The sequence below is a fragment of the Burkholderia sp. SJZ089 genome, from assembly GCF_007828315.1.
Taxonomy (GTDB): Bacteria; Pseudomonadota; Gammaproteobacteria; order Burkholderiales; family Burkholderiaceae; genus Burkholderia; species Burkholderia gladioli.
Genome location: NZ_VIUM01000004.1, coordinates 115,344 through 172,670 on the forward strand (window position 1 = coordinate 115,344; position 57,327 = coordinate 172,670).

General features: G+C 68.0%; 46 protein-coding genes and 1 pseudogene (2 of these 47 running past the window's edge). 30 read left to right on the forward strand and 17 right to left on the reverse strand.

What is annotated here, in order from left to right; genetic code table 11:
* The 6 genes from FB600_RS08825 to FB600_RS08850 all read left to right on the forward strand — a co-directional run.
* Positions 1-830, forward strand: the 3' portion of a protein-coding gene (locus tag FB600_RS08825) for a thiamine pyrophosphate-binding protein (protein WP_036056697.1). 844 nt of this gene lie to the left of the window's left edge; the window shows 830 of its 1,674 coding nt (coding positions 845-1,674); its start codon lies off the left edge, out of view; the stop codon is at positions 828-830.
* A complete protein-coding gene (locus FB600_RS08830; RefSeq protein WP_096750803.1) occupies positions 823-1,656 on the forward strand; it encodes an aspartate dehydrogenase in 834 nt (277 codons plus the stop codon). Before FB600_RS08825 ends, FB600_RS08830 begins: the two co-directional genes overlap by 8 nt.
* A 76-nt stretch (positions 1,657-1,732) precedes the next feature.
* Positions 1,733-3,223 (forward strand): aldehyde dehydrogenase, encoded by a 1,491-nt coding sequence (locus tag FB600_RS08835; protein WP_046574265.1) that lies wholly within the window; start codon positions 1,733-1,735, stop codon positions 3,221-3,223.
* A 16-nt stretch (positions 3,224-3,239) separates the two neighbouring features.
* Positions 3,240-4,208, forward strand: a complete 969-nt coding sequence (locus FB600_RS08840; RefSeq protein WP_145756558.1) for a VOC family protein — start codon at positions 3,240-3,242, stop codon at positions 4,206-4,208.
* Positions 4,201-5,427, forward strand: coding sequence for an NAD(P)/FAD-dependent oxidoreductase (locus FB600_RS08845; protein ID WP_145756559.1), 1,227 nt, complete (start codon positions 4,201-4,203; stop codon positions 5,425-5,427). Before FB600_RS08840 ends, FB600_RS08845 begins: the two co-directional genes overlap by 8 nt.
* Positions 5,428-5,480: 53 nt before the next feature.
* Complete coding sequence (locus FB600_RS08850) at positions 5,481-6,884, forward strand: MFS transporter (RefSeq protein ID WP_145756560.1); 1,404 nt, start codon at positions 5,481-5,483, stop codon at positions 6,882-6,884.
* 102 nt (positions 6,885-6,986) lie between these two features.
* Here FB600_RS08850 and FB600_RS08855 read toward each other — a convergent pair whose 3' ends face one another.
* Positions 6,987-7,421, reverse strand: a complete 435-nt coding sequence (locus FB600_RS08855; RefSeq protein WP_025097976.1) for a universal stress protein — start codon at positions 7,419-7,421, stop codon at positions 6,987-6,989.
* Positions 7,422-7,778: 357 nt separating this feature from the next.
* Between FB600_RS08855 and FB600_RS08860 the strand changes: the two genes are divergently transcribed.
* The 6 genes from FB600_RS08860 (at position 7,779) to FB600_RS08885 (ending at position 22,759) form a co-directional block, all read left to right on the forward strand.
* Entirely contained in the window at positions 7,779-16,901 is a 9,123-nt protein-coding gene (locus FB600_RS08860; protein ID WP_145756561.1) for a hemagglutinin repeat-containing protein, read from the forward strand.
* Between the two features lies 1 nt (position 16,902).
* Positions 16,903-17,385, forward strand: a complete 483-nt coding sequence (locus FB600_RS08865; protein WP_096750806.1) for an immunity 42 family protein — start codon at positions 16,903-16,905, stop codon at positions 17,383-17,385.
* Positions 17,386-17,997: 612 nt separating this feature from the next.
* Entirely contained in the window at positions 17,998-19,467 is a 1,470-nt protein-coding gene (locus FB600_RS08870) for a UbiA family prenyltransferase (RefSeq protein ID WP_409995216.1), read from the forward strand.
* A 13-nt stretch (positions 19,468-19,480) separates the two neighbouring features.
* Complete coding sequence (locus FB600_RS08875) at positions 19,481-20,671, forward strand: hypothetical protein (protein WP_145756562.1); 1,191 nt, start codon at positions 19,481-19,483, stop codon at positions 20,669-20,671.
* Entirely contained in the window at positions 20,668-21,009 is a 342-nt protein-coding gene (locus FB600_RS08880) for a small multidrug resistance protein (protein WP_145756563.1), read from the forward strand. Before FB600_RS08875 ends, FB600_RS08880 begins: the two co-directional genes overlap by 4 nt.
* A gap of 16 nt (positions 21,010-21,025) precedes the next feature.
* A complete protein-coding gene (locus tag FB600_RS08885) occupies positions 21,026-22,759 on the forward strand; it encodes a ShlB/FhaC/HecB family hemolysin secretion/activation protein (RefSeq protein WP_145756564.1) in 1,734 nt (577 codons plus the stop codon).
* On the opposite strand, the gene FB600_RS08890 is transcribed toward FB600_RS08885, so the two are convergent.
* Positions 22,725-22,985 carry a hypothetical protein gene (locus tag FB600_RS08890; RefSeq protein ID WP_145756565.1) on the reverse strand — a complete coding sequence of 87 codons (261 nt, stop codon included), beginning with the start codon at positions 22,983-22,985 and terminating at the stop codon, positions 22,725-22,727. The genes FB600_RS08885 and FB600_RS08890 overlap by 35 nt on opposite strands.
* A 36-nt stretch (positions 22,986-23,021) precedes the next feature.
* Between FB600_RS08890 and FB600_RS08895 the strand changes: the two genes are divergently transcribed.
* From FB600_RS08895 to FB600_RS08905, 3 genes are all read left to right on the forward strand, one after another.
* A complete protein-coding gene (locus FB600_RS08895) occupies positions 23,022-24,497 on the forward strand; it encodes an amidase (protein WP_145756566.1) in 1,476 nt (491 codons plus the stop codon).
* A gap of 186 nt (positions 24,498-24,683) precedes the next feature.
* Positions 24,684-25,433, forward strand: coding sequence for a hypothetical protein (locus FB600_RS08900; RefSeq protein WP_145756567.1), 750 nt, complete (start codon positions 24,684-24,686; stop codon positions 25,431-25,433).
* Between the two features lie 129 nt (positions 25,434-25,562).
* Positions 25,563-26,432 (forward strand): arylamine N-acetyltransferase family protein, encoded by an 870-nt coding sequence (locus FB600_RS08905; protein WP_096750812.1) that lies wholly within the window; start codon positions 25,563-25,565, stop codon positions 26,430-26,432.
* A 90-nt stretch (positions 26,433-26,522) separates the two neighbouring features.
* Here FB600_RS08905 and gcvA read toward each other — a convergent pair whose 3' ends face one another.
* The gene (gene gcvA, locus FB600_RS08910) at positions 26,523-27,464 is read right to left on the reverse strand and encodes a transcriptional regulator GcvA (RefSeq protein WP_098182763.1); all 942 of its coding nucleotides are present in this window, start codon (positions 27,462-27,464) and stop codon (positions 26,523-26,525) included.
* Positions 27,465-27,751: 287 nt separating this feature from the next.
* Between gcvA and FB600_RS38145 the strand changes: the two are divergent.
* Positions 27,752-27,838, forward strand: a pseudogene (locus FB600_RS38145) (sugar dehydrogenase); the annotation flags it as partial.
* A 78-nt stretch (positions 27,839-27,916) separates the two neighbouring features.
* Here FB600_RS38145 and FB600_RS08920 read toward each other — a convergent pair.
* Positions 27,917-28,399: an Lrp/AsnC family transcriptional regulator gene (locus FB600_RS08920; RefSeq protein ID WP_013689926.1), complete on the reverse strand. Its 483-nt coding sequence runs from the start codon at positions 28,397-28,399 to the stop codon at positions 27,917-27,919.
* Positions 28,400-28,692: 293 nt separating this feature from the next.
* On the opposite strand from FB600_RS08920, the gene FB600_RS08925 reads away from it, so the two are divergent.
* Positions 28,693-29,343 carry a LysE family translocator gene (locus tag FB600_RS08925; RefSeq protein ID WP_096750814.1) on the forward strand — a complete coding sequence of 217 codons (651 nt, stop codon included), beginning with the start codon at positions 28,693-28,695 and terminating at the stop codon, positions 29,341-29,343.
* Positions 29,344-29,475: 132 nt separating this feature from the next.
* On the opposite strand, the gene FB600_RS08930 is transcribed toward FB600_RS08925, so the two are convergent.
* From FB600_RS08930 to FB600_RS08940, 3 genes are all read right to left on the reverse strand, one after another.
* Positions 29,476-29,670, reverse strand: coding sequence for a 4-oxalocrotonate tautomerase (locus FB600_RS08930; protein WP_025097994.1), 195 nt, complete (start codon positions 29,668-29,670; stop codon positions 29,476-29,478).
* A gap of 65 nt (positions 29,671-29,735) precedes the next feature.
* Entirely contained in the window at positions 29,736-30,530 is a 795-nt protein-coding gene (locus FB600_RS08935) for a class II aldolase/adducin family protein (protein ID WP_145756568.1), read from the reverse strand.
* Positions 30,508-31,716, reverse strand: coding sequence for an urea transporter (locus FB600_RS08940; protein WP_098151972.1), 1,209 nt, complete (start codon positions 31,714-31,716; stop codon positions 30,508-30,510). The genes FB600_RS08935 and FB600_RS08940 overlap by 23 nt, the downstream gene beginning before the upstream one ends.
* A gap of 164 nt (positions 31,717-31,880) precedes the next feature.
* On the opposite strand from FB600_RS08940, the gene FB600_RS08945 reads away from it, so the two are divergent.
* Entirely contained in the window at positions 31,881-32,435 is a 555-nt protein-coding gene (locus FB600_RS08945; protein WP_096752828.1) for a putative glycolipid-binding domain-containing protein, read from the forward strand.
* On the opposite strand, the gene FB600_RS08950 is transcribed toward FB600_RS08945, so the two are convergent.
* The 4 genes from FB600_RS08950 to FB600_RS08965 are packed head-to-tail and all read right to left on the reverse strand — an operon-like array spanning position 32,413 to position 36,832.
* Positions 32,413-33,387, reverse strand: coding sequence for an alpha/beta fold hydrolase (locus FB600_RS08950; RefSeq protein ID WP_105820945.1), 975 nt, complete (start codon positions 33,385-33,387; stop codon positions 32,413-32,415). The genes FB600_RS08945 and FB600_RS08950 overlap by 23 nt on opposite strands.
* Before the next feature lie 14 nt (positions 33,388-33,401).
* Positions 33,402-34,301 (reverse strand): metal-dependent hydrolase, encoded by a 900-nt coding sequence (locus FB600_RS08955; RefSeq protein ID WP_013689933.1) that lies wholly within the window; start codon positions 34,299-34,301, stop codon positions 33,402-33,404.
* On the reverse strand, positions 34,298-35,227 hold the full coding sequence (locus tag FB600_RS08960; RefSeq protein ID WP_046574290.1) for an SDR family NAD(P)-dependent oxidoreductase: 930 nt from the start codon (positions 35,225-35,227) through the stop codon (positions 34,298-34,300). The genes FB600_RS08955 and FB600_RS08960 overlap by 4 nt, the downstream gene beginning before the upstream one ends.
* A gap of 18 nt (positions 35,228-35,245) precedes the next feature.
* Entirely contained in the window at positions 35,246-36,832 is a 1,587-nt protein-coding gene (locus FB600_RS08965; protein ID WP_096750819.1) for a flavin-containing monooxygenase, read from the reverse strand.
* Positions 36,833-37,264: 432 nt separating this feature from the next.
* Between FB600_RS08965 and FB600_RS08970 the strand changes: the two genes are divergently transcribed.
* Positions 37,265-38,227 (forward strand): LysR family transcriptional regulator, encoded by a 963-nt coding sequence (locus tag FB600_RS08970; RefSeq protein WP_096750820.1) that lies wholly within the window; start codon positions 37,265-37,267, stop codon positions 38,225-38,227.
* 142 nt (positions 38,228-38,369) lie between these two features.
* Complete coding sequence (locus FB600_RS08975) at positions 38,370-38,564, forward strand: YqaE/Pmp3 family membrane protein (RefSeq protein WP_036031287.1); 195 nt, start codon at positions 38,370-38,372, stop codon at positions 38,562-38,564.
* Positions 38,565-38,663: 99 nt separating this feature from the next.
* On the opposite strand, the gene FB600_RS08980 is transcribed toward FB600_RS08975, so the two are convergent.
* Positions 38,664-39,917: an ROK family transcriptional regulator gene (locus FB600_RS08980; RefSeq protein ID WP_096750821.1), complete on the reverse strand. Its 1,254-nt coding sequence runs from the start codon at positions 39,915-39,917 to the stop codon at positions 38,664-38,666.
* Positions 39,918-40,128: 211 nt separating this feature from the next.
* Here FB600_RS08980 and FB600_RS08985 point away from each other — a divergent pair, with 211 nt between their 5' ends.
* The 3 genes from FB600_RS08985 to FB600_RS08995 all read left to right on the forward strand — a co-directional run bounded on the left by FB600_RS08985 (position 40,129) and on the right by FB600_RS08995 (position 44,432).
* The gene (locus tag FB600_RS08985; protein ID WP_096750822.1) at positions 40,129-41,604 is read left to right on the forward strand and encodes an APC family permease; all 1,476 of its coding nucleotides are present in this window, start codon (positions 40,129-40,131) and stop codon (positions 41,602-41,604) included.
* A complete protein-coding gene (locus FB600_RS08990) occupies positions 41,601-42,626 on the forward strand; it encodes an ROK family protein (RefSeq protein WP_222432917.1) in 1,026 nt (341 codons plus the stop codon). The genes FB600_RS08985 and FB600_RS08990 overlap by 4 nt, the downstream gene beginning before the upstream one ends.
* Before the next feature lie 240 nt (positions 42,627-42,866).
* Positions 42,867-44,432 (forward strand): methyl-accepting chemotaxis protein, encoded by a 1,566-nt coding sequence (locus tag FB600_RS08995; RefSeq protein WP_096750824.1) that lies wholly within the window; start codon positions 42,867-42,869, stop codon positions 44,430-44,432.
* Between the two features lie 114 nt (positions 44,433-44,546).
* Here the strand turns inward: FB600_RS08995 and FB600_RS09000 are convergent, their stop codons facing one another.
* The gene (locus tag FB600_RS09000) at positions 44,547-45,017 is read right to left on the reverse strand and encodes a nuclear transport factor 2 family protein (RefSeq protein ID WP_098151985.1); all 471 of its coding nucleotides are present in this window, start codon (positions 45,015-45,017) and stop codon (positions 44,547-44,549) included.
* 544 nt (positions 45,018-45,561) lie between these two features.
* Here FB600_RS09000 and FB600_RS09005 point away from each other — a divergent pair.
* From FB600_RS09005 to FB600_RS09015, 3 genes are all read left to right on the forward strand, one after another.
* Positions 45,562-46,905: an MFS transporter gene (locus tag FB600_RS09005; RefSeq protein WP_096750826.1), complete on the forward strand. Its 1,344-nt coding sequence runs from the start codon at positions 45,562-45,564 to the stop codon at positions 46,903-46,905.
* Between the two features lie 431 nt (positions 46,906-47,336).
* Positions 47,337-48,971: a DUF2875 family protein gene (locus FB600_RS09010; RefSeq protein ID WP_409995213.1), complete on the forward strand. Its 1,635-nt coding sequence runs from the start codon at positions 47,337-47,339 to the stop codon at positions 48,969-48,971.
* Between the two features lie 64 nt (positions 48,972-49,035).
* Entirely contained in the window at positions 49,036-49,299 is a 264-nt protein-coding gene (locus FB600_RS09015) for a PAAR domain-containing protein (RefSeq protein WP_096750828.1), read from the forward strand.
* Between the two features lie 68 nt (positions 49,300-49,367).
* Here FB600_RS09015 and FB600_RS09020 read toward each other — a convergent pair whose 3' ends face one another.
* Both FB600_RS09020 and FB600_RS09025 read right to left on the reverse strand, forming a co-directional pair.
* The gene (locus tag FB600_RS09020; protein WP_096750829.1) at positions 49,368-50,438 is read right to left on the reverse strand and encodes an Ldh family oxidoreductase; all 1,071 of its coding nucleotides are present in this window, start codon (positions 50,436-50,438) and stop codon (positions 49,368-49,370) included.
* Positions 50,439-50,491: 53 nt separating this feature from the next.
* On the reverse strand, positions 50,492-52,072 hold the full coding sequence (locus tag FB600_RS09025; RefSeq protein WP_096750830.1) for a UxaA family hydrolase: 1,581 nt from the start codon (positions 52,070-52,072) through the stop codon (positions 50,492-50,494).
* 151 nt (positions 52,073-52,223) lie between these two features.
* Between FB600_RS09025 and FB600_RS09030 the strand changes: the two genes are divergently transcribed.
* Both FB600_RS09030 and FB600_RS09035 read left to right on the forward strand, forming a co-directional pair.
* On the forward strand, positions 52,224-53,165 hold the full coding sequence (locus FB600_RS09030; protein WP_013689948.1) for a LysR family transcriptional regulator: 942 nt from the start codon (positions 52,224-52,226) through the stop codon (positions 53,163-53,165).
* Between the two features lie 155 nt (positions 53,166-53,320).
* Positions 53,321-53,980, forward strand: a complete 660-nt coding sequence (locus FB600_RS09035; protein WP_096750831.1) for an aspartyl/asparaginyl beta-hydroxylase domain-containing protein — start codon at positions 53,321-53,323, stop codon at positions 53,978-53,980.
* Positions 53,981-54,033: 53 nt separating this feature from the next.
* Here the strand turns inward: FB600_RS09035 and FB600_RS09040 are convergent, their stop codons facing one another.
* Positions 54,034-54,723, reverse strand: a complete 690-nt coding sequence (locus tag FB600_RS09040) for a hypothetical protein (RefSeq protein ID WP_013689950.1) — start codon at positions 54,721-54,723, stop codon at positions 54,034-54,036.
* Between the two features lie 547 nt (positions 54,724-55,270).
* Here FB600_RS09040 and FB600_RS09045 point away from each other — a divergent pair.
* Together FB600_RS09045 and FB600_RS09050 are read left to right on the forward strand one after the other, a co-directional pair.
* Positions 55,271-56,377 carry a lactonase family protein gene (locus FB600_RS09045; protein WP_145756570.1) on the forward strand — a complete coding sequence of 369 codons (1,107 nt, stop codon included), beginning with the start codon at positions 55,271-55,273 and terminating at the stop codon, positions 56,375-56,377.
* 163 nt (positions 56,378-56,540) lie between these two features.
* Entirely contained in the window at positions 56,541-57,122 is a 582-nt protein-coding gene (locus tag FB600_RS09050) for a GNAT family N-acetyltransferase (RefSeq protein ID WP_096750834.1), read from the forward strand.
* Between the two features lie 90 nt (positions 57,123-57,212).
* Here FB600_RS09050 and FB600_RS09055 read toward each other — a convergent pair whose 3' ends face one another.
* Positions 57,213-57,327 carry the final stretch of a porin gene (locus FB600_RS09055; protein ID WP_025099518.1) on the reverse strand. 1,052 nt of this gene lie beyond the right edge of the window, so 115 of the gene's 1,167 nt are visible here — the last part of the coding sequence; its start codon lies beyond the right edge, outside the window — the gene reads right to left on this strand; its stop codon occupies positions 57,213-57,215.

The following is a 57,327-nucleotide window of genomic DNA, read 5'->3' on the forward strand; positions in this document are numbered from 1 at the left end:
ACGAGACCCTGAAGTACAAGCTGGCGCTGCCCGAGCCGCTCTACCGCATCGACGCCGACGCGCTGGCCGACAACCGCGGCTATCGCAACGCGCTGTTCGTGCATGGCGACGCGAAGCGCGTGCTGGCCGAGCTGGCCGACCGCCTCGAAGGGCGCATGCAGGTCGATCCGGCCTTCGCCGCCGAGCTGGCCGCCGCGCGCGAGGCGGCGGTGGCCGACGTGGCCGAGGGGCTCGGCCCGTATCGGCGACTGGTCGAGACGCTGCAGGCCGAGCTCGGCCGCGACTACAACTGGGTGCGCGACGTGACCATCTCGAACAGCACCTGGGGCAACCGGCTGCTGAAGATCTTCGAGCCGCGCGCGGGCGTGCATGCGCTGGGCGGCGGCATTGGCCAGGGCATGCAGATGGCGATCGGCGCGGCGCTGGCCGGCAGCGCCGCCAAGACGGTCTGCCTGGTCGGCGACGGCGGCCTGATGGTCAATGTCGGCGAGCTGGCCACGGCCGTGCAGGAACGCGCTGACCTGATGATCGTGCTGATGAACGACCAGTGCTACGGCGTGATCCGCAACATCCAGGACGCGCAATACGGCGGCCGGCGCTGCTTCGTCGAGCTGCACCAGCCCGACTTCGCGCAGTTCTGCGCGAGCCTGGGCCTCAGGCATCACCGCATCGCCTCGCTCGACCAGGCCGAGGCGGCGATTCGCGACGGCCTGGCCCATGCGGGGCCGGTGCTGGTCGAGGTCGACATGCTGTCGGTCGGCGCCTTCACCACCGCCTTCGCCGGGCCGCCCGTCAAGCAGCCGCTCGACCAGGAGCAGCAATATGCATAAGCCGGCGGCGCAGGCGGGCGGCGGCGCGCCGCTCGAAGTGGCGATGATCGGCTTCGGCGCGATCGGCGCGGCCGTCTATCGCGCGGTCGAGCACGACACGGCGCTGCGCGTGGCCCACGTGATCGTGCCGGCGCACCAGCGCGACGCGGTGCGCGCCGAGCTGGGCGAGCGGGTGGACGTGGTGAGCTCGGTCGAGGCGCTGTCGAGCCATCCGCGCTTCGCGCTCGAATGCGCCGGGCACGGCGCGCTGGTCGATCACGTGGTGCCGCTGCTGCAGGCCGGCACCGATTGCGCGGTGGCCTCGATCGGCGCCTTGTCGGACCTGGCGCTGCTCGATGCGCTCTCTCAGGCGGCCGACCGGGGCCAGGCCACGCTCACGCTGCTGTCGGGCGCGATCGGCGGGATCGACGCGCTGGCCTCGGCCAGGCAGGGCGGCCTGGACGAGGTGAGCTACATCGGCCGCAAGCCGCCCACCGGCTGGCTCGACACGCCGGCCGAGGCGGTTTGCGAGCTGCGCACGCTGACGCTCGAGCAGGTCATCTTCGAGGGCAGCGCGCGCGACGCGGCGCGGCTCTACCCGAAGAACGCCAACGTGGCCGCCACCGTGGCGCTGGCCGGGCTCGGGCTCGATCGCACGCGCGTGACCCTGATCGCCGATCCGGCCGTGACGCGCAACGTGCATCGCATCGTGGCGCGCGGCGCGTTCGGCGAGATGTCGCTGGAGATGTCGGGCAAGCCCTTGCCGGACAACCCGAAAACCTCCGCGCTGACGGCGTTCAGCGCGATCCGCGCGCTGCGCAACCGCGCCGCGCGCTGCGTGATCTGAGCGAGCGGCGGCGCCGGCCTGGCCGCGCCGCCGCCCGGGCACGCGATGCCTTGTTGAGGATGACCGAGGACAGACGATGACAGCATTCGATTTTCCGCTGGTGCCGACCGGCGAGATCCTGATCGGCGGCGAATGGCGGCCGGGCCGCGGCGCCGCCACGGCGAGCCTGTATCCCGCCGACGGCTCGCTGAACCGCGAGATCGCGATGGCCGACGCGCAGGACGCGCGCGACGCGCTGGAGGCGGCCGACGCCGCCTGGCGACGCGGCGACTGGGCCGGGCTCAAGCCGCACCAGCGCGCCGCCGTGCTGCACCGGATCGCCGATCTGGTGCAGGCCAACCACGAGCAGCTCGCGCAGATCCAGCGGCGCGACAACGGCAAGCCGATCAGCGAGACGCGCGCGCTGGTGACGAGCGCCGCCAATACCTTCCGCTACTTCGCGGCGGCCGCCGAGACCTTCGAGGAGGCGCTCACGCCCTCGCGCGGCGACTACCTCACGATGAGCGTGCACGAACCGCTCGGCGTGGTGGCCGCCATCACGCCCTGGAACTCGCCGATCGCCTCCGACGCGCAGAAGCTCGGGCCTGCGTTGGCGGCCGGCAACGCGGTGGTGCTCAAGCCCGCCGAGGTCACGCCGCTGGCCTCGCTGGCGCTGGCGCGGCTCTGCGAGCAGGCCGGCGTGCCGCGCGGGGTGATCTCGGTGCTGCCGGGCAAGGGCTCGGTGGTGGGCGATGCGCTGGTGCGCGACGCGCGCGTGAAGAAGGTGTCGTTTACCGGCGGCACCGAGGTCGGGCGCGGCATCGCGCGGCTCGCCGCCGAGCGCTTCATGCCGGTGTCGCTGGAGCTGGGCGGCAAGTCGCCGACCATCGTGTTCGACGACGCCGATCTGGACCACGCCGTGAACGGCGTGCTGTACGGCATCTTCAGCTCCTCGGGCGAATCCTGCATCGCCGGCTCGCGCCTGTTCGTGCAGCGCGGCCTCTACGACGCCTTCGTCTCGCGCCTGGTCGAGCGGGCCCGCGCGCTGCGGGTCGGCGACCCGGCCAGCGAGCGCACCCAGATGGGCCCGCTGATCACCGCCCAGCACCGCGCCTCGATCGAATCCTATGTCGCGCTGGGGCGCGAGGAGGGCGGCCGCGTGCTGTGCGGCGGCGAGCGCCCGGGCGGCGCCGGCCGCGAGCAGGGCTACTACTACCTGCCGACCATCCTCGACGGCCTGTCCAACCAGGCGCGCATCTGCCAGGAGGAGATCTTCGGGCCGGTGCTGGTGGCGATGCCCTTCGACGACGAGGCCTCGCTGCTGGCGATGGCCAACCGCAGCGTGTTCGGGCTCGCCGCCGGCATCTGGACGCGCGACTACAAGCGCGCCTGGCGCGTGGCGCGCGCGCTCGAGGCCGGCACGGTGTGGATCAACACCTACAAGCAGTTCTCGATCTCGACGCCGTTCGGCGGCTGGAAGGACAGCGGCCAGGGCCGCGAGAAGGGCCGGCTCGGGATCGTCGAGTACATGCAGCAGAAGAGCCTCTACTGGGGCCTCAACGACTTGCCGCTCGCGTGGGCGAATTGAACGGGAGCACGACGCGATGACCATCCTTGGAATCGAACAGATCACCTACGGCGTGACCGACCTGGACGCCTGCCGGCGCTTCTTCGCCGACTGGGGCTTGAAGGAGGTGGCGCACGACGCGCAGCAGGCGCGCTTCGAGACGCTCAACGGCTGCACGGTGCGGCTGGTGACGGCCGACGATGCCTCGCTGCCGCCCGCCTTCGAGGCCGGCCCGACGCTGCGCGAAGTGACGTGGGGCGTGGCCACGCGCGCCGAGCTCGACGCGCTGCGCGGCCGTTTCGCCGGCCAGCCGGGCCACTTCGAGACCGACGAGGCGGTGGGCTGCCTGGACCCGATCGGCATGGCGATCCGTGTCGAGATCACGCGGCGCCGGCCGCTCGACCTGCAGGGCTCGCCCTCGAACGTCTGGGGCCTGCCGGCCGCGCGCGTCGACCAGCCCAGCCCCGTCTACGAGCGCGCCGAGCCGGTCGAGGTCGGGCACGTGGTGTTCTTCACCGACCGCCTCGCCGAGCAGGCCGCGTTCTACCAGGCACTGCTCGGCTTCGAGACCTCGGACCGCTATCCGGGGCGCGGCGCCTTCCTGCGCTGCGCGCCGCACGGCGGCCATCACGACCTGTTCCTGCTGCAGTTGCCCAACGGCAAGCGCGGCCTGAACCACGTCGCCTTCACCGTGCGCGACATCCACGAGGTGTTCGGCGGCGGCCTGCATATCAGCCGTTGCGGCTGGACCACCCAGCTCGGCCCGGGGCGCCACCCGGTGTCGTCGGCCTACTTCTGGTACTTCCAGAACCCGGCCGGCGGCCTGATCGAGTATTACGCCGACGAGGACGTACTGACGCCCGAATGGCAGCCGCGCGATTTCGAACCAGGCCCGACCGTGTTCGCCGAATGGGCGATCGACGGCGGCATCGACGGCCATACGCGCCGCCAGAAGCAGGCCGAGGCGCCGGCCGGCGCCTTCATGACGGAGCGCAAGCATGGCTGAGGATCGCATCGAGACCGTCGCCGTGATCGGCGGCGGGCAGGCCGCCGGCTGGGTGGCGAAGACATTGCGCGCGGAAGGCTACACGGGGCGGCTGGTGATGATCGCCGACGAGACGCATCCGCCCTACGAGCGCCCACCGCTGTCGAAGGCGGTGCTGGCCGGCGAGGCCGACGCGGCCAGCACCCACCTGCTGAAGCCGGACGAGCTGGCCGGGCTCGCGATCGAGCGGTGGCAGCCCGAGCGTGCCACGGCGATCGATCGCGAGCGGCGCATCGTGCGCACGGAGTCGGGCCGAGAGCTGGACTACGACCGCCTGGTGATCGCCACCGGCGGCGCGGCGCGGCGGCTGCCCGAGTCCATCGTCAGGACGCCGAAGCTGCATTACCTGCGCACGCTCGACGAGGCGGCCGAGCTGGGCCGCACGCTGCGCGCGAGCCGCCGCGTGCTGGTGATCGGCGGCGGCTGGATCGGCCTGGAGGTGGCGGCCACCGCGCGCAAGCTCGGCATCGAGGCGGTGCTGGTCGAGGGCGCGCCGCGGCTTTGCGCGCGCTCGCTGCCGCTGGCCGTGTCCGACTTCCTGCTCGAGCTGCATCGCGCCCGGGGCGTCGAGCTGCGGCTCGGCGCGCAACTGGCCGCGCTCGACCCGCATCCCGAGGACGCTTCGCGCGTGCGCGCCACGCTTGCCGACGGCAGCGTGATCGACGCCGATTGCGCGGTGGCCGGCATCGGCCTGGTGCCGAACCTGGCGCTGGCGCGCGAGGCCGGCCTGGCGGTGGAGGACGGCATCGTGGTCGACGAATACGGCGCCACCAGCGATCCGGCGATCTTCGCCTGCGGCGACGTGGCGAGCCACCCGAACGCCTGGCTGAAGCGCCGCACGCGGCTCGAATCCTGGGCCAATGCGCAGAACCAGGCGATCACGGCGGCCCGGGCCCTGCTCGGCACGCGCGTGCCCTATGCCGAGATTCCCTGGTTCTGGTCCGATCAGTACGACGTGAACCTGCAGATCCTCGGCGACCCCGGCGACGCCACCACCATGCTGGTGCGCGGCGACCTGGCCGCGCGCCGCGCCACGCTGTTCTTCGTCGACGGCGTCATGCTGCGCGGCGTGATCGCCATCAACACGGCACGCGAGCTCAAGCTCGCGCGCAAATGGATGAACCAGGGCCGCGCGGTCGATCGCGCGGCGCTCACCGACACGAGCCGCGCGCTGGCCTAGCGACGCTGCCGCCCACGCCACCCGCTATCGCAGGCCCCAAGGAGAATCCCCGCATGAGCACCTATCCCAGCGTCGTCGCCAGCCCGGCCGTGTCGGCCGCCGCGGCGCCGGCCACGCCCGGCGCGGTCGTCGCGCGCCTCGAACGCCTGCCGACCAATGCGCTGCAGATCCGCGCGCGGGTGCTGATCGGCACCGCCACCTTCTTCGACGGCTTCGACGTGATCACCATCGCGGCCACCTTGCCGTTGCTGATCCACAAGTGGGGGCTCGGGCCGGCGCAGATCGGCTGGCTGATCGCCTCGGGCGCGATCGGGCAGTTGATCGGCGCGATCCTGTTCCCGATGCTGGCCGAGCGGCACGGCCGCGTGCGCGCGATCGCCTGGAGCTCGACCGTGATCGGCGTGACCAGCCTGGCCTGCGGCTTCGCGCCGAGCTTCGCTGCCTTCGTGGCGCTGCGCGTGCTGCAGGGCATCGGCCTGGGCGGCGAGCTGCCGGTGGCGGCCACCTATATCAACGAGATCACGCGCGCCCACGGACGCGGGCGTTTCGTGCTGCTGTACGAGATCGTGTTCCCGATCGGCCTGCTGGCCTCGATGGCGCTGGGTGCCTACCTGGTGCCGCGCTACGGCTGGGAGATCATGTACTTCATCGGCGGGCTGCCGCTGCTGCTGGGCCTGGTGCTCACGCGCCTGGTGCCCGAGTCGCCGCGCTGGCTGGCCTCGCGCGGGCGGCTGGCCGAGGCCGGCGAGGCGCTCTCGCGCTTCGAGGCCTCGGTGCGCGGGACGCTGCCGCCGCCGGCCGGCAGCGAGGAGTTCGACCAGGTGCTGGCGCGCCATCCGCGCCGCCGTGCGCTCGACTTGTTGAGCCCCGCCTATCGCCGGCGCACCATCGCGGTGGCGACGCTGTGGGCCACCTGCGGCTTCATCCAGTACGGGCTCTCCACCTGGCTGCCGACCATTTATCGCGACTTCTACCACGCGCCCTTGCAGCTCGCGCTGAACCTGGCCGTGATCGGCTCGGTGCTGGGCGTGCTCGGTTCGCTGGTGTCGGCGCTGCTGGTGGACGTGGTGGGCCGCAAGCCCGTGATCAGCGTGTCGTTCCTGCTCTGCGCGCTGTCGCTGGCGGCGGCGGGCTACTGGCACGGTGCCTCGGTCTACGTGGTGGCGATCTGCTGCTCGCTGGCGCTGGGGCTGATGGCCTCGGGCTTCATCACCGCCTACGTCTACACGCCCGAGCAGTACCCCACCAGCATCCGCGCCTCGGGCTGCGGGCTCGGCAGCGCCTGGCTGAAGATCGCCTCGTTCGTGGCGCCGATGGTGGTGCCGCACGCGATCCTCGGCGGCAATCTGACGCCGGCCTTCTACCTGCTCGGCGCGGTGCCGCTGATCGCGGCGCTGACGGTGCATTTCATCGGCATCGAGACCAAGGGGCAGGTGCTGGAGCGGCTGGAGGCCTGAGCACTTCGAACGCGGGATGCGAAACGGCCGGCATTGTCATGCCGGCCGTTTTGTTTTGGTGCGTTACGCAGGTGCCCTGGACGCGGCTTCGGCGCCGCGTGCTCAGTGCACCGCCGTGACGGGTAGCTTGGTGAGCCGCAGCAGACGATCGTGCAGGCCCAGGCCGAACACGCGCGCGAGCCAGTGCAGCGGATTGCGGCGCGGCGCGGTCAGCACGATCTCGTCGCAGCGATGCTCCAGCGCGCAGCGCGCGATCGCGTCGGCCGTGGCGCCGAACTTCATGGTCAGCGAGTAATGCACGCCGGCGTCGCGCAGGATCGTGATGGCCGCGGCCAGGTCGTGCTCGGCCGCGGCGCGGCCGATCTCGTCGAGCTCGCGATGGGTATGGAAGGCGTCGGCGCGCGAGCCGCCCAGCGGCGGTTGCACGTTGACGAGCACCACCTCGGAGGCGCAGCGCTCGCGGTAGAGGAAGGCGGCATGGCGCACGGCCTGCAGCGCGCGCGGGGAGTGGCCGACGGGGACGAGCAGTTTGAGCATGTGGGCGGCAAGCAGTTCGGATGCGATGCCCGCAGCGTAAACAACCGGTGGTGTCGATCTCGTAAAGAGTGGGCGCTGGGGTATAAAAATCTCGTCAAGATCGGCACTGGCCGGGTCGCCGATTCGATGCGCCGAATTATCAGACTTGAAAAGGCGTCCGGATTTTCGAGATGTTTTTGAAGATTGAATAATCCGTCCTGTCAAAGTTAACAGGCCTCTTTGATTAATCCCTGGTTGCTCATGCATTTGACATTCCTTAACCCGTTTTGAGACAAAACGGGGCATCTTCTGCGAGACAATGCGCCGGTCCGTTGATCCGTAGTGCTCAGTAGCGCGATTCGCGAGTAGACCAGAACCATGAACAAGAATAATTACCGACTGGTATTCAGTCGTATTCGAGGGATGCTGATTGCTGTCGAAGAAACAGCCAATGCGTCAGGCAATGCCGGCCGCGGGGAGGTGGCGGCAGCCGCGCAGGTGCAGCCGGGCTTCGCGCGGTTCGCCTTGCGCCATGCGGCGTTCGCCGCGCTGGTCATGGCGGGAGCTGTGCCGAGTTGGGTCAATGCGCAGATCGTCGGCGGCAGCGCGCATGCCCCGTCGGTTATCCAGACGCAAAACGGGCTACCCCAGGTCAATATCAACAAACCCGGCAATGCCGGCGTTTCGCTGAATACCTATCGCCAATTCGACGTGCAAAAGCCTGGGGCGATACTCAATAATTCGCCCGTGATCGTCAATACGCAGCAAGCGGGCATGATCAATGGCAACCCGAATTTCGGGCCCAACGATGCCGCGCGGATCATCGTCAACCAGGTCAACAGCAACAACCCGTCCGCCATTCGCGGTTTCGTCGAGATCGCCGGGCGGAAGGCCGAACTCATCATCTCGAATCCGGCCGGCCTGCAGATCGACGGCGGCGGCTTCATCAATACATCCCGCGCCGTTTTGACGACGGGCGTCCCGTATTACGGCGCGGACGGTTCCGTCGCCGGATTCAACGTGAGTCGCGGCCTCGTCACCGTTTCCGGATCGGGCCTGAATGCCGCCGATATCGACCAGGTCGACATCATCTCGCGCGCGGTCCAGGCCAACGCGGCAATTTACGCCCGGAACCTGAACGTGATCGCGGGCGCGAACCAGGTCAGTCACGGTACCCTCGCGGCGACGCCGATCCAGGGCGACGGCGCGGCGCCCGCGGTTGCCATCGACGTGGGCCAGCTCGGCGGCATGTACAGCAACCGCATCTTTCTCGTCAGTTCGGGCAATAGCGTCGGCGTGCGCAATGCCGGCAGCATCGCCGCGGATGCGGCCGGCCTGACGCTCACCACGGACGGGCGATTGATCCAGGCGGGGAAGATCAGTTCGCTCGGCAACGTCGCGGTTACCGCTGCCGGCGGCATCGACAACAGTGGCACGACCTACAGCCAGCAATCCGTGTCGATGAATACCGGCGCGGACATGACGAATAGCGGCATGCTCGCCGCGCAACACGATGTCGGCGTCGATGCCGGCTCGCTGACTTCCACCGGCGGCATGGGCGCGGGCGTGGACGGCAATGGCACGGTCACGCAAGCCGGTGATCTGCGGGTGACGACCACGGGCCAACTGACCGCGACCGGCCAGAACATCGCGGGCGGTAGCGCGATGCTGAGCGGCGATGGCGTCAGTCTGGCCGGCAGCAAGACGGCGGCGAACGGTTCGTTGGGGGTGAGTGCGACGGCGGGCGACGTCGATCTGTCGAATGTGACGGCGAGTGCGCAGGGCAGCTTGAGCGCGACCGCCGCGGGCACGCTGGTCAACGATCATGGCAGTCTTTCCAGCCAGCAAGGCATCACGCTGACGGCTGGCAGCCTGTCGAACCAGGGCGGCACGGTGTCGTCGCAAGGCGCGCTCATGGTGCGCACGACGGGGGCGCTGTCGAATCAGGCCGGCACGCTGGTGTCGCGGAACACCGCGGACCTCGAAGGCGGCGCGATCGACAATCAACAGGGCATCATCCAGAGCACGGGCCGGATGACGGTGGCCGGCGCTTCCCTGCAGAACACCGCCGGGCGCGTGACGTCCCTGGGCCGGGATGAACTGTCGATCACGACGAGCGGCCAGCTCACGAACGTGGCGGGCACTGTCGCGAACGGCGCGCAAGGCGGCGTAATTGGCGGCGACGGCAGCGTCGAGCTGCAGGCCGGCGGTATCGCGAACCATGGATCGATCCGTGCCGCCACCGACCTGTGGGCCAACGCGCAATCGATCGACAACGGCGGCGGATCGATGACGGCCGGCAAAGACAGCTCGATCGACGCCTGCTCGCACCTGAACAACGCCGCCGGCAGCATCGCCGCCGGTGCGCTGGCGGCGGTTCGCGCCGGCAATCTGGACAACAGCGCGGGCTCGATACAGGCAAGCCAGCTGTCGCTGACGGCGACCGACCTTGAAAACCGGGCGGGCTCGATCGTCCAGACCGGCATGAATCCGACCACGATCGCCGTTTCCGGCACGCTCGACAATAGCTCGGGCACGCTGCAGGCGAACAGCGCCGATCTGAGCCTGAGCCCGGCGACGCTGATCAATGACCACGGCCGGCTTGCGCACGCCGGCAGCGGAACGCTGACCATCGCCACCGGCGCCCTGTCGAACCAGGGCGGTTCGATTGCGACCAACGGCGCGCTGGCGCTGACCGCCGCGGCCTTGTCGAATCGGGCCGGCACCTTGTCGGCGCAACGACAGGCCACGCTCGGCGTCCAGTCGCTCGATAACAGCGCGGCCGCTTATATCGGCGCCGACAGCGTGACGATCAGGTCGCAGGAAGCGATCGATAACAAGGCCGGCACGATCGAGTCGAATCACGCCTTGACGATGACGGCCGACAGCCTGGCGAACGACGGTGGCGTCGTTAAGGCGCTCGGCACGGAGGCGCTATCCGTCACCACGGCGAATGCCTTGAGCAACACGGCGGGCGGCGTCATCGGCGGCAACGGCGACGTGTCGATCCAGGCGGGCAGCGCCGACAATTCGAACGGCTCGCTGCTGGCGACGCAATCCCTGTCCGTGCAATCGAATGGTCAATTGAGCAACGCGGCTGGCCTGATCCAGGCCAGCAACGGCAAGCTGTCGGCCGGCGCACGAGGTGCCATCCTCAACCAAGGCGGCCAGATCGAGGCCAATGGCGCGGCCGCCACGTTCGAGCTGTCCGGCGCCAGCATCGACAACAGCGACGGTCGCATCGCGAATATCGGCACCGGTGAGACGACGATCGACGGCGGCGCATCGATCACGAACACCGCCGCATCCGGCAAGGCCGGGGCGGGCACGATCGGCGGCAACGGCGACGTGAGCCTGACGGCACGGACACTCACCAACGCCCAAGGCGGCCAGGCACTCGCCGGCCGCGACCTGAGCCTGACTATCGGCAGCCATGCGAGCAATGCCGGTGGCGTGCTGTCGGCAGCCAACAAGCTGACATTCGACGGAAAGAACGCCGCGCTGGACAACGGTAGCGGGTCCGTGCGAGCAAACGGTGCGTTGTCGCTGACGGCCGCATCGATCGACAACAGGTCCGGCAGGATCGGCAACGACGCCGGCAGCGGCGGTAGCGTGTCGATCCAGACCGGTACGCTGCTGAATCAGGGCGGCGCGATCGGTAGCGACCAGGACCTGACGCTGGGTACCGGCAGCTTGTCCGGCGACGGCTCCATCGTTGCGGGCCGCGATGCGTCGATCACGCTCGCGAGCGACTACACGCAAACGGCGGCCAACAAGCTTCATGCGAACGGCAAGCTGGATTTCACCAGCTCCGGCAAGCTGACGAACCAGGGCGTGCTGGATGCGAACGGCGCGCTGACGGTGAATGTGTCGAACCTCGACAACCAGGGCGGCGCGGATCTGAATTCCGCGGCGACGACGATCAACGCGAACGGCGGCACGATCGATAACGCCGGCCGCATCGAAGGCGATTCGGTCACGATCAACAGCGCTACCCTGAACAACACGGGCACCGTGATCGGTGCCGATGTGACGGCGAACGCGAGCACCATCACGAATGCCGGTGCTGCCGCCGTTTTCGCCGCCGCGAGGCAATTGAACCTGTACGCGACGAACCGATTGTCGAACACCGGCGGCGCGAACCTGTTCAGCATCGGCGATATCCATATCGCGGCGAACGGGCAGCGCGACGCGAGCGGCCTGCTGGCCAACCGCACGCGGAACGTGCTGAACGACCAGTCGACGATCGAAGCCCAAGGCAATATCGAAATCGCCGCCGGCACCTTCACCAACAGCCGCCCCGCGCCGACGATCGAGACCGAAACCACCGATACGACCACCACGCACCAGACCAAGCGGCAGCAGTTCATCGGCTGCCCGACCGGCAACGCCGCGCCGAATCACGGCGTGTGTTCGTATGCAAGCTGGTCGGGGCCCTACAAGACGCCGCAGACCGCGACCTATTCGGCGAGCCAGGTGGTATCGCAATCGAACGGGGCCAATCCTGTCGATCGCGTGCTGGTGGTCGACGTCAACGGACAGCAGCAGACGCTGTACTACAACACCCTGACCGTCAACGGCGACGGCAGCGTCACGGCGGTCTATTGGGCGGGTTACGATCCGCACGTCAATTACGCGCCCGATACCGAATACGCGACGCGCAGCGACGGCCATAACGGTTACCAACGCGTCGAGATCTGGCGCGACACCACCTCCACGATTCAGCAGGACAAGATAAGCAGCCAGGCGCCGCAGGCGCAACTCGTGGCGGGCGGCAGCATCACGATGGCGAATGTCGGCACGATCGACAACGACTACAGCGTGATCACGGCCGGCAAGTCGATCCAGATCGGCGGTTCGCAGCAGAACGGCGCGGTGGGCAGCGGCAGTTACGGCGGCACGGTCGTGAACAATGTCGGCCAGACGCTGTATCAATACCAGACCGACAATATCGTCTCGACGTATGCGTGGAACGAGAATACGACGCAGGATCGCGGCACGATCGTCGAGCCGCCGGTTGTGCATGCACCGATCGCGATCGGCGGGACCGGTGGCACGATCATCGCGAATCAGTCGGTGTCGATCGACGCGCAGGACGTCAATAACCAGAACGTCGCCGCGCAGAATTCCGCGACCGGCGCGACGGCCGGCACGCTGGGCAACAACGCGGCCAATCGAGGCGTGTCGGGGGGAGGCCAGGCCAAGGTCGGCGCGGCCAGCGGCACGACGACCGTCCCGGCGCTGCAATCGGTTGCCAGCGCAACCGGCGCCTTGTCGATCAGCTTGCCGGCGAACGGCATGTATTCGGTCCAGCCCGCACCGGGCCAGCCCTATCTGGTCGTCACCGATCCGCGCCTGACGAGCTATACGAATTTCATCTCCAGCGACTACATGCTCGGCCAGTTGAACCTGAACCCGGCGAGCATCGAGAAACGCCTGGGCGACGGGATGTACGAGCAGCAGATGGTGCGCAACCAGGTCACGCAGTTGACGGGTCGCACGTTCCTGCCCGGCTATGCCAGCGCCGAAGACGAATATCGGGCGCTGATGACGAACGGCGCGAACTACGCGAAGTCGTTCGGCCTGGTGCCCGGCATGGCGCTCACGGCCGCCCAGATGGATGCGCTGACGAGCGATATCGTGTGGCTCGTCGACCAGACGGTGACCCTGGCCGACGGCAGCACCACGCATGTGCTGGCGCCGGTCGTCTACATGGCGCAGACGCACGCGAACGACCTGCAGCCGACCGGCGGGTTGATTGCCGCCGACGACGTCGAAATCCATGCGCTCGGCAGCACGACGAACTCGGGTGTCATCAAGGGCGGCACGAAGACCGTGCTTGCCGCGGCCGATATCCTGAATCGTGGCGGAACGGTATCGAGCAACGGCACCAACGGCACGACCGTCCTATCGGCGAGCCATGACGTGGTGAATGCGTCCGGGATGATCACCGGTAACCGCGTGGCCGTGTCGGCGGGGCGGGATATCGTCAACACGACGCTGGTCGACGCGGTGGGCGCGACGGGAGCGTCGGGCGCGAGCAAGGTCAGTACGAGCTTGATCGGCCGGCAAGCTTCGATCGCTGCAACTGGTGATCTGTCGGTCGAGGCCGGTCGGGACCTGGCGCTGCATGGCGCGAATCTGTCGGCCGGCGGCGATGCGCTGGTCACGGCCGGCCGGGACATCAGCGTGGATACGGTTCAGTCCACCACGAACCAATCGATGTACCTCAACGATCAGCATCATTGGGAGGAATCGAATACCACGCACGTCACGAGCGGCATCAGCGCCGGCGGCAGTTTGGGGATGCAAAGCGGCAACGATACGACGTTCGAGGGCGCGACGGTTTCGGCCGGCAAGGATCTGTCGGTGCTGGCGGGCGGAAATCTCACGGCGACGGCGGTCACGGATACCGCGAAGCTGGACAACGTCGCGGCCGACAGCAAGGCGCGCAAGGAAGTCGATCACGATTACGACGAGCATGCGGTCGGCACGCAATTCACGGCGGGCGGCAATGCCACACTCGCCGCGGCGAGCAGCGATACGTCGAAGGGTAATGTGCGCCTCACGGGGTCGTCCGTCATATCCGGCACGACGAATGGCGTCGACAACGGCGGCGGTGCCACCAGCGTCGCGGCGACGGGCAATGTCACGATCGACGAGGCACGCGAGGAACACGACAAGTATCAGTCGGTGCAGGTGAATCGCGGCAGCTTCGTCAGCAGCACCAGGACCGATTCGATGCAGGGTACGCATGCGAACGTCGGCATCGGCAGCACGGTGTCGGGCAACACGGTCAACATTCAATCCGGCCGCGACCTGAACGTTCAAGGCAGCACGGTGGTTGGTACGAACGATGTGAATCTTGGCGCGGTGAACGACGTCAATATCACGACGTCGCGGGACACGGTCACGCAGGACAGCTATTACCACGAAACACATTCGGGCCTGGGAACCAGCGGCCTGAGCATCAGCATCGGTACGCAGTCGAGGAAGGACACGGATCACGCCTCGTCCGTCACCAACAACGCGAGCACGGTGGGGTCGATCGGCGGCAACCTGAATATCAAGGCCGGCGATACCCTGCATGCAACGGGCAGCGAGCTGATCGCCGGGAAGAACCTGACCGGCACGGCCACAAACGTCGTGATCGACTCCGCCACGGATACCAGCAACACGACGCATGGCGAGACGACCAGCAGCAGCGGCATCACGCTCGGCTTGTCGGGCAGCATCGGCGACGCGCTCAACGGGGCCTATCAACAGGCGCAGGCGGCAAGAAGCGGCAGCGGCGACCGCCGCGCGACTGCCCTGCATGCGATTGCAGCGGCAGGTGATGCCGCGATCGGCGTGGCGAGTGTCACCGGCGGCTCGCTGGCCGGCAAGGGCGCGCCCAGCATCGGTATCCAGGTCAGTGTCGGATCGAGTCATAGCCAGCTCGACAGCTCGGAAAACCAGACGACGCAGCGCGGTTCGAGCCTCACGTCGGGCGGCGCGACCTCGCTGATCGCGACCGGCAACGGCACCGCGGGCAGCGGCAATATCACCGTTGCCGGCTCGAACGTGTCCGGCAACGATGTGTTGCTGGCCGCGAAGAATCAGATTGACCTGCGGAACACGACGAACACCGATTCGACGCGCAGTTCGAATTCGTCGTCGGGCGGCAGCGTCGGCGTATCGATCGGCACGAACGGGATCGGCGTTTCGGCGTCGATGTCGCGTGCGCATGGCGACGGCAACAGCGATGCCGCGATGCAGAACAACTCGCATGTCAGCGGCGCGAATAGCGTGACGCTGGTCAGCGGCGGCGATACGAACGTGATTGGCGCGACGGTTTCGGGGCGTACCGTTGCGGCCGATGTGGGCGGCAATCTGAACCTGCGCAGCGTGCAGGATACGACGATCAGCAAGGCGAATCAGAGCAGCGCGGGCGGCGGGTTCGGGATCAGCACGGCTGGGGGCGGGAATGTCAGCGTCAGTGCCCAGCACGGGAAAGCGGACGGCAATTACGCGGGCGTGAACGAACAGGCCGGGATCCAGGCGGGCGATGGTGGCTTCAATGTGACCGTCAAGGGCAATACCGACCTGACGGGGGCCGCGATCGCCAGCACGGCCGATCCGTCGAGGAATATCTTGACGACGGGGACGCTGACTTATCGCGACCTCGAGAACCATTCAAGCTATAACGCGGACAGCAGTGGATTCAGCGCGGGCGCCGGCTTGGGGATAACCGGAAAGGCCACGGGGCCGGGCTCGGTCAGCGGGGCGGGCGGCTTCACGCCGATGATTTCGCAATCGGATAGCGGCAGCGAACACGCCGTTACGCGCAGCGGCGTGAGCGCGGGCACGATCAATATCACGAATCAAGCGGAGCAGGCGCAGGAGGTAGCAAACCTGAATCGTGATACGTCGAGCTTGAACGGAACGGTGTCAAAGACACCGGATGCTCAGAATCTGCTGAATCAGCAGGCGGACACGATGAATGCGGCGCAGGCGGCTGGTCAGGTCGTTGCGCAAGGTATCGGCGCTTACGCAGATACGAAGCAGAAAGACGCACAGCAGGCGGCCGATGCCGCCAAGCTTGCCGGTGATACCGCGGCGCAAGCGGCCTATCAAGCCGAAGCCGATTCGTGGGATGAAGGTGGTAGCAACCGGCTTTACCTGCACATAGCCGGCGGCGCACTCATTGGCGGCCTGGGCGGCGGCGGGATCGGGAGCGCGGCACAGGGAGCGGCAGGAGCGGGATTGGCGGCCTTGCTGTCCGCCCAGACGGCACAGGCTGCTGGAGAGGTGGCCGAGGCGACGGATTCGACACTCGCAGGAAAGATGTCGGGCAACTTGCTTGTCGGCGCGCTGGGTTGGTTGGTCGGTGGAACTGGCGGCTCGGCCACGGCTTCGAATGCGAACCTGTATAACCAGTGGAATCACACGGATACCGACACGCTGGAAGAGGCTAGCGGACAAGGCACGTTCCGGAAGAAAACGACAGCGCTTGGTCTGATATTGCAGGGTATCGCCAATGGGCTGAACGCGATTGTCGGCATGGGTGGCGGTAAGCCGCCTGCGGCGAGCCCGGGGGTGGTGCTGGTGGATGCCGCAGGAAGTGGCCAATTCATCAAACCGAGTAATCCGGGATATGTTCCTGACGACGCCTCACTTGCGAGCGGCGATAGGGATAGCCGGCTTCCAATTCCGGAAAAAACGACTGCAGACAACGGGTTGCAAGTCGAGTCAAATCCGAAGCATACGCCAGGCATGCGAGGGAGTCGCGCAAATGCTGGTACTGAGCCTAAGGATTCGCTTGATTTGTTCAATTCCTCTATCTCGGATGGCGGAAGTGCAAGATATGCGATGGATTCGAGTGGTAATATCAATAGGTTTTATTCGGACGGGAATGGGGTGTTTCATTGGACTGGTTCTACGGGGGATGGTAGATCTCCTATAGATGTGTCGACTATTCCTATTAAAATTAAGCGTGCTTTGGGGTTTAAAGGGAGGTGATATGTTAATCGGAAATCCAGATGGGTTTGCGGTTTGGTATGATTCGGTTGATTCGTGGTCAACTGATAATTTTAAAAACGGCTGCTTTTCCTATTTCATCGGAGGGGATCTAATTTGGTCGTTGGATGCAACTATCGATGTTGACGTAAATTTGCTGTCGTCACTGAGTTGTCTTGAGAGCGATGTGGAAGATGCGGAGCTATTTAATTTGCCCGCATCTGTTTCCTACGAACGTCTCGTTGAAAAGGCGTTTCCGAAAATGGACTCGAATGTGGAAATGAATGATTACAGAAATTTGGTCTCCGTTGGCAGTTTGCTGGATGCTGGATTTCAAGTTTTTATTATCGAATTTGAGGATCAGGCAAAATTGGTATGGGGAAGGAGGGGGGAGGGTGATGCTGTTCGTGAGTTAATTTTAAAGCGAGGAGAGTTTCAGGAGGTGGTGCGAGATGTAATTTCAAGATTTGGTTTTCTGGCGCGGTAGTGTTGAGTTCAATGTGGTTGATGGTTTGATTGTGAGGGTTGGTGAAGGTGGTGTATCTGGGCGTGTGTCAATTTTGATGAATTTGTTAATAAATTTTCATGAAATTTTCTATTGTAGATTGTTTTTTTTGAGGGAATTTATATGTAAGTCATCTTGGTCAGAGGTTCTCGTATTTGTGTGACGAATTTGTTCTCGGAAGTGATGGTGTTCGGCTGAGTTGTCGTTGTTATGGATTGGTTTGGTGACGAAAGATAAAAAGGGTGCCGAGGTTGCGGGGTGAGTCTGCTGCAAGCATGGTCATGGATGATCATGATTGAGGCGAAAAATATTTTTAAAATAATTTATCTTTTAAATAGATTGTTGATGATCTCATGGTTGTAGTGTGATGTGCTTAAATGAGCGTGAGCTTGTGGGGGCTTGTTCGACGGTTGATTTCTGATTTTTCCTATAGAACCAGGGATCTTGGTGGGCTATTATCAGGGCGATAGTTGAATTTTTCGAGATTAATTTTGGTGTGAATGGATTTGGGGGTGTGAAGTGAGTTGGTTTTTAAAATTCAATATATCAACTCACTGGCCAAGCAATCTGTCATAAATGAAGATAAAAATTCCAATGCCAACATCGAATAAATCCTTGACGGAGATGTCAATTATCCGAAAGCTGCCGCTTGTCGTCGACCTCGACGGCACGCTGACGACAACGGACACCTTGATGGAATCCGTCATCCGCGCAATCCAACGCAAACCGGGGACTCTTCTACGCATGCCTCTCTGGCTTGCTGGCGGCCGCGCGTCATTCAAGGCCAAGGTCGCGGAACACGCCGATTTTCAAGCAGACGCGCTCCCATACCGCGAATCGCTCATCGCCTATCTCGCACACGAGCGCGAAAGCGGCCGGAAGATCGTGCTCGCCACCGCGGCGCATCGCTCGATCGCCGAGCGTGTGAGTCGCCATCTCGGCTTGTTCGATCTCGTTATCTCGACCTGCGGCGAAACGAACCTCAAGGGCGAAACCAAGCTGGCCGGCATCCGTGAACAGGTGGGCAGCGATTTTATCTACGCAGGCGACAGCAAGGCCGACCTGCCGGTATGGGCAGGCGCGCATGGCGCCATTCTTGCCGGCGTAACACCTGGCGTGGCCGCGAACGTCCGGGGCCGCATTCCTGTAGAGCAGGAATTTCGAAATGCCGGCGCGGACATCTCGACGTGGTGCAAGGCGCTGCGCGTCCACCAGTGGCTGAAGAACCTGTTGCTTTTCGTGCCCTTGCTGACCGCATTCGCCTTTTTCGACACCGACAGGATTGCAACCGTCGCGCTCGCCTTTCTATCCATGTCGCTCGGCGCATCCGCCACCTACATCGGCAACGATCTCTGGGATCTCGACAGCGATCGCCGGCATCCCCGCAAGCGCAACCGGCCTTTCGCCAGCGGTGCCTTGTCGATTGCCGAAGGTCTCGGCTGCGCGGCGCTGCTGCTGGTGCTGGCGTTTGCACTTGCATTCGCGGTATCGCGTGCATTCGCGGGCATGTTCGTGCTCTACCTGCTGATCACGACGGCATACAGCTGGCGCTTCAAATCGGTCGTCTTGCTCGACGTGCTCGTGCTGTCGCTGCTGTACACCTACCGGATCGTGGCGGGTGCCGTCGCGGCGCAGATCACGGTCAGTCGCTGGCTTCTCGCATTCTCAGTGTTCGCGTTCCTGAGTCTCGCGCTGGTGAAACGCTGCTCCGAACTGGTCCTCCTTCGCCAGAGCGACAGGCGCGCATCGGCAGGCCGTGACTACCGCGTGAGCGACCTGGAAGTGCTGTGGCCATTCGGTATCGGTGCCTCGCTGGCCGCGGTGGTCGTGTTCGGACTTTTCATCAACGCACCCGAGACCGCGGCGCGCTACGCGGTCCCGCACTTGCTCTGGTTCGTGCAGATCGGTCTGATCTACCTGTTCGGGCGGCTCTGGATCACGACGGTGCGCGGCGCGATGCACGACGATCCGATCGTCCATATCCTCGAAAACCGCGGTAGTTTCGGCACGCTTTGCGCCATGGTGGCGATGGTGCTGGCTGCTCATTTCCTGCCGGCGCCGTGAGCGGCGAAATACCATGACGGTAATCAACCAGAACCGGTTGCGTGCTTTCTGCCGCTTCGCCATCGTCTACGTGATGCTGTTCGTATGCGCGGGCAACATCACCAACAGCATGCTGCTGAAATGGGGTTTTCGCGACGACCAGAAGGGCAGCTTCGCGACGAGCTACAGCCTTGTCGGGATGATGAACGGCGATGCGCCGAAACCCTATGTCTACCGTTCGGCGTTCCCTCGCGCGGGGAAATGGATCGCCGGGCAACTCGGCCAGGCCACCCAGGACAAGTTGTTCAACTCGATTAAGCGACATGATTCGCTGCGCGAGGCCTATTTCGCGAACGTGCCGGACGAATACTGGACGCCCGTCACGGCGCTCGTTTATCACCTGACCTACATCGCGATCGTCCTGGCGACCTTGTTCGCGCTGCTGCTGATCTACAGGCTGGCCAGGCTGCATGGGCTGAGCTTCGGACATTCCGTCGGTTTTCTGGCGGCCTTCAGTTTCATCTATCCACTGACGTTTCAGCAGGGCGGCTACTACTACGATTTCTTCGAGTTGCTCGGCGTGCTGGGCGCATGCTATTTCCTGCTGAAGAAGCGCATGGCGGCCTGCACGCTGATGATTGCCGTCTTCTCGCTGAACAAGGAAACCTTCTTTCTCGTTCCGCTCGCCTTGTTCGTGTTGCACGAGCCTGATGTGTCGATGCGCAAGCGAATCGCGTGGCTCGTGTTGCAGTTTGCAATCTGTATCGCGACCCGGCAGGTCATCATGAGCGGATACGGCGCGAACGCAGGTGGCTTCGTTGAATTCCATGTCTGGGACAACCTGAAGTTCTGGCTGCATCCTAAATCCTACCTGTCGTTCTACAACCTGATCGGCAAGGGCATCTTCACGCCGAGCCTGGAAAATCCGTTGATGCTGGTGCCGCTCGCGGTGTTCTTCCGCGCGGCCTGGCGTGCGACGCCAACTCGCTACCGGCGCTACTTTCTCGCGGCATTCCTGCCGATACTGATGTTGTTCCTCTTCTTCGGTTATCGGGACGAGGCACGCAATTTCTCGGTCGTATTTCCGGCCATCGTGTTGATCGCGTTGCACGGCGCGAGCCGCTTCAACATGATTTTCGGCGCGATCCAGGATGCATCGGATGACGCTCGGATCACGGCGGCCTGTCGTTCGAATGCAGCGACGTCGAGGGCAGCGGCTCGATGAACTGGCTGATCGTCATCGCCAGCGGGATCTTCGGCGGCCTCGCCAGCGTCCTGCTCAGGATCGCGGCGCTCAAGGGAATCGCGCTCGGCGAGTCGAGTGTGTTGCCATGGCTCATGCGTGGCGCCGCGGTTGCGGCCTATGGCGCCGGCTTCATCCTCTACGCGCTCGCATTACGCAGGATCACGCTCGGCATTGCCTATCCCACCATGGTGGCGGTCTCCATGATCGTGGTCCTGTCGTTCACCGCACTCCATGAAAACCTTCTGCGGCCAATGCAGGCGGCCGGCGCCTTCGTCATCCTGATCGGGGTCTGGATGCTCACGCGTTACGCATCATGATGAGATGAAAACAAACATGAACAAGAAAATCCGAGGGACCAGGGTCGTGGCAAGCTCGCTGCTCCTTGCATCGGCCGGTGCATGGGCACAATCCGCGCAGCAGTTTGGCAACGAACAGCAGGTCCGGCAGCAGGAAGAGGCAAGAGAACGCGAGCGAACCGTTTCAGCGCCAGGCGTTCGATCGCGTGTTGCCGCAAGCGTCGGTTATCCGGTGCTTCCGGCTGAAACTCCATGCTTCCCGATCCGCCGCTTCGCACTCGATGTCCCCGATTCGTTACCCGCTTCCGCGAGGTCGGCAGGCGCGTCCGCGCTGCCGATGGATCGCTTCGCCTTCGCCCGCGAGTGGCTCGCTCACTACGCGAACCAATGCGTCGGCAGGCAAGGCCTCGACATGATCGTCAAAGGTCTTTCCCAGGAAATCCTGGCGCGTGGCTACATCACGACGCGCGTCTTGCTGCCTGAACAGGACTTGACGGGCGGCACGCTGGAACTCGCCTTGATCCCCGGCACGATCCGGCACCTGCGTTTTGCCGACGACACATTGCGCGGTACCTGGAAAACCGCGTTTCCCGCTCGCGACGGCGACGTGCTGAACCTGCGCGATCTCGAGCAGGGCCTGGAGCAGATGAAGCGCGTCACCAGCCAGGACGTGTCGATGCAAATCGTCCCTGCCGAGCAGCCGGGCGAAAGCGACGTGGTACTGGACGTGAAGCGCGGCAAGCCGTGGACCCTCGTCGCCTCGATCGACAATTCCGGCACGCGCGCGACCGGCAGGCTGCAGGGCAACCTGTCGATCGGCATCGACAACCCGCTCGGTCTCGACGACATCTTCAACATCGGCGTGAGCCAGGATCTCGAATTCGGCGACAAGCGCCTCGGCTCGCACGGCTGGAACGGTTTCTATTCGATCCCCTGGGGCTATTGGACCGCTACGATCGCGGCGTACACGAACACCTACTACCAGCAGATTGCCGGCGTGAACCAGACCTTCATCGCGAGCGGCAATTCAAAGACCCTGGATTTCAAGCTGGCCCGCGTCCTGCTGCGCGGTCAGAACGACGTGTTCGGCGGATATGTCCGTCTCTCGCGCCGCTTCGGCGAAAGCTTCATCGAGGACACCGAAATCACCCAGCAGCGACGCAACAACACGCTTGTCGAACTCGGGCTGACCGATCGCCACTACGTCGGCGGCGCGCAATTCGATGGTGCGCTTGCCTATCGGCAGGGCATCGGCGGATTCGGCGCGCGCGACGACATCCTCGCCGAAGGGGGCGGGCCGACCTACCGCTACAGCATGGCGGTGCTCGATGCGAACCTGTCGGTGCCGTTCGCGATCGCCAGGCAGCCGTTCCGTTACGTGACGAGCGTCCACGGCCAGTACACGGGCAACACGCTGTACTACATCGACGACCTGACCATCGGCAGCCGCTACACGGTGCGTGGCTTCGACGGCGAAACGATGCTGGCGGCGGCGCGCGGGTTCTACTGGCGCAACGAGCTGCAGATGCCGATCGGGCAGACCGGGCAGGCGATCTATGCCGGGCTCGATTACGGTCGCGTGTGGGGGCCGCAGCCGGTTCTGCTGGTGGGCACGCAGCTGGCTGGCGCGGTGGTGGGCGTGAAGGGCAGCGTGGCGACTCGATTCGGCGCCTATGCCTACGATCTGTTTGCCGGGACGCCGGTCTACAAGCCTTCGGGGTTTCCGACCGCGCGCGTCACGCTGGGGTTTCAATTGACGGCGCAGTTTTGATCGCAGCCTGCGGCGTCGCGCACTCGAATAAAAAATCTAAGAATTTTATGTTTATGCGCATAAATGACACATCGGGGCCGCCTGTTGCCACCCGGGCCGCACGCGGCGGGCCGTCACGCCGGCACGCGAAACGATGGCGCGGATTCAGTGCGAATCGCACTGGATTATGCGAAAAAAATCGAAAATCGACGGCGAAATCGCGCAGACCGCTCGGCTTGCCCTTCATATAATTGTCGGCGTTCCCTCGCTTCAGGAGTGCCTCATGAGCGTCAAGCCCGCCCCGTCGTCTCCCATCTCCCTCGATCCGATCGTCGCGATGCCCGCTCATGAGCTATCCGACGCGATCCGCGGCAAGGCCGTGTCCTGCGTCGAGACCATGCGCGCCTACCTCGACCATATCGAGCGCGTGAACGGCCGCGTCAATGCGATCGTCGCGCTGCGCGAGCGTGAAACGCTGCTGGCCGAGGCCGCGCAAAAGGATGCAGCGCTGGCGCGCGGCGAGTGGCAGGGCTGGCTGCACGGCATCCCGCAGGCGCCCAAGGACCTGGCGATGACCAAGGACATCGTCACCACCATGGGTTCGCCGATCTTCCGCGATTTCCGCCCGGCCGAGGATTCGGTGGCCGTGGCGCGCATGCGCGCGGCCGGCGCGATCTTCATCGGCAAGACCAACACGCCCGAGTTCGGGCTCGGCTCGCATACCTTCAACGAGGTCTATGGCGCGACGCGCAATCCGCACGATCTCGGCAAGAGCGCCGGCGGCAGCAGCGGCGGGGCGGCCGCTGCGCTGGCCGCGCGCCTGCTGCCGGTGGCCGACGGCAGCGATTTCGGCGGCTCGCTGCGCAATCCGGCCGCGTTCTGCAACGTGCTCGGCTTCCGGCCCTCGGTCGGTCGCGTGCCGCGCTGGCCCGCCGTCGACGTGTTCTACCAGCAGTTCGGCACCGACGGCCCGATGGCGCGCACCGTCACCGACCTGGCCCGGCTGCTGGCGATCCAGGCCGGCCGCGACGCGCGCGACGCGCTTTCGCTCGACGACGATCCGGCCCGCTTCACGCAGCCGCTCGACGCCGACCTGCGCGGCAAGCGGATCGCCTGGGTCGGCGACTGGGACGGTTATCTCGCGACCGAGCCGGGCGTGCTCGCGCTGGGCGAGGCGGCGCTCGGCACGCTGCGCAGCATCGGCTGCGAGGTCGATGCCGTGCTGCCGGCCTTCGATCCGGCGCGGATCTGGCGTATCTGGCTCGCGCATCGTCACTTGCTGGCCGGCGGCGCGGCGCTGGTGCATTACCGCGATCCGGCGCGGCGCGCGCTGCTCAAGCCCGAGGCGGTCTACGAGGTGGAAGGGCTGCTGGCGATGAAGGCCGAGCAGGTCTACGAGGCGAGCGCCGCGCGCACGGCCTGGCTGCAGGCCCTGATGGCGATGTTCGAGCACCATGACTTCATCGCTGCGCCCACCGCGCAGGTGTTTCCGTTCGATGTCGAGGAGCGCTGGCCGAAGGCGATCGCGGGCCGCGAGATGGACAGCTATCACCGCTGGATGGAAACCGTCACGCCCTGGACCCTGGCCGGCTGCCCGGTGGTCAACGTGCCGGCCGGTTTCAACGAGGCGGGGCTGCCCACCGGCATCCAGTTGATCGGGCGCCCGCGCGACGATTTCGCCGTGTTGCAGCTCGCGCATGCTTACCAACAGGCCGGCGATCGGGTCGCCGAGCGCCTGCCGGGCATCCTGCAGGCTTAGGCGCGGCAGGGCGGGGCGGAACGATTCCCGGGCGCGGCGCTTGCTATCGGGCGCCGCGTTTCCGTCGCCGCCGCGTGGGCTTCGCCAGGCGCGAAGCCGCGCCGCGCACCGGCCCCGGATTGCTCATACGTTTCCAGTTGTATCGATCGTTGCATCCCGCGTCGCGCTGCGCGGACAATTTTGCCCATGAAAGCGCTGACGACATCCCACAAGGCAAGAGCGATCGCGAAGAGGCATGCCCGGGCGGCCTTCATGGCCGCGGCGGGCTTAGTCGCGAGCGCCGGCGCGCATGCGCAGCAGGGCCACGCGCATGCCGCGGCGCGCCCGGCCGTCGCGCAATACGCCGCGATTGACGGCCGTGGCAACGACTCGGCCAGCCCCGATGGCGCCACGCGCCGCGCGTCAGCGTCTCCCGATTCCCCTTCTTCCGCCGCCTCCGTTGCGCCGGACTGGACCGCCTATGTCGACGCGAATCGCCGCGTGCTGGCGGGGCAGGCCGACCTGGCCATCGCCATGGGCCTGTCGGGCGCGGCGGGCCAGGCCGCCAGCGCGGCCGGCACGCTCGGCGACGACAGCGACGCCTCGCGTGTCTCGAACAGCACGCTCGCCGAGATCGGCGGCGCGCAGCAATCGATCGCGCTGGCGCTGTCGCAGGCCTTTGCGTCGGCATCGTCGGCCTCGGCCCTGCCGGTCGATCGCGACAGTTTCAGCAGCGGGCTCGCCTCGCTCGGCGAGGGCCTGCAGCGTTTCGAGGGCCTGCCCAGCGGCGCGCAAGCGGCCGTGCCCGATGCGGCCTCGTCACGCTTCGCCGAGCACGCGCCCGACCAGATCGACGCGGCCGCGGCCACGCTGAACGACGCGGTGCGCTACGCCTCGGTGCATGGCATCGAGGTGCCGCCGGTCGCCACGCTGGCGCTGCGCCGCGTCGCGCATTGACGGGTGCAACGCGGCGCCATCGTCGCGCCGAAGCCTGCCGTCTCGCGCATGCCGGCGGCGATCGCATGGCAGTGCTAAGGTAGCGCGCATTCGCCGCCGCGCGCGTTCCCTTCCACCGGACCTCCTGGCATGCACGACGATCTCGATCTTCCCGCCTATCTCGAACGCATCGGCTACCGGGGCGAAGTCGCGCCGACGCTCGATGCGCTGCGCCGGCTGCATCGCCTCCATCCTGCCGCGATCGCCTTCGAGAATCTCGATTCCCTGACCGGCGCGCCGGTGCGGCTCGACCTGCCGTCGCTGGGCGCCAAGCTGGTGGCGCGGCGTCGCGGCGGTTACTGCTTCGAGCAGAACCGGCTGTTCCAGGCGGTGCTGGAGCGCTTCGGCTTTCGCGTCACGCCGCTGATCGCGCGCGTGCGCTGGCAGCGTCCCCCCGAGCTGGTGGCCGCGCAGACCCACATGCTGCTGCGCGTCGAGCTGGACGGCGCGACCTGGAACCTCGACGTCGGTTTCGGCGCGGTCACGCAGACGGCGCCGCTCGCGGCCACGCCCGGCGTCGCGCAGCGCACGCCGCATGGCGAGTACAGGCTGGTCGAGGCGCCCGGCGCCGACGCGTTCGACCTGGAATTCCGTGCCGCGAAGGGCTGGCAGCCGGTCTATCGTTTCGTGGCGCGCGCTGTCGAGCAGATCGATTACGAGGTGGCGAACTGGTACACCTCGACGCATCCCGATTCGAAGTTCGTGAACGACCTGATCGTCAGCCGCGTGCTGCCGGAAGGCCGCGCCGCGCTGCTCAACGACACCCTGACGCTGCGCGATGCGAGCGGCGCGGCGACCCGCCATGAGCGTCTCGCCGACGCGGCTGCCTGGGCCGCCTGCCTGGACCAGCACTTCGACCTCGACCTGGATGGCTTCGATATCGAGCAGTTGTTCGCGCGCGTGCAGGCGCGCAGCGCGGCGCTGGACGCGCTGGCCCAGGCGCAGTCGCAATCGCGCTGAGGCGCGGCGCCGGAGTACCAAAACGAAAACGCGGGTAGGGCGAGGCTCGCGCGTGCTGCCTGCCGCGCGACCGGCGGCGCCGTCAAGGCATCAACCGGCCTGGGCCCCGCTCCCGCAATCGCTCGTCGCGGCTTCGCGCATCAGCCAGTCGCGGAACGCCACCAGCCTGGGCAGCGTCGCCGCCTCGGCGCGATAGACCACGTAATAGGCCAGCGCCGAGGGATAGGCGATCTCGGGGAACAGCGGCACCAGCCGGCCCGCGGCCACGTCGTCGCAGGCCATCACGCTGCGCGCCAGCGCGATGCCGTGGCCGTCGATCGCCGCCTGCAGCACGGCCGCCGAATTGTTGACCTGCATGCCGCGCCGCGCTTGCACCCCGGCCGCGCCCGCGTGGGCGAGCCAGGCTTCCCAGGATGCGAAACCCGCATCCGTGTCCACCGACCGATCGTGTATCAGCGGCTTGCCGGCCAGCTCGCGCGGCGAGCCCAGCGCGCCGTGCCTGGCCAGCCAGGCCGGCGAGCAGACCGGGAAGAGGCGCTCCTCCATCAGCTTCTCGGCGGCGAGGCCGGGCCAACTGCCGCGGCCGTAGCGCACGCCGATGTCAATGCCCTGCGCGACGAAATCCACCGGCTTCAGGTTGGTGTCGAGCCGCACGTCGGTTTCCGGGCATTGCGCATGGAAGCGCTCGATGCGCGGCAGCAGCCATTTCGCGGCGAACGCGGGGCTGACCGCCACGGTCAGCACGCCCGAGCGCGTGCCTTCCTGCAGGCGCGCCAGGCCGATCGACAGGCGGTCGAAGCCGGCGCGGATATCGGGCAGCGCGCGCTCGGCGGTCTCGGTCGGCACCAGCCGCGCGCGGCCGCTGGTGCCGCGCACGAACAAGGGCGCGCCCAGCCACTCCTCCAGCGAGCGCACCAACTGGCCGACCGCGGCCGGCGTCACGTTCAGTTCGGCCGCGGCGGCCGAGAAGCCCTGGTGGCGGGCGCTGGCCTCGAAGGCGCGCAGGGCATTGAGGAAGACGGGTGTTTTCACGGTGGCGGGGGAGGACGACGGGTCGCGGCAAGGATATCGCATCAGGGGCGGTGAGCTTGCCGCCAAGGCGGGGGTATGAGGTGGAGACAGGCCGTCGCAGGGCAATAGTGTCAGGAATGATGCACATTCAAGTTCCATTTCGACGAGACGAAGTCATGCGTATTACCGTCACCATCGATGACGACCTCTACACGATCGCCTTGAGCATGGCTGATCCAGGCATGAACACGGCCGCATTGCTCCAGGAGGCAATGGAGACGTTCGCGCGCGTGCGGGCTGCTCAACGTCTTGCCCTCGCCTCCAGCAACGCCTCGTGGATCACCGGCACCGTGCTGCCGGTGGACGGCGGCGTGATGGCCGGCCGCCAGGGCTGAAACCCCTCGTCGACCCGAATCGGTTCCGCATGGCGCCGACGATGCGGCGCTGAGGCGCTCGCCGCCGCGCCGACCGCTTCAGACCTGCATCGACGGCACGTCCTTCACGCAGCGCAGTGCGAACATCGAGCGGCTATGGCGGATGCTGGAGATCTTGTAGAGCTTCTCGCGCAGGAAGCGCTCGTAGCCGGCCGTGCCGTCCACCGCCACCTTGATCCAGTAATCGTATTCGCCCGACACCAGGTAGGCCTCCAGCACCTCGGGCAGCGCGGCCAGCTCGGCGCCGAAGCGTGCCAGCGCATCGTCCTCGTGGCGATCGAGGGTGACCTCGAGGATCACGATGTCGGCGTAACCGAGCAGGCGCGGGTTGACCAGCGCGACGTAGCCGTCGATATAACCGTCGGTCTCGAGCTGGCGCGTGCGGTTCCAGCAGGCCGTGGTCGACATGCCGACCTGTTCGGCCAGTTCGGCGTTGGACAGGCGCGCATTGGACTGCAGCGCGCGCAGGATCTTGCGGTCCTGGTTGTCGAGCGATTTGGGCGAGCGTTCGCGGGTGGCCATGAGGTTCTGGAATTTTGTTCGCGGAATGGCGATTCTATCTGAAGAAGCTTCCGGTTCTTGGCGGAAATCACGGGATAAGCGGAAGCCTTTTCAGCGCCTCGCCGCGTATATTTTCCGTATGCCTTGTTGCCCGGCATGACCGATCCGGCCACCCCCGTTTCGATCAGCTAGCGCGATCACGAGTCGCGAGGCCGGGCAGGACGGGCATCCGTCACCCTCGTTACCGTCCGAAACCGGCGGCGCTGCCGTCGCCGGGTCGCATCACGGAATTACCCGAATCCGCCCGCTCCGACATGTCGTTCCAGCTCTATCTGTCCTTCCTCGCCGCCGCGCTCGTGCTCGTTTATGCCCCCGGTCCCGTCAACCTGCTCACCATGAGCCATGCGCTGCGCGCCGGCTGGCGGCGCGCGCTGCCCTGCGTCTGGGGCGGCACCGTGGCGGTGCTGCTGCAACTGGTGCTGACCGCGTTGTGCCTCAATTCGCTGCTGCACGTCGACGAACGCGCGCTGGGCGTGCTGCGCTGGGTCGGCGCGGCCTACCTGGTCTGGCTCGGCTACCGGCAGTGGCGCGGCGGCGCGATCGTCGCGCCGGCCGAGGGCGAAGCGCCCACCGTTGGCGAGGCCGAAGCCGAGACGGCTTCCTCGCGGCGCGGCCTGTTCTGGCGCGGCCTCGCCACCTCGGGCTTCAATCCGAAGACGCTGCTGTTCTTCCCGTCCTTCTTCCCGCAGTTCATCAGCAGCGAGGCGAGCTGGAGCGTGAACCAGCAGTACCTGGTGCTGGCCGCCACGTTCGCGTTGCTGTTCGCGCTCGGGGTGGCATCGATGGCGCTGTTCTCGCAGCGCCTGAGCCGCCTGCTGCAGCGCCCGACGCGCGTGCGTGCGCTCAATCGCCTGATGGGTGGCCTGCTGGCGGGGATGGGGGCGATGATGGCCGGCTGGGGTTGAACCTCGGCCGAAGCGAGCGGGACGCGCCGGATTCGAGCGCGCTCCCGCGCCGGAAAGGAGAACGCGCCGCGATATTCGCGGCGCGTTGCGTTTTGGCGGGGCCGAGCGGGTTCGGGCGCGGCGGCGCGGCGCTCAGCCGGCGTCCGCGTCGGACCACAGCTTGCCGCCGGTGGCCCAGTTCTCCTTCTTCACCTCGTGCAGGATGATGTCGACCGCCGAGGGCGGGCAGTCGAGCGTCTCGCAGGTCACGCGCGTGATGGCCTCGATGAAGCGGCGTTTCTGCTCGGCGCTGCGGCCTTCGAACAGATCGACGTGAAAGGTGGGCATGGCAGGTCTCCAGGTCAGGGATGCGGGCAAACAGGGCGATTCAGGACGATTCAGGGCGGGACGAGTCAATCGCGATACGACGCCTCGCCGGGGTGCGCATGACGTTCGTGGCGATCGAGACGGCGCAGCATGGCCGGCCATTCCAGCTCGCCCTCGAGCGCGCCGCCGTCGCGCAGTTGTTCGGCCGCGCGCGCGATCACCTCGGGCGCGGGCAGCACCGGCGCGAGGCCGCCGGCCTGGGCGGCCAGCTGGATCTCGCAGGCCTTCAGCAGCGTGGCGGTGCGCACCCAGGCTTCGGCCACGGTGCGGCCGACCGTCAGCGTGCCGTGATTGCGCAGCAGCATAGCCGACTTGTCGCCGAGCCGCTCGACCAGGCGCGCGCCTTCGGCCGGCGTGAAGGCCAGCGCCTCGTAGTCGTGGCAGGCCAGGTCGCCGTGAAAGCGCAGCGCGTGCTGCGAGGCCGGCAGCAAGCCCTGCGGCTGCATCGAGACGGCGATGCCGGCCTTGGCATGCAGATGGATCACGCAGACCGCATCGGCGCGCGCCGCGTGCACGGCCGCATGCAGCGCGAAGCCGGTGGCGTTGACCTGGTGCGGGCCGTCGCCGATGCACCTGCCCGCCAGGTCGATCTTGACCAGGTTCGAGGCGCACACCTCCTCGAAGGCGAGCCCGAAGGGGTTGATCAGGAAATGCCCGGGCTCGCCGGGCACGGCCACCGACAGATGCGTGTAGATCAGGTCGTCGAGGCCGTCGAGCGCGACCAGGCGATAGGCGGCCGCGAGGTCGAGGCGGGCGCGCTGCTCGGCCGCGGAGATCGGGCCGGCGGCGGTGCGGGGTTCAGCGTGGTGGACGAAGCTCATGGTGGGGCGTGGTGGCGAGGGGCGGTGCCGGCGCGCGGGGCGTGGCTGGCGCGGCGGAGGAAGATGGCGCGACGCTCTCGCGCGACGCGATGCGCACGAGATTGGCGGCGATCGCGAACGGCGCGCTGAACGGCGGCAGCCCGAGACGCAGCGCGAGCAGGTGCAGCAGCGATGCGCCCAGGGCGCCGGCCAGCGCGATACGTGGCCCTCGGGCGGCCAGCGCGATGGCCGCCAGCGCGCCGTTGTAGCCGAGCAAGCCGGCCGCGCAGGCGCCGGCCGAGCGCGTGTCCGTGCCGCCGGCCGCGAGCAGCAGGACCGAGCCGAGCAGGGCGCCGAGCAGGCCGAGCCCGGCCGCGCGCGGCGAGGCCAGCGCGAGGCCGGCCAGCAGGAACAGGCCCGGCAGCCTGCCCGAGGCGAACGCGGCCTGGGCGAAGGCGGCCAGCGCGGCGCCGGACAGGACGGCCGGCGCGCCCGGCCACGCGCCGGCATGACTGACGGCGGCCGGCATGAACCAGGGCAGCCAGCATGCCGTCGCGATGACGGCCGGTAGGGAATAGGCGCCGCCGCCGCGGCGCGCGAGGCCATGCGCGATGGGGCGGTACAGCGCGCCGGCCAGCATCGCGGCAATCAAGGCGATCGCGAAGGCCTGCGAGCGATCGGGAATCAGCGCGACGGCGGCCAGCGCCGCGAGCGCGCCGCTGTAGCCGTGCAGGCCGAGCGCCATGTCGGCGAGATCGGTTTGTCGCGCGTCGCCGCCGGAACCATCGGCGGCGCGTGGGGCGGCATGCGTCGGCCGTGCCGCGGCCGTTTTCGTCGGCACCGCGTTGGCGGGCCCGCTCTGCCGCGCGTTGCCGCCGGCTGCGTTGGTGGCGGCGTCGATGCCGAGCGGGCCGGTGCCCGTCGATCGCGTCGAGGCGTTCGCATCGGCCATCCCGGCCTGCCGCGAGCCGCTCCCGAGCACGCTCGATCCCCCCTTGGCGCCGCCCGTCAACAGCGCCGCGATGTTCGCGGCGGCCGTGCCGGCCAGCGCCGCGCAGCCGAGCGCGGGATCGGCCAGCAGCAGCCCGGCCAGCACGCCGGCGCCGGTGCCCGCATGCGGCTGCAGCAGCACCTGGCCGAGGCCGCGCAGCAGTGTGCGCAGTTCGACCGGCAGCGCGAGCGGAACGAGGCGGGAGCGGGCGGGCATGAGCGGGGCAGCGGGGGAGCAGGGCGCAGGCGAACGCGAAGCCGCGAGCATAGAAGATCGCCGCGCGCCGCGACATGGGCGAGCCCGGATACCGGCTATTTGCGCTACGATCGAGCGCACCGCGCGCGGCCCCGCCGCGCGGGCCGCCAAGGGAAGGCATCGCGATGCGCGAAGTGCGCTGGGCGTCGCTCGACAGCGACGGTATCGAACACCTGACACTCTCGCGCGACGGCGACGGCTACCTGGCCGAGAGCGTGATCATCGGCCGCCACGACGACGGGCGGCGCTACGGGCTGGCCTACCGGCTCGCCTGCGACGGCCACTGGCGCACCACGCGGGCCACGCTGAGCGTGATGGGCGGCGCCACGCTGAGCCTGCTGCGCGATCGCGAGGGCCGCTGGCGGGACGGCGAGGGGCGCCCGCTGCCGGCGCTCGAAGGCTGCGTCGACCTCGATATCGCCGCCACCCCCTACACCAACACCTTGCCGATCCGCCGCCTCGGGCTGCGCCGCGACGAGCGGCGCGCGATCGAGGTGGCCTATGTCAGCGTGCCGGACCTGGCGGTGTCGCGCGCGACCCAGGCCTATGTCTGCATCGAGCCGGGCCGGCGCTATCGCTACGAAGGGATCGACGGCCGCTTCACGGCGGGCCTGAGCGTCGACGACGACGGCCTGGTGCTCGAATACGACACCTTGTTCAGGCGCTTGCCCGCGGCTTGAGCGGCGCGCCCGAGGCGGCCCCGGCTGCGCCCGGGCGCGCGGCGAGATCGGCGTCGTTGGCGCCGGGCTGTCCCGCGCGTGCCGCGGCGGCCGCCGGTGACGCGAAGGCCGGCTCGTGGCTGGCCGCGAAGCTGTCGATGCGCTGCGCGATCAGCGCCGCGTCGCGCAGCACGGTCCAGTGCGAGGCGTCGATGATCTCGCGCCGATGCGGCCCGAGCCAGCGTTCGAGGTTCTCGGTCAGGGCCGGCGTCACGTAGCGATCGCGGCGCGGCACCAGGATCTGCACCGGCGCCTGCGCGTAACGCTCGCGCGGCTGGCGGGCCCGAGCGATGAAGTTGGCGCGATACAGGCGGATGCCGTTCACGCCGTTGCGCAGTTGATGCGGATCGGCCTCGGCGCGGATCCGCTCGGTGCGGCGCAGCCACAGCGGCCAGAGCGCGGCGCCGCCGAGCCGCCAGAACAGCGGCGGCAGCACCGGCAGGTGGAAGAAGGCGATGTACCAGGACTTCAGCGACTGCCGCAGGTTGAGCCGCGCGCGGAACACGTGGTCCAGGCAGGGTCCCGAGATCGAGGTATAGGAGAGGATCCGGCCGCGCATGGCCGGATCGGTGACGGCTTCCCAGCTCTGGATCGAGCCCCAGTCGTGGCCGACCAGGTGGAACGGCCGCGTGCCGCAGGCCACCCGCGCGACCGCCGACAGATCGCGTTCGAGCTGCGCCATGCGATAGGCGGCGGTGGCCTTGGGCGCGTCGGATTCGCCCGCGCCGCGCACGTCGTAGGCGATCACGCGATAACGCTTCTCCAGCGTCTCGCGCACGCGATCCCAGACTCGTGAGGAATCCGGATAACCATGCACCAGGATCAGCGGCGGCGCCTCGCGCGGTCCGCTCAGGTGGACGGCGAGCCGCACGCCGTCCGAATCGACCGTCAGCGTCTCGCGCGCGCTCGCCATGACCGATCCCCCGCTCAGTGCGCGGCGGCCGGCGCGGCCGCATGCAGCGGCACGCGCCGCGGCGCGGCCTCGGCGGCGTAGCGCGCGTTGGTCTCGTCGATCTTCGCGAGCAGGCTGTCGAGTTCGCCCAGGTAGCGGCGGTTGTCGTAGTCCCAGGGATGGAAGTTCGGGCGGAAGAAGCCGAACCACTCGCGCGCGATGCCGGGGAACACGCCGCCGCGCGGCGCGTACAGGTACTTCACCAGCGTCCACATGCCGGAGAAGCGGCCGTGATGGCGGCGATGCGCGAACATCAGGCGCAGGTGGTAATCGAACACGATGGCCCAGAAGATCGCGGTGGTCATCAGCATGGTGCCGGTGCGCAGCAGGTAGCGGCCCAGGCCCGGCTTGATCACGCGCAGCCACACGTCGTAGGACACCGACTTGTGCTCGGTCTCCTCCATCGCGTGCCACATCCACATCTGCGTGTAGCCGTCGACCGAGCCGTCGATGCGCTCCTCGTGGCCTTCCAGCAGCAGGTTGGCGAGCATCGCCGTGTAGTGCTCCAGCGCGATCGTGATGGCCAGCTGCATCGAGGGCGGCAGGTACTTCTTGAACAGGCCGAGGATGAACCACAGACGGCGGTCGAGCTTGTGCGCGGGCAGGCCGGCGGCCTGCAGCAGATCGTTGTACTCGATGTGCTCGCGCGTGTGCATCGCCTCCTGGCCGATGAAGCCGATCACCTGCTTCTTGAGTTCGGGATCGTGGATCTGGTCGCGGTAGTGGCGCACCGAGTCCATGAAGAAACGCTCGCCGGCCGGGAACAGCAGCGACAGCGCGTTCATGAAGTGGGTGACGGGCACCCCCTTCACGTGCCAGTCGCACGCGCGGTCGGGGGGCATGGCGAAACGGATGTCACGGCGGACGGGCATCATGACGGTTCTCCCTGATTACCTGCGTTGTTGTAGCTGGAGTGGGCCGGCGCGAGCTTGCCGCCGCGCGCGGCGCGGCGGCGCGCCTTGGCCCGTTCGCGCCGGGTCGCGAGCACGACCAGCGCCTGGTAGGCGGCGGGCAGGGTGCGCGCGAGCCAGTCGGCGCCGCGCGCATCGCGCCCGATCAGCACGCGGCGCTTGTTCCTGCGCACGCCGTGCAGGATCACGCGCGCGGCTTCCTCCGGCGTCGTGATGAAGAACTTCTCGAAGTCGTCCTTGCCCTGCTGCTCGCTGTCGACCATGAAGCCGAGCATGTTCTGCGAGATCCGGCTCGACTGCGCGATGTTGGTCTTGATGCCGCCCGGATGCACACAGGTGGCCGACACGCCGCACTTCATCATGTCGAGTTCCTGGCGCAGCGATTCGGTGAAGCCGCGCACCGCGTACTTGGTGGCGTTGTAGGCGCTCATGCCCGGCTGCGCGAAGATGCCGAAGATGCTCGAGGTGTTGATCACGTGCCCGTCGCCCGCGGCCTTCAGGTGCGGCAGGAAGGCCTTGGTGCCGTGCACCACGCCCCAGAAGTTGATGTTCATGATCCATTCGAGGTCGGCGTAGTCCATGCCCTCGATGGTGCTCGACAGCGCCACGCCGGCGTTGTTGAAGACCAGGTTGACGCGGCCGAACTGGCGCGCGGTGTCGTCGGCCCAGCGATGCACGGCGGCGCGGTCGGCCACGTCGAGCAGGCAGGTGGTGACGCGCACCGAGGGCGCCAGCGCCCGCACGATGCGCTCGGTCTCGGCCAGGCCGACGCCGTTCTTGTCGGCCAGCGCCACGTGGCAGCCGTCCTGGGCGAGCTGCAGCGCCAGCGAGCGGCCCATGCCGGAGCCGGCGCCGGTGATCGCCGCAACCTTGTCGTGGAAGGATTTCATCTGCTTCGCTCCTGGTCGTCAGACGGCTTGCGCGCGGCGCGCCGGCGCGTCGGTGGCGGGGGCGCCGGCCACGGCGCTGCCGGCCTCGGCGTGTGTCTCGCGGCGCGCGGCCGCGTAGGCGTGGTAGTCGGCGATCGAGAACTGCGCGGTGGCCTGCCGGAAGCGCCAGGTGAAGCCCGGCCACAGCGTGGTGTTCTTGCCGGTGCGCGGGTCCAGGTACCAGCTCTTGCAGCCGCCGGTCGACCAGATCGCGCGCTTCAGGCGCTGCTGCAGCCGCGTGTTGTATTCGGCCTCCACCAGCGGGCGCACCTCGATCGCGTCGGCGCGTTCCTGGTCCATCGCGTCGAGCGCGCCGAGGATGTACTCGATCTGCGACTCGATCATGAACACCATCGAGTTGTGGCCGAGCCCGGTGTTCGGGCCGACGATCATGAAGAAGTTCGGGTAGCCGGGCAGGGTGGTGCCGAGGTAGGCATGCGCGCCGTCGCGCCAGGTATCGACGATGTCGACGCCGCCGCGTCCGCGGATCACGCCGCGCGGGAACGGGTCGGCCACCTGGAAGCCGGTGCCGTAGATCAGGCAGTCCACCTCGTGGCGGCGGCCGTCGGTGGTGACCACCGCGTCGGGCTCGATGCGCGCGATGCCGGTGGTGAGCACGTCGACATTGGCGCGCGTGAGCGCCGGGTAGTAGTCGTTCGAGATCAGCACGCGCTTGCAGCCGAGCGTGTAGTTCGGCGTGACGGCGGCGCGCAGCGCCGGGTCGGCGATCTGCCTGCGGATATGGCGCTCGGCCAGCTTCTGCACGTTCTTCATCAGCGCGGGATGGATCGCGAAGCCCAACACGCGCGATTCCAGCATCCAGTAGCGGCTGGTGCGCGCCAGCTTCTGCGTGAACGGCAGGGCGCGGAACAGCCATTGCTCGAAGCGGCCGAGCTGGCGGTCCGGCTTGGGCATGATCCACGGCGGGGTGCGCTGGAACAGCGAGAGCCGGGCGACCTTCGGCGCGATCTGCGGCACGAACTGGATGGCGCTGGCGCCGGTGCCGATCACCGCCACGCGCTTGCCTTCCAGGCGATAGTCGTGGTCCCAGTGCTGCGAGTGGAAGGCATGGCCGGCGAAGCTGTCGAGCCCTTCGATCTGCGGCAGCGCGGCCCGCGACAGGCCGCCCATGCCCGACACCAGCACGCGCGCCGAGACGCGTCGGCCGTTGGCGAAGCGCAGTTGCCAGCGGTGCGCCACGTCATCGTATTCGGCGCTGGCCAGCTCATGGTCGAAGCGCAGGTAGGGCGCGATGCCGAAGCGCTCGACGCAGCTTTCCAGGTAGGCGCGGATTTCCGGTTGCGGCGCGAACATGCGCGTCCAGCGCGGGTTCGGCGCGAACGAGAACGAGTAGACATGGGATTGCACGTCGCAGGCGCAGCCGGGGTAATGGTTGTCGCGCCAGGTGCCGCCCACGCTCGCGGCCTTCTCGAACACCGCGAAGTCGCCGCGCCCCTTCTGGCGCAGCCGGATCGCCATGCCGAGGCCGGCAAAGCCGGTGCCGATGATCGCGATGTCGACGGCTTCGCTGGCGCCGTCGCCATCGGGCAGGGTACGCGCATTCATGCGGTGTCTCCGTTCCGGTTCATTTTTAAATGTGACATTGACGGATGTAAAGATAGTCGGTGTCGGGAGAAATCGCAAGCGAGTAGATGGCGGCCTCTAGTGCTGCCCGAGGCTTGCTGTCGTGATGCAAGTGTTTGATTCGAAATGGGTAATTTCTTCGTTGCTAAAGGCTCGCCGAAGGTGTCGGTGAAAACACGGAGCCCCTCGCGGCGCCGGGCGCGCGGTCGGCCGAGCCGGCTCGGGCTGCCGGCGGAACTGCCGAGACCGCCGCGCGAGCCCCGCCCGGCAAGGCTTTGCCGCCTTCCGCCAATCGCCGGCCGGCCGCCGCGATTGCTCGCGGCACATGAATAATCGCCGTCAGGCTTGAATCGCGATGCCGTGCCGCTCTATCCTGTTCCGTTGGCCGTTCGAAAGCAGAGAAAGGGGAAATTGATGGACCGATTACAGGCGATGCAGGTTTTTACGCGCGTGGTCGATGCGAACAGCTTCACGCGCGCCGCCGAGACGCTGGCCATGCCGCGGGCCTCGGTGACGACGATCATCCAGAACCTCGAAGCCTTGCTCGGCGTGCGCCTGCTGCACCGGACCACGCGCCGGCTCTCGCTGACGCCCGAGGGCGCCGGTTATTACGAGCATTGCATCCGGATCCTGACGGAGATCTCGGAGGCCGACGCGAGCTTCCAGGTCGGCAACCGCAAGCCGCACGGCGCGCTGCGCGTGCACATGCCGTCGCTGCTGGGGCGGCGCGTGGTGCTGCCGGCGCTGCCGGAATTCCACGAGCGTTATCCCGACATCGAGCTGCAGTTCGGCATGTCGGACCGGCCCGTCGACCTGGTGCGCGACGGTTTCGATTGCGAGATCCGGGTGGGGCCGCTGGAGGATTCGTCGATGGTGGCGCGGCGCGTGGGGGTGATGAACCGCGTGAGCTGCGCCTCGCCCGCCTACCTGGAGAAGTTCGGCGAGCCGCGCAGTATCGAGGAACTCGAGCAGCACCGCGCGGTGAACTTCGCCTACGCGCTGGGCCGGCCGATGCCGTGGATCTTCCTGATCGACGGCAAGCTGCAGGAGATCCGCATGAACTCGATCGTCACGGTCAACGATTCCGATGCCTACGTGACCTGCGCGCTCGAGGGGTTCGGGCTGATCCAGCCGACGCTGTTCTCGGTGATCCCGCACCTGATGGACGGCTCGCTGGTGGAGATCCTGCAGGGCGTCTATCCCAAGCCCAAGCCGATCTCGATCGTCTATCCGCACAACCGCCACCTGTCGATGACGGTGCGCGTGTTCGCCGACTGGATCGCCGATCTGTTCGCCTCGGTGCCGGCGCTCGAGAACGATCCGGCCAAGCGCGTGATGCCGGGCGTGAAGAAGGAGCGCAAGGCGGTGGAGGCTTGAAGGGGGAGGGCGCGGCGGCGCGTTGTCCGGCCTTGGTGGGGCCCTCGCCGCGCCGTGCCCGGGAGCGTCATCCCGGGATCGTAGAATGAGGGGCCGCCCCGGCGCGGCTCCGACAACTCAATTGCCCGATGCGAGGACCCCGATGCGTCTGCTGCTTGCCATCCTGATTCCATGGTTCCAGTTCTTCACGATCGGCCGCCCGATCGCGGGCATCATCTGCCTGCTGCTGCAGATCACCCTGATCGGCTGGATTCCGGCCGCGATCTGGTCCGTCTATGCCCTGAGCCAGTACAAGACCGATCGCAAGATCGAGCAGGCGCTCGGCAAACGCGGCTGAGGCCATCTCGCGTGGCGCCGCCGTCCTGGCGGCGCCCGATCCTCCCCTGCGGCTTTGCGCCGACACGACTTCCGAATTTCCCGCCAAATTTTTCCCGGTTCAGCCCGCCCGCTCGAAGGCCTTGAGCCGCGCGCGCTCGACGCCCTGCACGATCGCGCCGAGCAGCACCGCGTCGGTGCCCGTCGCGGAGATCGCGAACTCGGGCGCCGGGATCGGCAGCCAGGCCTCCACCTGCTCGCGGATCGCCGGCAGCAGCGCCGCGCCGGCCAGGCCGATGCCGCCGCCCAGCACCACCAGGGCCGGGTCCAGCACCGGGATGATGGCGGCCAGGCCCCAGGCGAGCTGGCGCGCCTGCTCGGCCAGGCAGGCGCGCGCGCGTTCGTCGCCCTGCAGCGCGGCGGCGAATACCGCCTCGGCGTCGTCCACCGCCAGGCCGATGCGCCGCGCATGCGCCACGATGCCCTTGGCCGCCGCCGATTCCTCGAAGATCGCCGCGCGCGGGCCGTCGTCCCTGGCGTTCTCGCCGCGGTCTTTGCCGCGCTCGCGCTCGCTGTCCAGCCCTCGATCCTGCGCGGGCGGCGCCGGCCGCAGCACCGCGATTTCCCCCGCGAAACCGTGCGCGCCGCGATAGAGCTTGCCGTCGGTGACGATGCCCAGGCCGATGCCGGTGCCGATCGACATGAACACGAAGTTGTCGACCCCGCGCCCGATGCCGTGCGCCTGCTCGCCGAGCGCGGCGAGATTGATGTCGTTGTCGAACAGGGTGTCCTCGCCGAGCGCGGCGCGCAGCGAGCTGACCAGATCGGCGCGTTCCCAGTCGGGCAGGTTGGGCGCGAGCCGCAGCCGGCCGCTGGAGGGATCGAACACGCCGGGCGAGCCCAGCACGGTGGCCAGCACCGCCTCGCGCGGGAGCGCCTGCGCCTCGGCCAGCGCCTGCGCCATCTCGACGATGCGCGCGACCAGCAGCGAGGCGCGCGCCGGCGAGCGTTTCTCCAGACGCGCCAGGATGTTGCCGGACAGGTCGGCCAGCGCGCCGCGGATCCAGGCCGCGCCGACGTCGATCGCCACCACGTAGCCGGCCCGTGCGCGCGGCTGGTAGAGGCGCGGCTGGCGCCCGGCGCTGCCCTCGCGCACGCCCACCTGCTCGACCAGCCCGAGCCGTTCCAGGTTGCCGAGCGCGCCCGTCACGGTGACCTTGGAGAGGCCCGTGCTCTGCGCGAGCTGCGGCGCGGTGGCCGGCGCGAGCGCCAGCAGGTGCTGGTAGATGGCCCATTCGTTGCCCTGGCGCACGAAGGCGGGGCCGCGGGTGACGGGAGCGCTGGGGGGCGGAGCTTTGCGGGAATGCGGATTCATGCGTGGCCTGTCTGCGGGTGTCCGATCCTATCAACGAGATGTCGCGCGAGGCAAGGCGGGGTTCCGAAGGATTATTTTTGAACCTATTGAATTCGTAAAGAACCTTTCCTATCATTCGACCACGATGCCGCCATCGACGAAGCGGCACGGCAGCCTCGCACGGCAGTTCCTTGGCAACGAGATCGCGGCCCCCGGCCGCTAGGAGACAGGCATGAGCGATTCCACCTGGCAGGACCCCGGCGCCAGCCGTTCGGACGGCGCCGCCGCCACGGACGGCGCGGACGACGCGCAGCAGGCGCAGCATTTCCGTCGCTCGGTCGGGCTGTTCCCGGCCATCGCGGTCAACATGATCCAGATCTGCGGGGTGGGGCCGTTCCTGACCATCCCGGCCATCGTGGCGGTGCTCAACGGGCCGCTGGCGGTGATCGGCTGGGTTTGCGGCGCGCTGCTGGCGATGGCCGACGGCCTGGTCTGGGCCGAGCTCGGCGCGGCCATGCCGGGCGCGGGCGGCACCTACCTGTATGTGCGCGAGGCCTTCCAGTACCGCACCGGCAAGCTGATGCCCTTCCTGTTCGTGTGGACCGCGATGCTGTCGATTCCGCTGATCATGAGCACCGGCATCATCGGCTTCGTGCAGTACCTCGGTTTCTTCCTGCCGCACCTGAGCCCCTGGCAGTCGCATGCGATCGGCATCGCCGCGGTGGCGCTGGTGGTGTTCGCGCTGTACCGGCGCATCGAGTCGATCCGCACGCTGGGCGCGGTGCTGTGGATCGTGATGGTGCTCGCGGTGCTGCTGACCACGGCCGCCGCCTGGAGCGACTTCCACCTGCCGCTGGCACTGTCGATGCCGCCCGACGCGTTCGATGCGGGCAAGTTCTTCACCGGCCTGGGCGCCGGCCTGATCATCGCGATCTACGACTACGCGGGCTACAACACCACCGCCTACATGGGCGACGAGCTGAAGAATCCCGGCCACGTGATGCCGCGTTCGATCATCGTGTCGATCCTGGCGATGATGGTGTTCTACCTGGCGATGAACATCGGCGTGATCGGCACCGTGCCCTGGCAGGTGGTGGCGAAGTCCACCTCGGTGGCCTCGCTGGTGGTGGAGCGCAACTGGGGGCACACGGCCGCGGCAATCATCACCGCGCTGATCCTGGTGGCGGCGCTCGCCTCGGTGTTCGCGGGCCTGCTCGGCGGCTCGCGCGTGCCCTTCCACGCGGCGCGCGACGGCGTGTTCCTGGCCGCCTTCGGGCGCCTGCACGCGAGGCACGATTTCCCGCACGTGGCGCTGCTGGTGATGGGCGTGGTGACCGCGATCGGCACCTTCTTCGACCTGACCACCGTGATCAACATGCTGGTGGCCGTCGCAGTGCTGCTGCAGTCGGTCGCGCAGATCGCCGCGCTGACGGTGCTGCGCCGCCGCCAGCCGGGCCTGCGCAGGCCTTACCGGCAATGGCGCTATCCGCTGCCGAGCCTGCTCGCGCTGGTCGGCTGGCTGTATGTGTTCTACGCGACCGATGCACGTTCGCAATGGATGTCGACGGCATGGATCGCGCTCGGCGTGATGGCGTTCCTGGTCTGGGCGCGCGTCGCGAAACAATGGCCGTTCGGGCCCAAGCGCGTGCGGGAAGTGTTCCTGGAGCGCCAGCAAGGCCGGCCGCGAACCGGCGTGGAGCAGTCATGAGCGAGGCAGCGGCAGGGCGGATGGGACCGGGCGGCAAGGGCGGGGCAGCGGCGGCGGGCTGCCTGCTGGCGATCGATTTCGGCGGCACCAAGATCGCCATGGCGACCGCCACGCCATCGGGCGAGCGCCTCGGCGAGGCGGAGATCCCGACGCTGGCCGCCGAGGGCGCGGCGCGCGTGCTGGCGCGCACGCGCGAGGCCGGTCTCGCGTTGCTGGCGCGCACGCGCCGCGAGCAGCGAGGGGCGGGCGATGCCGGCGCGCTGCCCTTGCTGGCGGTGGCGGCCGTCACGCCCGGCATCGTGCAGCCCGACGGAATCCGGTTCGCGCCGAACAATCCCGGCTGGGAGACGCTCGCGTTCGAGCCGGCGCTGCGCCGGATGTTCGAGGTGCGGGTGGTGGGCGTGGCGACCGACGTGAAGGCCGCGGCCCTGGCCGAGGCGCGCTTCGGCGCGCTGGCCGGGGTCGGCACCGGGCTCTACGTGAACCTCGGCACGGGGCTCGCGGCGGCGGCCGTGATCGACGGGCGCGTGCTGCGCGGCGCGCACGGCGCGGCCGGCGAGATCGGCTACCAGTTGCTCGGCGCGGCCGGCGAGCGCGCGTGCGCCGAGGGCGGCGCGCCGCTGGAGGAACACGCGGGCGGCGGCGCGCTGGCCGCGCGCGTGTCGGCGCTGCTCGGGCGCGAGACCAGCGCGCGCGAGGCCTTCGCGCTGGCCGCCACGCAACCCGCGGTGGCCGCGCTGCTCGACGAGGCGCTCGACACGCTGGCGCGCCATGTCGCCAATCTCGCCTTGATGATCGATCCCGAGCGCATCGTGCTGGGCGGCGGCATGGCGCGCGTGCCGGCGCTGGTGGAGCGGCTTCGCGCCGCCGTGGCGCGCGCCGCGCTGTTCGAGCCGCAATGGCAGCGTGCCGCCTTCGGCCATGGCGCGGCCCTGCAAGGGGCGATCGTGGTCGCGCTCGATGCCTTGCGCGAGTGCGCGCAGGAAGCGGCGCAGCCGGGTGCTGCGATCGTCGCGGCCTGATCGGCCGGTTCCCCGCATCATCGCGGCTCGCGTCGCATCGCTGCGCCCCCCCCGGCGAGGCGAGCCGCGAGCCGCCATCGTCGAGCGCCTCGCACGCTCCATATCGATCCGATCTTTGGCGCGCCTCGCGCCTTTCATCGAGGCACCTCAGGGATATCCCGCCTGCGCCGCGCGCCTCGCGCTGCCGTCAAACACTGGCCGGTTTGAAACACGGTCCAGTAACCTGAGCGAGACTTCGAGATGCGCACCCTTACCCTGAACCGGAAACTGACGTCGATGATCGCGATCCTGTGGATCGGCCTGCTGCTGATCGCGGGATTCGGCGCCTGGCATGCCCGCCAGTCCATGCTCGAGGCGCGCCGCGCGGCGCTCGCCTCGCTGGTCAGCGAGGCCTATGGCGTGGCCGAGCATTACTACCAGCTCGCCCAGCAGCACACGCTGCCCGAGGACGAGGCCAAGCAGCGCGCGCTCGATGCGATCGCGGCGATGCGCTACGGCAGCGACGGCTACATCTCGATCAACGATTCGCAGCCGGCGATGATCATGCACCCGATCAAGCCGGCCCTGAACGGCACCAACCTGGCGAACTTCGCCGATCCGAACGGCGCCCACCTGTTCGTCGACATCGTCAAGGCCGGCAAGGAGGGCGGCGAGGGCAGCAGCGCGCCGGGCTACGTGCATTACCTGTGGCCCAAGCCCGGCGCCGACGCGCCGGTCGAGAAAACCAGCGTGGTGCGCCGCTTCGCGCCCTGGGACTGGTTCCTGGTGACCGGCATGTACATGGACGACATCCGCGCGGCCATGTATCGCGACATCCTCATCTGGCTGGCCGTGTCGGGCGCGCTGGGCATCGTCGCCTCGCTGCTGATGGTGCTGGTGCTGCGCAGCGTGCGGCGCAGCCTCGGCGGCCATCTAGAGTCGGCGGTGGAGACCGCGCAGCGCATCGCGCAAGGCGACCTGACCGCCCATGTCGCGCTGCGCGGCGACGATCGCGGCAGCCTGCTGCACGCGCTGCACACCATGCAGGCGGGGCTCATCGAGATGGTTTCGCGGGTGCGGCTCGGCACCGAGAACATCAACGTCGGCGCCACCGAGATCTCGGCCGGCAACACCGATCTCTCGCAGCGTACCGAGCAGCAGGCGGCGGCCCTGGTCGAGACCGCCTCCAGCATGGACGAGATCACCTCGCACGTGCGGCAGAGCGCGGAAAGCGCTTCGCAGGCGGCCGCGCTGGCCGGGCAGGCGGCCCACGTGGCCACCCGCGGCAGCGAGGTGGTGGGCGACGTGGTGCGTACCATGGCGGCGATCACCGACAGCTCGCGCAAGATCGCCGACATCATCGGCGTGATCGACGGCATCGCCTTCCAGACCAATATCCTGGCGCTGAACGCGGCCGTCGAGGCGGCGCGCGCCGGCGAGCAGGGCCGCGGTTTCGCGGTGGTGGCCGCCGAGGTGCGCTCGCTGGCGCAGCGCTCGGCCACCGCCGCCAAGGAGATCAAGTCGCTGATCGAGACCTCCACCGACACGGTCGAGCAGGGCGCCTCGCTGGTCACCGACGCGGGTTCGACCATGCAGGAGATCGTGCAGTCGGTGAAGCGCGTCAACGAGATCCTCGGCGAGATCAGCCAGGCCGCCACCGAGCAGAGCACCGGCATCGAGCAGGTCAATCGCGCGGTGGGCGAGATGGACCAGGTGACCCAGCAGAATGCCGCGCTGGTCGAGCAGGCCGCGGCCGCCGCGCATTCGCTGAAGGACCAGGCCGACGCGCTGCGCCACGCGGTGACGCAGTTCGCCTTGCCGGCCTGAGCCGGCGGCGCCCGCCATCGCGGCGGGCGGCAACGAAAAAGGGAGCGTCGCCCGACGCTCCCTCGACGGCCCCGGCCTGTTTCCAGGCGCCGGGCCGAGCCATGTTCGGCATCCTTACTTCTGCGGCAGCGGCACGGCCTGGCGCGCCAGCAGGCGCCAGCCGTCCGGATGATGCTTCCAGACCTGCAGCACGCCGATGTGCGAGGTGGTGAGCTTGCCGTCCGGCTGGTTGTTCTCCGAATCGAACACGTGGCGCACGATCGCGTTGTCGCCGACCACCTTGACGGTCTGGTCCGACAGCGTGACCGACTTGAACGCGCCGGTGCCCACCAGATCCTTCAGGAATTCCGCGCGATCCTCGATATGGGCCGAGGAATGGCCGTAGCTCAGTTCCGGCTCGGTCAGCTTCTTCAGCGTGGCCTCGTCGCCGGCCACCATCGCCACGCGCAACTGCTCGACCGCCTTGGCGACCGCCGCGTCGCCGCTCGCATGCGAAGTCGCCGCGCCGGCCATCAGGCCGGCGGTGGCCAGCGCGACGCCGAGCGCGGCGCGCAGGGCGGTATGGCGGGTTGTCTGGAACAGCATCTGTCGTCTCCGGTGGTGTCGATGGGGGTTGAGTTGAGTAAGCGGGGTATCGAACGCGCGCGGCCGTGCCGGCACGGCTATTCATCGGTTGTCCGATATCGTTTCGGAACGTTATTCCATTTATGAAACTGGTCCCATCGCGGTTAACCCTGCAAGCACGGCCAAATAAGGCTTTCATCGGAAAATTCGGCAGCCGTGAGATGCTCATTACGGAACGACATTCCGAACTCATCTGACGTAAGACTTTGCTACTCGCAAAACGGCGCGCGGCGCCTCGCGCGAGCCCGGATCGGGGTTGACCCGGCGGCGGGTTAGCCCCTAAGTCGCGATAAGCGGATGGAATCGCTCCCCCGCAAAATTTGATTGGATTTCCGTCGGGCCGCGCCTGTATGTTGTCGGAACCGGTACCTTGGCTGGCCACCCCGCCGCGCGTGCCGGCGCGGTTGCGGTCGTTGTCGAGTTTCGAGCGGGCGCGCCCATCCTCGCCATGGGGCGCGTCGACACCTAGAACGTATAGAACGAGACCCCAGCAAGGAGACACCCGATGAAGCCCACCACTCCCGACGCGCTGCCGGCCGAGGCCGGATCCGCCCAGGCCGGCACGCGCGACGCGGCCTCGCCGCGCGTGCGCCGCATCCAGCGCACCGCGCTCGCGCTGCTGCTGATGAGCGGTGTGGTCAACTACCTCGACCGCTCGACGCTGTCGATCGCCACCCCGCTGATCCGCCAGGATCTCGGCTTCTCGGTGCCGCAGATGGGCCTGCTGCTGTCGGCCTTCCTGTGGGCCTATGCGTTCGCGCAACTGCCGGCGGGCATGCTGATCGACCGGCTCGGCGCGCGCCTGACGCTGGCCATGAGCCTCGCGCTGTGGTCGGTGGCGCAGACCTTCGGCGGCGTGGTCAACGGCTTCTCGCAGTTCTTCGCGGCGCGCATGGTGCTCGGCGTCGGCGAGGCGCCGCAGTTCCCGACCAGCGCGCGGATCGTGCGCGACTGGTTCGCCAAGCACGAGCGCGGCACCGCCACCGGCATCTGGAACAGCTCGTCGACGCTCGGCACCGCGATCTCCGCGCCGCTGCTGACCATCCTGATGCTGAACCTCGGCTGGCGCTGGATGTTCGTGGTGATGGGGGTGGCGGGCCTCGCGCTGGCGCTGGCCTTCTACCTGCTGCATCGCGACCCGCGCCATGTCTCGCTGACCCAGCGCGAGCGCGAGTATCTCGACGATACCGAGGGCCTGGCCAGCACGCGCCCGACCTGGGCCGACTGGCGCCACCTGCTGCGCTATCGCACCACCTGGGGCATGCTGCTGGGCTTCTTCGGCACCATCTACGTGCTGTGGCTCTACAACGCCTGGTTGCCGACCTACCTGCAGATGGAGCATCACCTGACCATCGCGCGCACCGGCTGGGTGGCCGCCGTGCCCTACCTGTTCGGCGTGATCGGCAGCCTGTCGGGCGGGCGCATCTGCGACGTGCTGGCCCGGCGCGGCGTCTCGCAGATCAACAGCCGCAAGTACCCGATGGTCGCCTCGCTGCTCGGCATCGCGGTGTTCACCCTGCTCACGGCGCTGACCGACAACACCGCGCTGGCGGTGACCTTCATCTCGGTGTCGATGATGCTGATGTACATCTCCTCGAGCGCGGCCTGGGCGATGGCCTCGGTGGCGGCGCCGGCCAACTCCACCGCCTCGATCGGCGCGATGCAGAACTTCGGCGGCTATTTCGGCGGCGCGCTGGCGCCTGTGGTGACCGGTTTCATCGTGCAGGCCTCGCACTCGTTCAAGCCGGCGCTGTATGTCGGCGCGGCGGTGGTGGTGGTGGCGATGATCGGCTACTGGACCCTGGTGGGCGAGCCGGTGCCGGTGCGCGGCAGCGAGGAAGCGGTTTAGGCGCGGGTACGAAGCCGCCCGCGACATCCACCCCGGGCAATTTCGCGTGACCGACCGCCCCGGGCCTGATTCGGCCCGGGGCGGTTCGCTTGTTTTCGCCCCCAATCCGTACTGGCGGGCCAAGGCGCGGAGCCTTAATGGCGCCACCCGGCGCAACAACGAGGTGCCGTCCAATCCGGACACCTACAGGTATCGACGCACCGTGGGCGACGCGACCCACGTCATGTTCCTGCCGTTCTACGGGGGCTGCGCGCCGGCAACTAGGACGTCGCGAAGATCCACAACGCCGACATCGTCCCGAGCACCTCGCAGGACGAGAACTACAACCTGATGACGCGCGGCCAGTACCAGGACGTGTGCGGCAACCGGCTCGAACTTGACCGTATGCTATCGCCTTCGCGGTGGCGGCGATCGCCTGGCTTCTGCTGGTGATGGCCAGACACTACAGTTATTGGGAAACGACGGGCCGGGAGATGCCGGATATGGCAAGCAGTATTCGCAATGGCGTGGTGGTGGCCTTGGGGCTGGCGGTGCTCGCCTACGGACTGAGCATGGCATGGGTGCATCGCAGTGCCGCGAAGACGCCCGCCGAGCCGGCCGCGCAGGCCCAGGCCGCCGCGGCCGGGGCCGCGCCCGGCGAGAGCCACGCCGCGCTCGCGCACGGCTTCAACGGCGCGAGCGCCTTGCTCGCGCGCAAGGGCCCGCAGGCGGTGCTCGAGGTACGCGGGCTCGGCGCCGTGACCGGCTACGAGACCAACCAGGAAATCTGGGCGAAGATCGTTCAGAAAGCCGACAACCACGCCAGCTATTTCTCGAGCAATCCCGAGGATTATCCCGACAGCGAGGATGCGCGCCTCGACGACATGCGCGTGTCGATCACCACCAGCTTCAAGCTCGGCGCGCGGCATGCCGTCGAGTACTGGCCGGTGCCGGTGATCGTGTGGGGGCCGGCCAAGAACGCGCACAACGCCTATCGCGCCGCGATGAACATCGCCGACAGCCGGCAGAAGGCGGGGCTCGGCGTCACGCTGTTCCTGTGGCAGGAGGATGCCAATGGCGACGACGGCGCGGCCATGCTCGAGAAACTGTTCGACTTCTTCGACGCGCATCCCGACGTGACCGCCGCGCTGGTCTACAGCCTCGACGGCTCGACCATGCGTTCGCTGCTCGGCGCGCCCGGCAGCGGCGGCGCCGCGCCGGCGGCACACGCGAGTCCGGCGCTGCCGGACAGCATCGTCGCGATACTGGTGTCGCGCTCCGATCGCGTCGATCGGCTGGTGCGCCCGTTCGCGGTCGAGCAGACCGAGCAGATCGATCGCGCCCACGGCGAATACGATGTCGTGAAGCTCTGGAATTTCTACTGGGACAAGAACGACGATCGCGGCCCCGAGGGTTTCGATGCCCACTATCGCAAGCAGGCCAAGGCGGCCGGCGTCGACGATCCGGATTCGATCGGCACCATGACGGCGAGCTGGTGGCAGGCGCAACTGCCGGCGTTCTGGAAGACCATCGGCAACCAGGGCCCCGGCCAGTTCACGACCTCGTCCTACCTCCCGGTGCGCTGGACCAATTGGCAACTGCGCCAGTTCGACGACGCGCCGCTGCTGGGCTACCTGCATCGTCCCGTCGACGTCAAGCTGACCGACGATCATGGCCAGCCGCTGAAGACCGCGGCGCAGGCGGCCGCGCTGAAGGCCGGCTGGGAGCAGGCGGTCGCGGCGCTGCCGCAGGGCCGCGAGCCCAGGCGGGTGTTCTACGACACCACCGCGGACCGGCTGTGGGTGGTGCCGCTGAACCAGGCGCTGGCCCAGGTCGGCGCGGGCGCGCCCAGCCTCGACGACGTCAAGGAGGGTTACGACATCGGCGCGCGCATCGGCAATACCGGCGTGAGTTCGCCGCTGGTGCAGATCGGCCTCGGCCTGATCGCGGGCTACGACGACGGCGGCGCGAGCGCGACCGTGAACCGTCGCCCGAACGGCACCGCCAGCATCGTGATGGTGAGCCCGCCCGAGGACGGCAACAAGGCCGCGTGGCAGCGGAAGACCGGCGGCAGCCCCTTCAAATGATGGCCGGCATGCCCAAGGTATCGACTCGCGCCACGCGGCTGCGCCTGGAAGCAGGGAGGCGGCGATGCGCGGCGTGATCCGGATCGGCGACGCCACCTCGCATGGCGGCAAGGTGGTCACGGGCCGCAATACCTCGACCGTGATGGGGCGCGCGGTGGCCTGTGTCGGCGATCGCTGCACCTGCCCGATGTCGGGCCACGAGCATTGCGTGATCGTGGAGGGCGACCCGCAGGTGCTGATCGACGGCGTCGCCGTGGCCTTCGACGGCCACCACACGTCGTGCGGCGCCACGCTGATTTCCTCGGTGCCCAGCTCGGGGCGGACCTAGGATCTTTCCTCTCGCGGTCTGTTTCGCCCCGGTGCCCGGCCCGATCGAGGGCCGGCCGCGCGCCGCCTTCAGGGCGCGGGCGTGATCCGCGCCGGCAGCTTCAGCCCATGACGTTCCGCGCAAGCGCTCAAGGCCGGCGCGATCGCCGGATGCAGCTTCACGCCCGCCTGCAACTGCTCGCGCTTGCGCGCCAGGCCCCGGTCGCCCGGCATGCGCACCTCGGAAAAGCCGGGGCGCGGCGGGTTGCTGCGGCAGGCCTCGGCGATCCAGTCCATCTGCCGCCTGAAATCCGCCTCGCCGCCGAAGGCCGAGGGATCGTGCAGCGTCAGGTAGACCGTGGCGCCCCAGCCGTCGGGCGGATCGGCGCGGCCGTGGCCGGCCAGGCCGCCGGTGAGCGCGTCGATCAGCAGCGCCAGGCCGAAACCCTTGTGCCCGAACGGCAGGCCGCCGAGCGGCAGGATGGTGCCGGGCGGCTCGGTGTTCAGCACCGCCGGGTCGCGGCTGGCATTGCCCTCGGCGTCGAGCAGCACCGGCTCGTCGAACTGCTGGCTGGACTTGGCCAGGCGCGCGCTCATGCCGTTGGTGACCAGCGAGGCCGAGATGTCGATGAGGAACGGCGTGCCCGAGGTCGGGATGCCGGCCGCGATCGGGTTCGGCGTGAACACCGCGCGCGTGCCGCCGAACGGCGCGACGCTGTGGGTGGCCGGGTCCGAGCTGCCGAGCAGGATCATGAAGCCCTCGGCGGTGGCGCGCTCCAGGTAGCTGGCCAGGCAGGCGATATGGTGGCTGCGGCGGATCACCAGGGTGGCGCTGCCGTATTGCCGGGCGCGCGGCGCCAGCGTCTCGATGCCGGACAGCACCAGCGAGGGCCCCGGCAGGCGGCGGCCGTCCCACAGCAGGCTGGCGCCGCGGTCGGACAGCACCTCCGGCTCGCCCGAGCGCGTCATGGTCCCGCGCTCGAGCTCGCCCACGTAGGGCGCGAGCAGCGCGAGGCCGTGCGTGTCGTGGCCCATCAGGTCGCCGTCGACCAGGGTGGCGGCGACGGCCCGGGCATGCGGCGCGTCGAGCCCGGCGGCGGCGAGCAGCGCCTCGGCGAAGGCCTGCAGTTCGGTGGCGGCGTAGCGGACGTCTTGAGTCATGGCGTGATCGGTTCGGGTTGTCGGGAGGGCAAGCGGGGCGCGCGGTGCGCGGCTCAGAGCGTCGCGCCGAGCTGCCAGGGCACGAACTCGTTCTGTCCGTAGCCGTGCAGTTCGCTGCGGGTCGGCTGGCCCGAGGCGGTGGCGAGCATCTGCTCGAAGATCTGCTGACCGAGTTCGTCGATGCTGGCCTCGCCATCGAGCACGGTGCCGCAGTTGATGTCGATGTCCTCGGCCTGGCGGCGCCACAGCGCGCTATTGGTGCCGAGCTTCAGCGAGGGCGAGGGCGCGCAGCCATAGGCCGAGCCGCGCCCGGTGGTGAAGCACAGCAGGTTGGCGCCGCCCGCCACCTGGCCGGTCGCCGAGACCGGGTCGTAGCCGGGCGTGTCCATGAATACCAGGCCGGCGGCGCGCACGCTTTCGGCGTAGCGATAGACCTCCACCAGGTTGGTGGTGCCGGCCTTGGCGACCGCGCCCAGCGATTTCTCGAGGATGGTGGTCAGGCCGCCGGCCTTGTTGCCGGCCGAGGGATTGTTGTTGAGGTCGGCGTTCATGCGCCGGCAGTATTCCTCCCACCAGTGGATCCGCGCCATCAGCTTCTCGCCGATCTCGGGCGAGACCGCGCGGCGCGTGAGCAGATGCTCGGCGCCATAGATCTCGGGCGTCTCCGACAGGATCGCGGTGCCGCCGTGCGCCACCAGCCTGTCGACCGCGGCGCCCAGCGCCGGGTTCGCGGTGATGCCCGAATAGCCGTCGGAGCCGCCGCATTGCAGGCCGACGATCAGGTGGCGCGCCTCCACCGGCTCGCGCCGCGCCGCGTTCGCGCGCGGCAGCATGGCCTTGATCGCCTCGACCCCGGCCGCGACCGTGGCTGCCGTGCCGCCGTTGGCCTGGATCGTCATGGTCTGGAGCGCGGTGCCGGTCTCGATCGCCTGGTCGCGCAGCAGCGCGTCGATCTGGTTGGTCTCGCAGCCTAGCCCGACCATCAGCACGCCGGCGAAATTCGGGTGCCGCGCATAACCGCCCAGCGTGCGGCGCAGCACGGCGATCGCCTCGCCGTCCGAGGCGATGCCGCAGCCCAGGCCGTGGGTCAGCGCGATCACGCCGTCCACGTTCGGGTAGTCGGCCAGCGCCTCGGGGCGGATATCGCGGCGAAACTGGTCGGCGATCGCGCGCGCGGCGGTGGCCGAGCAGTTCACCGAGGTCAGGATGCCGATGTAGTTGCGCGTCGCCACGCGCCCGTCGGCGCGCACGATGCCCGCGAAGCGCGCGGGCGTCGCGCTGGGCCGGGTCGGCCTGGCGTCCACGCCGAACGCGCCGTCGCGCTCGAACTCGCCCATCGACAGGTTGTGCACGTGGACGTGCTCGCCGATCTCGATCGCGCGCGAGGCGAAGCCGATGATCTGGCCGTAGCGGCGCACCGGCGCGCCGGCCGCCACCGCGCGTCGCGCGATCTTGTGGCCGGCGGGGATCAGGCCGCGCGCGATCACCCCGGCCTCGATCGATGCGCCCGCAACCAGTTGCCGGCGCGCGATCAGCACGTCGTCGTCGGGATGCAGCGCGACCACCTGGGAGGCGGGCTGGGAGGATGCCTCGGGAGCGGAGTCGGAATGGGCGGGGGCGCTGTCGAGCTTCATCGATCGTCTCGTTGGTCTCTTGGATATCGGGAGCCTGGCATGCGGCGGGCAGGGCAGGTCGAAGCACTTTAGGCAGACGCGCGATAAACGTCCAATCGAAGAATTGTTAGACTCGATTCCATTCGGTTATCGCCGCACTGAGGTTTACCCTATGGATCGCCATCGCCCCCTGTTGTCCGCGACGCTGCCCTCGAAGCTGCGCTTTCGCCACCTGCAGTTGCTCGAGCTGCTGGGGCGCACCCACAACCTGCGCGCGGCGGCCGAGCAGATGCACGTCACCCAGCCGGCCGCCACCAAGATCCTCGGCGATATCGAGGCGATGTTCGGCGAGCGCCTGTTCGAGCGGCTACCGCGCGAGATGCGGCCCACCGACCTGGGCCTGCTGGCGATCCGCTACGCGGGCAGCGCGATGTCCGGGCTCGGCAAGTTCGCCAATGAATTCGTGACCCAGCAGGGCGGCGGTTACGGGCACCTGACGGTCGGCGCGATCTCGGCCTCTGCCGCGCAGATCGTGATCGCGGCGATCCGCGAGATCCAGGCGCGGCGCCCGCGCCTGGTGATCAAGCTGGTCGAGCAGAGCAGCGACCAGCTCGCGATCTGGCTGGAGCACAAGCAACTGGACCTGATGATCGGCCGGCTCACCGAGCCGCGCCAGCGTGCCATCTTCGATGCGGTCGAGCTGTCGGACGAGCCGGTCTGCTTCGTGGTCGGCAGCCATCATCCGCTGCTGCGCGCGCGGCGCGTGGACATCGCCGATCTCGGCCATTGGCCCTGGATCCTCTATCCCAGCGCCACCGCGATCCGCCAGCTGTTCGAGGAGACCTTCGCCAGCGCGGGGCTGGTCGCGCCGGTCGGGATGGTGGAGACGCCCTCGATCTTCTCGACCATCGAGCTGCTCCGCTCGACCGAGATGATTTCGCTGCAGCCGCGCGCGGTGGTGCAGCAGCGCATCGACGAGGGCCTGCTCGGCTGCCTGCCGATCGAGGTGCGCCGCAGCATGAGCCACTACAGCGTGATCACCCGCAAGAACGAGCTACCCTCGCCGCAGATGGAGGAATTCGTGGCGATCCTGAGGCAGCGCGCGGCGGCCTAGCGGCGGCGGTTCGGGGTGAACCGGCGGCCTGCCCGGCGAACCGGGCCATCAAGCTTTCGGCGTGACTCGCCGGTTTCACACATTCGCCGGAACGAGTGGTGTACGTTACGGTGAACTATCCGATCGACTCATTTTCCTTTTCCGGTGACATCGTCATGCAAGATCGATTCGCGGCCGCCTGCCAGCATGCTCCCTCGCCGACCGACCGGCCGGCGTTCTACCCGCTCGCGCAGTTCCCTCGATTGCAGGAGATCGCCCTGAACTGGGAGGTGATCCGCGACGAGTGCATGAACCTGGATGCCCCCTTGCTCGAAATCGATCGCGTGGGCAAGAACCATGACCAGGTGCATGCCGAGATCATCGATCACGTCAGGAAGGGCGGGCGATACGGCTGGCTGCTGGGATGGAAGTCGGACGGAAGCTTCAATCGCGACTGGACGCAATACGGCCTGGTCGTGCGCGACCAGGCGATCCCGTTCGCCGCCGAGGCCATGCCGCGGACGATCGAGATGCTGGGCAGGATCAAGGGCATCAAGGTGTGTGCCCTGTCGCGGATGATGCCGAACGTGTTGCTGAGCACGCATCGACATCCGGAGTTGCTCGAGCAGGGCATGCTGCAGATGCACATCACGCTCGACGCGGCGGCCGAGGGGAATTATGCCTACCTGAACGTGGCCGGCCATTTCAACCAGAACCAGGTCGGCAATGCCATCGTGTTCGACGGCTCGCTCGATCATTTCGCCCTGAATGCCTCGCCCGTGCCGCGCACGATCTTCTACATGGAGTTCGAGCGAGACAAGCAGATCCAGGGGTGATCCACGCGGCGCCGCGCCGGGCGGCACGGCGCCGGCAGGCGGGCCGCCGATGCTCAGGAGACGTTCGCGCTGCAGCTCGGATACGGCGCCTTCTCGCCCGGCACGATCGGGCAGACCTTCAGCGGCATCAGGTTGCGCACGCGTTGCAGCCACATGGCGGCGTCGATATCGAGCGGCTTGGTGGACAGCGGGCCGCGCTGCGCCCATTGCAGCGTGTAGAGATCCTTGGCGCCCTTCACCACCGTGATCGCGGTGGTTTCGCTGTGGCCCGCGCTGGCCGCGGCATTGCCGCAACTCACCACCATCGAGAAGGCGTCGCTGCCGTTGAGCTTGCCGTCATAGATGCCCTTGGCCGAGAAGCTCTGCGGGCAGGCCTTCTGGAAGCCGGCGGCGATGCCGGTGGCATAGCTCTTGGCATCGGCTTCCGGATGCTTGGCGATCACGTTCTGCGCGCCCGTCAGCGTGATCATCTGCGACCAGTTCGCGTTGGTTTCGCCGGGCAGCACCCATTCGTGCGCGTAGTCGTCGCCGCGCGTGCCTTCGTAGATCGACACGAAGCGCGTCGGCAGGCGGAAGTAGACCAGTTGGTTGTAGATCGGCGCGATGGTCGCGATCACGGGCAGCACCGGTTGGCTGGCCGAGGCGGCCGGAGCGGCAGCAGGGGTTTGCGCCTGGGCGCCGGCGGCGAGTGTCAGGGTCAGCAGCGATCCCGCGAGCAGCGCGGTGGAGCGGATAACACGCATGATGTCCTCGTGGATGTTTTGGGCGTCAGTGTCGATGGCGTCATATGCACCATCCTAGGCTGCGAATGTATCGCAAACCTCCCGTTCTGGTCGATGCTTTTACGCTCTGCAACATGTTGCGACGATGTTCGACGCTGCGTTGCGGCATCGCGTGTTAACAGTCTTTCACGCAGTCTTTCACGCGCGCAAATTCGTGAATGCGTATGCACCTATGCAAGCGCTAAGCATCGCCCGTGCCCGACGGAAACCGGCGCGGGTGGCAGGCCCGCGTATCGCGTCGATTTGGTTGCGTGCGCATCCATTCGGCATTTGATTCGGATCGCGAACGAAGCGCGTGATCGGCTGGGTCATCGCCGGACATCGAAGGGCGGGGCGCGAGCACGAGGCGGCCGACGACCGGCGCGCCCTATGCGGGTCGAGGTGGATTGCCGTGCCGGCACGTGAGATATACGATGTCGCTCGACTTGGGATGTGAAAGACAGATTCAAGCATGAAATAGCTGGGATCGATCTATTTTAAGTTGTCAGACGACATATAAGGAGGTGGGATGAAACAGGTGCGTACGCTCCGTGCCTTCACGCTCGCGGTCTCGCTGGCGGCAGCCGGGCTGGCGACGGCCGCCGAGGCAGCCACCTACGCCTATGTCTCGAATGCCGACAGCGGCAGCATCTCGGTGCTGCGGCTCGATACGGCCAGCGGGGCGCTCACGCCGGTCGAGACGGTCGAGGCGGGGGGCACGGTGATGCCGATGGCGCTCTCGCCGAACCATCTGCGGCTCTATGCGGGGATCCGCTCGCAGCCCTATCGCGTGCTCAGCTTCGCGCTCAATCCGCTCGACGGCCGCCTCACCGAACTCGGCAGCGCGCCGCTCGCGCACAGCATGCCCTACCTGTCGACCGACGCGACCGGCCGCTACCTGTTCTCGGCCTCCTACGACGGCAACCTGCTGGCGGTCAACACGATCGGCGCGGATGGCCTGGTCGGCCCGGTCAGGCAGACCATCCCCACCGGCCCGAAGGCGCACGCGATCCTGCCCGCGCCCGACAATCGCGTGGCCTTCGCCTCGGTGCTCGGCGCCGACGCCTGGCTGCGGCTGCGCTTCGACGCCGGCACCGGCGAGCTGACGCTGGACGACGCGCCGGCCTATGCGCTGCCGCCCAAGTCGGGTCCGCGCCATTTTCGTTTCTCGCCCGACCAGCGCTTCGTCTACCTGATCGACGAACTGGACGGCAAGCTGCACGTGCTGGCCTTCGATCTCGAGCATGACCGCGTGAAGCCGGTGCAGACCGTGTCGATCCTGCCGCCCGGTTTCGGCGCCCAGACGCCCTGGGGCGCCGACCTGCACCTCACGCCGGACGGCCGCTTCCTCTACGCCTCGGAGCGCACCTCGAGCACGCTGGCCACCTGGCGTGTCGATCGCGCCAGCGGCCGTCTCACGCGCATCGCCACCACGCCGACCGAGAAGCAGCCGCGCGGTTTCGCGATCGATCCGTCGGGGCATTACCTGCTGGCGGTCGGGCAACTGTCGACCTCGCTGCGCGTGTACCGCATCGATACGCGCAGCGGGGCCCTGGCGCCGCTTGGCGAGGCGCCGGTCGGCAAGGGCGCGAACTGGATCGAGATGGTCGATTTCGACGGTTCGAACGGCGGCTGAGCGGCGAGTCGCGGCGCTTGCCCGCTTGCCCGCTTGCCGGCGTACCCGGCGGCGATCGGGTGGGTTTCCCGATGGCGGCGCCGTGCCGCTCGTGAGATGATCGGCGCCGATCGCCGGCTCGCGTCGCGCTGCCGGCCAAACCACGAGACCTGCGCCGGGCGCGATGCCCGGCGGCCACCCGAGCGCCCCGATGGAAGCCTTTCCCCACCTGCTCACGCGGCGTCTGGTGTTGCGCGAGCTGAGCGCGGCCGATGCGCCGGCGCTCTACGCGATCCACGGCGACGCCGAGGCGATGCGCTGGTACGGTGCCGATCCGCTCACGGCACCCGCCCAGGCGGCGCGCCTGATCGATACCTTCAGCGCCTGGCGGATCGCCGGCAGCGGTGTGCGCTGGGGTCTGGAGCGGCGTGCCGACGCGCGCCTGCTGGGCACCTGCGGGCTGTTCCGCTGGAGCCGCCCGTGGCGCAGTTGCACGATCGGTTACGAACTGGCGCGCGAGGTACGGGGACAGGGGTTCATGCGCGAGGCGCTGGGTGCCGTGCTCGAGCACGGTTTCGAGACGATGGCGCTCAATCGCATCGAGGCGCGCGTGCACCCCGACAACGCGGCTTCGCTGCGTGCGCTCGAGGCGCTCGGCTTCGTGCGCGAGGGCTACCAGCGCCAGGCGGGGTACTGGGGCGGCGCATTCCACGATCTCGCGCAGTACGCGCTGCTGCGCGAGGATCATCGTGCGCGCCGCGCCTGAGCGGCGCGCTCGCACTCACGCCGGCCGGCGCCGGAAACGGCCGCCCGGCGGCAGGCCACCGTCGACGCCGGCGGCCATCCTCGACACCGCTCAGAAGGTGTGACGCAGGCCCACCGTCACGGCCACCTGCGTGTCGGTCGACGACGGCGACAGCGTGTTGATCATCGCGTGCGACAGCACCGAGCCGGCCGGTGCGCCGTGCACG

What these genes read in the sequence shown, in the direction of transcription:
- FB600_RS08830 (WP_096750803.1), top strand. Translation starts at nt 823, where the DNA reads ATGCATAAGCCGGCGGCGCAGGCGGGCGGCGGCGCGCCGCTCGAAGTG.
- FB600_RS08835 (WP_046574265.1), top strand. Translation starts at nt 1,733, where the DNA reads ATGACAGCATTCGATTTTCCGCTGGTGCCGACCGGCGAGATCCTGATC.
- FB600_RS08840 (WP_145756558.1), top strand. Translation starts at nt 3,240, where the DNA reads ATGACCATCCTTGGAATCGAACAGATCACCTACGGCGTGACCGACCTG.
- FB600_RS08845 (WP_145756559.1), top strand. Translation starts at nt 4,201, where the DNA reads ATGGCTGAGGATCGCATCGAGACCGTCGCCGTGATCGGCGGCGGGCAG.
- FB600_RS08850 (WP_145756560.1), top strand. Translation starts at nt 5,481, where the DNA reads ATGAGCACCTATCCCAGCGTCGTCGCCAGCCCGGCCGTGTCGGCCGCC.
- FB600_RS08855 (WP_025097976.1), bottom strand. Translation starts at nt 7,421, where the DNA reads ATGCTCAAACTGCTCGTCCCCGTCGGCCACTCCCCGCGCGCGCTGCAG.
- FB600_RS08860 (WP_145756561.1), top strand. Translation starts at nt 7,779, where the DNA reads ATGAACAAGAATAATTACCGACTGGTATTCAGTCGTATTCGAGGGATG.
- FB600_RS08865 (WP_096750806.1), top strand. Translation starts at nt 16,903, where the DNA reads ATGTTAATCGGAAATCCAGATGGGTTTGCGGTTTGGTATGATTCGGTT.
- FB600_RS08870 (WP_409995216.1), top strand. Translation starts at nt 17,998, where the DNA reads ATGCCAACATCGAATAAATCCTTGACGGAGATGTCAATTATCCGAAAG.
- FB600_RS08875 (WP_145756562.1), top strand. Translation starts at nt 19,481, where the DNA reads ATGACGGTAATCAACCAGAACCGGTTGCGTGCTTTCTGCCGCTTCGCC.
- FB600_RS08880 (WP_145756563.1), top strand. Translation starts at nt 20,668, where the DNA reads ATGAACTGGCTGATCGTCATCGCCAGCGGGATCTTCGGCGGCCTCGCC.
- FB600_RS08885 (WP_145756564.1), top strand. Translation starts at nt 21,026, where the DNA reads ATGAACAAGAAAATCCGAGGGACCAGGGTCGTGGCAAGCTCGCTGCTC.
- FB600_RS08890 (WP_145756565.1), bottom strand. Translation starts at nt 22,985, where the DNA reads ATGAAGGGCAAGCCGAGCGGTCTGCGCGATTTCGCCGTCGATTTTCGA.
- FB600_RS08895 (WP_145756566.1), top strand. Translation starts at nt 23,022, where the DNA reads ATGAGCGTCAAGCCCGCCCCGTCGTCTCCCATCTCCCTCGATCCGATC.
- FB600_RS08900 (WP_145756567.1), top strand. Translation starts at nt 24,684, where the DNA reads ATGAAAGCGCTGACGACATCCCACAAGGCAAGAGCGATCGCGAAGAGG.
- FB600_RS08905 (WP_096750812.1), top strand. Translation starts at nt 25,563, where the DNA reads ATGCACGACGATCTCGATCTTCCCGCCTATCTCGAACGCATCGGCTAC.
- FB600_RS08920 (WP_013689926.1), bottom strand. Translation starts at nt 28,399, where the DNA reads ATGGCCACCCGCGAACGCTCGCCCAAATCGCTCGACAACCAGGACCGC.
- FB600_RS08925 (WP_096750814.1), top strand. Translation starts at nt 28,693, where the DNA reads ATGTCGTTCCAGCTCTATCTGTCCTTCCTCGCCGCCGCGCTCGTGCTC.
- FB600_RS08930 (WP_025097994.1), bottom strand. Translation starts at nt 29,670, where the DNA reads ATGCCCACCTTTCACGTCGATCTGTTCGAAGGCCGCAGCGCCGAGCAG.
- FB600_RS08935 (WP_145756568.1), bottom strand. Translation starts at nt 30,530, where the DNA reads ATGAGCTTCGTCCACCACGCTGAACCCCGCACCGCCGCCGGCCCGATC.
- FB600_RS08940 (WP_098151972.1), bottom strand. Translation starts at nt 31,716, where the DNA reads ATGCCCGCCCGCTCCCGCCTCGTTCCGCTCGCGCTGCCGGTCGAACTG.
- FB600_RS08945 (WP_096752828.1), top strand. Translation starts at nt 31,881, where the DNA reads ATGCGCGAAGTGCGCTGGGCGTCGCTCGACAGCGACGGTATCGAACAC.
- FB600_RS08950 (WP_105820945.1), bottom strand. Translation starts at nt 33,387, where the DNA reads ATGGCGAGCGCGCGCGAGACGCTGACGGTCGATTCGGACGGCGTGCGG.
- FB600_RS08955 (WP_013689933.1), bottom strand. Translation starts at nt 34,301, where the DNA reads ATGATGCCCGTCCGCCGTGACATCCGTTTCGCCATGCCCCCCGACCGC.
- FB600_RS08960 (WP_046574290.1), bottom strand. Translation starts at nt 35,227, where the DNA reads ATGAAATCCTTCCACGACAAGGTTGCGGCGATCACCGGCGCCGGCTCC.
- FB600_RS08965 (WP_096750819.1), bottom strand. Translation starts at nt 36,832, where the DNA reads ATGAATGCGCGTACCCTGCCCGATGGCGACGGCGCCAGCGAAGCCGTC.
- FB600_RS08970 (WP_096750820.1), top strand. Translation starts at nt 37,265, where the DNA reads ATGGACCGATTACAGGCGATGCAGGTTTTTACGCGCGTGGTCGATGCG.
- FB600_RS08975 (WP_036031287.1), top strand. Translation starts at nt 38,370, where the DNA reads ATGCGTCTGCTGCTTGCCATCCTGATTCCATGGTTCCAGTTCTTCACG.
- FB600_RS08980 (WP_096750821.1), bottom strand. Translation starts at nt 39,917, where the DNA reads ATGAATCCGCATTCCCGCAAAGCTCCGCCCCCCAGCGCTCCCGTCACC.
- FB600_RS08985 (WP_096750822.1), top strand. Translation starts at nt 40,129, where the DNA reads ATGAGCGATTCCACCTGGCAGGACCCCGGCGCCAGCCGTTCGGACGGC.
- FB600_RS08990 (WP_222432917.1), top strand. Translation starts at nt 41,601, where the DNA reads ATGAGCGAGGCAGCGGCAGGGCGGATGGGACCGGGCGGCAAGGGCGGG.
- FB600_RS08995 (WP_096750824.1), top strand. Translation starts at nt 42,867, where the DNA reads ATGCGCACCCTTACCCTGAACCGGAAACTGACGTCGATGATCGCGATC.
- FB600_RS09000 (WP_098151985.1), bottom strand. Translation starts at nt 45,017, where the DNA reads ATGCTGTTCCAGACAACCCGCCATACCGCCCTGCGCGCCGCGCTCGGC.
- FB600_RS09005 (WP_096750826.1), top strand. Translation starts at nt 45,562, where the DNA reads ATGAAGCCCACCACTCCCGACGCGCTGCCGGCCGAGGCCGGATCCGCC.
- FB600_RS09010 (WP_409995213.1), top strand. Translation starts at nt 47,337, where the DNA reads ATGGCCAGACACTACAGTTATTGGGAAACGACGGGCCGGGAGATGCCG.
- FB600_RS09015 (WP_096750828.1), top strand. Translation starts at nt 49,036, where the DNA reads ATGCGCGGCGTGATCCGGATCGGCGACGCCACCTCGCATGGCGGCAAG.
- FB600_RS09020 (WP_096750829.1), bottom strand. Translation starts at nt 50,438, where the DNA reads ATGACTCAAGACGTCCGCTACGCCGCCACCGAACTGCAGGCCTTCGCC.
- FB600_RS09025 (WP_096750830.1), bottom strand. Translation starts at nt 52,072, where the DNA reads ATGAAGCTCGACAGCGCCCCCGCCCATTCCGACTCCGCTCCCGAGGCA.
- FB600_RS09030 (WP_013689948.1), top strand. Translation starts at nt 52,224, where the DNA reads ATGGATCGCCATCGCCCCCTGTTGTCCGCGACGCTGCCCTCGAAGCTG.
- FB600_RS09035 (WP_096750831.1), top strand. Translation starts at nt 53,321, where the DNA reads ATGCAAGATCGATTCGCGGCCGCCTGCCAGCATGCTCCCTCGCCGACC.
- FB600_RS09040 (WP_013689950.1), bottom strand. Translation starts at nt 54,723, where the DNA reads ATGCGTGTTATCCGCTCCACCGCGCTGCTCGCGGGATCGCTGCTGACC.
- FB600_RS09045 (WP_145756570.1), top strand. Translation starts at nt 55,271, where the DNA reads ATGAAACAGGTGCGTACGCTCCGTGCCTTCACGCTCGCGGTCTCGCTG.
- FB600_RS09050 (WP_096750834.1), top strand. Translation starts at nt 56,541, where the DNA reads ATGCCCGGCGGCCACCCGAGCGCCCCGATGGAAGCCTTTCCCCACCTG.